At 39.2% G+C, this 57,671-nt stretch carries 54 protein-coding genes, 1 riboswitch and 1 other annotated feature (1 of these 56 running past the window's edge); of the genes, 40 read left to right on the top strand and 14 right to left on the bottom strand.

Annotated elements, in window-relative coordinates:
* Window positions 1-270: 270 nt before the first annotated feature.
* The 9 genes from ACMGGO_RS11370 (at window position 271) to ACMGGO_RS11330 (ending at window position 12,483) form a co-directional block, all read left to right on the top strand.
* Window positions 271-2,298 (top strand): diguanylate cyclase domain-containing protein, encoded by a 2,028-nt coding sequence (locus ACMGGO_RS11370; RefSeq protein WP_269898492.1) that lies wholly within the window; start codon window positions 271-273, stop codon window positions 2,296-2,298.
* 112 nt (window positions 2,299-2,410) lie between these two features.
* The gene (locus ACMGGO_RS11365; RefSeq protein WP_279494970.1) at window positions 2,411-3,085 is read left to right on the top strand and encodes a response regulator transcription factor; all 675 of its coding nucleotides are present in this window, start codon (window positions 2,411-2,413) and stop codon (window positions 3,083-3,085) included.
* Window positions 3,082-4,467: a HAMP domain-containing sensor histidine kinase gene (locus tag ACMGGO_RS11360; protein ID WP_054548609.1), complete on the top strand. Its 1,386-nt coding sequence runs from the start codon at window positions 3,082-3,084 to the stop codon at window positions 4,465-4,467. Before ACMGGO_RS11365 ends, ACMGGO_RS11360 begins: the two co-directional genes overlap by 4 nt.
* Before the next feature lie 232 nt (window positions 4,468-4,699).
* Window positions 4,700-7,525 (top strand): 2-oxoglutarate dehydrogenase E1 component, encoded by a 2,826-nt coding sequence (locus ACMGGO_RS11355; protein ID WP_048392890.1) that lies wholly within the window; start codon window positions 4,700-4,702, stop codon window positions 7,523-7,525.
* Between the two features lie 90 nt (window positions 7,526-7,615).
* The gene (gene odhB / locus ACMGGO_RS11350) at window positions 7,616-8,878 is read left to right on the top strand and encodes a 2-oxoglutarate dehydrogenase complex dihydrolipoyllysine-residue succinyltransferase (RefSeq protein ID WP_131520250.1); all 1,263 of its coding nucleotides are present in this window, start codon (window positions 7,616-7,618) and stop codon (window positions 8,876-8,878) included.
* A 340-nt stretch (window positions 8,879-9,218) separates the two neighbouring features.
* Window positions 9,219-9,405: riboswitch (Lysine riboswitch) on the top strand.
* Between the two features lie 119 nt (window positions 9,406-9,524).
* Window positions 9,525-10,382: a transporter substrate-binding domain-containing protein gene (locus ACMGGO_RS11345; protein ID WP_004230114.1), complete on the top strand. Its 858-nt coding sequence runs from the start codon at window positions 9,525-9,527 to the stop codon at window positions 10,380-10,382.
* Between the two features lie 170 nt (window positions 10,383-10,552).
* Entirely contained in the window at window positions 10,553-11,278 is a 726-nt protein-coding gene (locus ACMGGO_RS11340; protein WP_004230111.1) for an amino acid ABC transporter permease, read from the top strand.
* Window positions 11,279-11,290: 12 nt separating this feature from the next.
* A complete protein-coding gene (locus ACMGGO_RS11335) occupies window positions 11,291-12,022 on the top strand; it encodes an amino acid ABC transporter ATP-binding protein (RefSeq protein ID WP_004230107.1) in 732 nt (243 codons plus the stop codon).
* A gap of 263 nt (window positions 12,023-12,285) precedes the next feature.
* Window positions 12,286-12,483: a DUF6501 family protein gene (locus tag ACMGGO_RS11330; protein WP_048392887.1), complete on the top strand. Its 198-nt coding sequence runs from the start codon at window positions 12,286-12,288 to the stop codon at window positions 12,481-12,483.
* A 48-nt stretch (window positions 12,484-12,531) separates the two neighbouring features.
* Here the strand turns inward: ACMGGO_RS11330 and ACMGGO_RS11325 are convergent, their stop codons facing one another.
* Together ACMGGO_RS11325 and ACMGGO_RS11320 are read right to left on the bottom strand one after the other, a co-directional pair.
* Complete coding sequence (locus ACMGGO_RS11325) at window positions 12,532-13,599, bottom strand: toxic anion resistance protein (protein ID WP_009371332.1); 1,068 nt, start codon at window positions 13,597-13,599, stop codon at window positions 12,532-12,534.
* Window positions 13,596-14,246 (bottom strand): 5-bromo-4-chloroindolyl phosphate hydrolysis family protein, encoded by a 651-nt coding sequence (locus tag ACMGGO_RS11320; RefSeq protein ID WP_004230101.1) that lies wholly within the window; start codon window positions 14,244-14,246, stop codon window positions 13,596-13,598. The genes ACMGGO_RS11325 and ACMGGO_RS11320 overlap by 4 nt, the downstream gene beginning before the upstream one ends.
* A gap of 416 nt (window positions 14,247-14,662) precedes the next feature.
* Between ACMGGO_RS11320 and ACMGGO_RS11315 the strand changes: the two genes are divergently transcribed.
* A complete protein-coding gene (locus ACMGGO_RS11315) occupies window positions 14,663-14,875 on the top strand; it encodes a hypothetical protein (protein ID WP_048392884.1) in 213 nt (70 codons plus the stop codon).
* A 336-nt stretch (window positions 14,876-15,211) separates the two neighbouring features.
* Here the strand turns inward: ACMGGO_RS11315 and ACMGGO_RS11310 are convergent, their stop codons facing one another.
* Both ACMGGO_RS11310 and ACMGGO_RS11305 read right to left on the bottom strand, forming a co-directional pair.
* Window positions 15,212-15,493 carry an acylphosphatase gene (locus ACMGGO_RS11310; RefSeq protein WP_016994023.1) on the bottom strand — a complete coding sequence of 94 codons (282 nt, stop codon included), beginning with the start codon at window positions 15,491-15,493 and terminating at the stop codon, window positions 15,212-15,214.
* A 45-nt stretch (window positions 15,494-15,538) separates the two neighbouring features.
* On the bottom strand, window positions 15,539-17,266 hold the full coding sequence (locus ACMGGO_RS11305; RefSeq protein WP_066036792.1) for a globin-coupled sensor protein: 1,728 nt from the start codon (window positions 17,264-17,266) through the stop codon (window positions 15,539-15,541).
* Between the two features lie 123 nt (window positions 17,267-17,389).
* On the opposite strand from ACMGGO_RS11305, the gene ACMGGO_RS11300 reads away from it, so the two are divergent.
* The 3 genes from ACMGGO_RS11300 (at window position 17,390) to ACMGGO_RS11290 (ending at window position 18,863) form a co-directional block, all read left to right on the top strand.
* Entirely contained in the window at window positions 17,390-17,674 is a 285-nt protein-coding gene (locus ACMGGO_RS11300; protein WP_374805482.1) for a DUF1033 family protein, read from the top strand.
* A 222-nt stretch (window positions 17,675-17,896) separates the two neighbouring features.
* Complete coding sequence (locus tag ACMGGO_RS11295) at window positions 17,897-18,097, top strand: cold-shock protein (RefSeq protein ID WP_004230088.1); 201 nt, start codon at window positions 17,897-17,899, stop codon at window positions 18,095-18,097.
* A 274-nt stretch (window positions 18,098-18,371) separates the two neighbouring features.
* Window positions 18,372-18,863: a YkvA family protein gene (locus ACMGGO_RS11290; protein ID WP_066036791.1), complete on the top strand. Its 492-nt coding sequence runs from the start codon at window positions 18,372-18,374 to the stop codon at window positions 18,861-18,863.
* 58 nt (window positions 18,864-18,921) lie between these two features.
* Here the strand turns inward: ACMGGO_RS11290 and ACMGGO_RS11285 are convergent, their stop codons facing one another.
* Both ACMGGO_RS11285 and ACMGGO_RS11280 read right to left on the bottom strand, forming a co-directional pair.
* A complete protein-coding gene (locus ACMGGO_RS11285; RefSeq protein WP_016994019.1) occupies window positions 18,922-19,737 on the bottom strand; it encodes a S1C family serine protease in 816 nt (271 codons plus the stop codon).
* A gap of 58 nt (window positions 19,738-19,795) precedes the next feature.
* A complete protein-coding gene (locus tag ACMGGO_RS11280; protein WP_048392874.1) occupies window positions 19,796-20,434 on the bottom strand; it encodes a hypothetical protein in 639 nt (212 codons plus the stop codon).
* Between the two features lie 169 nt (window positions 20,435-20,603).
* Here ACMGGO_RS11280 and ACMGGO_RS11275 point away from each other — a divergent pair, with 169 nt between their 5' ends.
* The 4 genes from ACMGGO_RS11275 (at window position 20,604) to ACMGGO_RS11260 (ending at window position 23,921) form a co-directional block, all read left to right on the top strand.
* Window positions 20,604-21,074, top strand: a complete 471-nt coding sequence (locus ACMGGO_RS11275; RefSeq protein WP_016993631.1) for a DinB family protein — start codon at window positions 20,604-20,606, stop codon at window positions 21,072-21,074.
* Window positions 21,075-21,154: 80 nt separating this feature from the next.
* Window positions 21,155-21,712 (top strand): TetR/AcrR family transcriptional regulator, encoded by a 558-nt coding sequence (locus tag ACMGGO_RS11270; RefSeq protein WP_016993630.1) that lies wholly within the window; start codon window positions 21,155-21,157, stop codon window positions 21,710-21,712.
* Between the two features lie 27 nt (window positions 21,713-21,739).
* On the top strand, window positions 21,740-22,975 hold the full coding sequence (fabF, locus tag ACMGGO_RS11265) for a beta-ketoacyl-ACP synthase II (RefSeq protein WP_374805488.1): 1,236 nt from the start codon (window positions 21,740-21,742) through the stop codon (window positions 22,973-22,975).
* Between the two features lie 199 nt (window positions 22,976-23,174).
* On the top strand, window positions 23,175-23,921 hold the full coding sequence (locus ACMGGO_RS11260; protein WP_103118112.1) for an amidohydrolase family protein: 747 nt from the start codon (window positions 23,175-23,177) through the stop codon (window positions 23,919-23,921).
* 57 nt (window positions 23,922-23,978) lie between these two features.
* Here the strand turns inward: ACMGGO_RS11260 and ACMGGO_RS11255 are convergent, their stop codons facing one another.
* Both ACMGGO_RS11255 and ACMGGO_RS11250 read right to left on the bottom strand, forming a co-directional pair.
* Entirely contained in the window at window positions 23,979-24,698 is a 720-nt protein-coding gene (locus ACMGGO_RS11255) for a metallophosphoesterase family protein (RefSeq protein ID WP_048392870.1), read from the bottom strand.
* A 129-nt stretch (window positions 24,699-24,827) separates the two neighbouring features.
* Window positions 24,828-26,432, bottom strand: coding sequence for an ABC-F family ATP-binding cassette domain-containing protein (locus tag ACMGGO_RS11250; RefSeq protein ID WP_004230062.1), 1,605 nt, complete (start codon window positions 26,430-26,432; stop codon window positions 24,828-24,830).
* Window positions 26,433-27,031: 599 nt separating this feature from the next.
* Here ACMGGO_RS11250 and ACMGGO_RS11245 point away from each other — a divergent pair.
* From ACMGGO_RS11245 to recQ, 5 genes are all read left to right on the top strand, one after another.
* Window positions 27,032-28,918, top strand: a complete 1,887-nt coding sequence (locus tag ACMGGO_RS11245) for an FAD-dependent oxidoreductase (RefSeq protein WP_374805491.1) — start codon at window positions 27,032-27,034, stop codon at window positions 28,916-28,918.
* An 81-nt stretch (window positions 28,919-28,999) separates the two neighbouring features.
* Window positions 29,000-29,219, top strand: a binding site (T-box leader).
* 44 nt (window positions 29,220-29,263) lie between these two features.
* Window positions 29,264-30,937 (top strand): arginine--tRNA ligase, encoded by a 1,674-nt coding sequence (gene argS, locus ACMGGO_RS11240; RefSeq protein ID WP_374805493.1) that lies wholly within the window; start codon window positions 29,264-29,266, stop codon window positions 30,935-30,937.
* Window positions 30,938-31,067: 130 nt separating this feature from the next.
* The gene (locus tag ACMGGO_RS11235; protein ID WP_374805495.1) at window positions 31,068-32,243 is read left to right on the top strand and encodes a CynX/NimT family MFS transporter; all 1,176 of its coding nucleotides are present in this window, start codon (window positions 31,068-31,070) and stop codon (window positions 32,241-32,243) included.
* Window positions 32,244-32,497: 254 nt separating this feature from the next.
* Entirely contained in the window at window positions 32,498-33,601 is a 1,104-nt protein-coding gene (locus ACMGGO_RS11230) for a TcaA NTF2-like domain-containing protein (RefSeq protein WP_374805497.1), read from the top strand.
* Window positions 33,602-33,608: 7 nt separating this feature from the next.
* Entirely contained in the window at window positions 33,609-35,381 is a 1,773-nt protein-coding gene (gene recQ, locus ACMGGO_RS11225; RefSeq protein WP_313872268.1) for a DNA helicase RecQ, read from the top strand.
* Between the two features lie 61 nt (window positions 35,382-35,442).
* Here recQ and msrA read toward each other — a convergent pair whose 3' ends face one another.
* Entirely contained in the window at window positions 35,443-35,964 is a 522-nt protein-coding gene (gene msrA, locus ACMGGO_RS11220; protein ID WP_081011039.1) for a peptide-methionine (S)-S-oxide reductase MsrA, read from the bottom strand.
* A gap of 174 nt (window positions 35,965-36,138) precedes the next feature.
* Between msrA and ACMGGO_RS11215 the strand changes: the two genes are divergently transcribed.
* From ACMGGO_RS11215 to ACMGGO_RS11205, 3 genes are all read left to right on the top strand, one after another.
* Window positions 36,139-37,089, top strand: coding sequence for an LCP family protein (locus tag ACMGGO_RS11215; protein ID WP_374805500.1), 951 nt, complete (start codon window positions 36,139-36,141; stop codon window positions 37,087-37,089).
* A gap of 64 nt (window positions 37,090-37,153) precedes the next feature.
* A complete protein-coding gene (locus tag ACMGGO_RS11210; RefSeq protein WP_048392857.1) occupies window positions 37,154-38,353 on the top strand; it encodes an AI-2E family transporter in 1,200 nt (399 codons plus the stop codon).
* 101 nt (window positions 38,354-38,454) lie between these two features.
* Complete coding sequence (locus ACMGGO_RS11205; protein WP_374805502.1) at window positions 38,455-38,820, top strand: cupin domain-containing protein; 366 nt, start codon at window positions 38,455-38,457, stop codon at window positions 38,818-38,820.
* Window positions 38,821-38,875: 55 nt separating this feature from the next.
* On the opposite strand, the gene ACMGGO_RS11200 is transcribed toward ACMGGO_RS11205, so the two are convergent.
* Window positions 38,876-40,051 (bottom strand): aminotransferase class I/II-fold pyridoxal phosphate-dependent enzyme, encoded by a 1,176-nt coding sequence (locus tag ACMGGO_RS11200; RefSeq protein WP_016992684.1) that lies wholly within the window; start codon window positions 40,049-40,051, stop codon window positions 38,876-38,878.
* A gap of 232 nt (window positions 40,052-40,283) precedes the next feature.
* Between ACMGGO_RS11200 and ACMGGO_RS11195 the strand changes: the two genes are divergently transcribed.
* On the top strand, window positions 40,284-41,165 hold the full coding sequence (locus ACMGGO_RS11195) for an aminoglycoside 6-adenylyltransferase (protein ID WP_054550123.1): 882 nt from the start codon (window positions 40,284-40,286) through the stop codon (window positions 41,163-41,165).
* A 14-nt stretch (window positions 41,166-41,179) separates the two neighbouring features.
* Window positions 41,180-41,995 (top strand): ATP-binding protein, encoded by an 816-nt coding sequence (locus ACMGGO_RS11190; protein ID WP_016992682.1) that lies wholly within the window; start codon window positions 41,180-41,182, stop codon window positions 41,993-41,995.
* A gap of 46 nt (window positions 41,996-42,041) precedes the next feature.
* Here the strand turns inward: ACMGGO_RS11190 and ACMGGO_RS11185 are convergent, their stop codons facing one another.
* Window positions 42,042-42,836, bottom strand: a complete 795-nt coding sequence (locus tag ACMGGO_RS11185; protein ID WP_048392847.1) for an enoyl-CoA hydratase/isomerase family protein — start codon at window positions 42,834-42,836, stop codon at window positions 42,042-42,044.
* A 367-nt stretch (window positions 42,837-43,203) separates the two neighbouring features.
* Between ACMGGO_RS11185 and ACMGGO_RS11180 the strand changes: the two genes are divergently transcribed.
* Window positions 43,204-44,079: a tyrosine-type recombinase/integrase gene (locus ACMGGO_RS11180; RefSeq protein WP_054550125.1), complete on the top strand. Its 876-nt coding sequence runs from the start codon at window positions 43,204-43,206 to the stop codon at window positions 44,077-44,079.
* A gap of 43 nt (window positions 44,080-44,122) precedes the next feature.
* Here ACMGGO_RS11180 and ACMGGO_RS11175 read toward each other — a convergent pair whose 3' ends face one another.
* From ACMGGO_RS11175 to ACMGGO_RS11165, 3 genes are all read right to left on the bottom strand, one after another.
* Window positions 44,123-44,977 (bottom strand): transglutaminase family protein, encoded by an 855-nt coding sequence (locus ACMGGO_RS11175; protein ID WP_374805506.1) that lies wholly within the window; start codon window positions 44,975-44,977, stop codon window positions 44,123-44,125.
* 61 nt (window positions 44,978-45,038) lie between these two features.
* Window positions 45,039-46,004 carry an alpha-E domain-containing protein gene (locus ACMGGO_RS11170; RefSeq protein ID WP_374805508.1) on the bottom strand — a complete coding sequence of 322 codons (966 nt, stop codon included), beginning with the start codon at window positions 46,002-46,004 and terminating at the stop codon, window positions 45,039-45,041.
* Window positions 45,958-47,448 (bottom strand): circularly permuted type 2 ATP-grasp protein, encoded by a 1,491-nt coding sequence (locus ACMGGO_RS11165; RefSeq protein WP_257960990.1) that lies wholly within the window; start codon window positions 47,446-47,448, stop codon window positions 45,958-45,960. Before ACMGGO_RS11165 ends, ACMGGO_RS11170 begins: the two co-directional genes overlap by 47 nt.
* Before the next feature lie 76 nt (window positions 47,449-47,524).
* On the opposite strand from ACMGGO_RS11165, the gene ACMGGO_RS11160 reads away from it, so the two are divergent.
* The 12 genes from ACMGGO_RS11160 to ACMGGO_RS11105 all read left to right on the top strand — a co-directional run.
* A complete protein-coding gene (locus tag ACMGGO_RS11160) occupies window positions 47,525-47,938 on the top strand; it encodes a hypothetical protein (RefSeq protein WP_103118120.1) in 414 nt (137 codons plus the stop codon).
* A 312-nt stretch (window positions 47,939-48,250) separates the two neighbouring features.
* Window positions 48,251-49,213 (top strand): tyrosine recombinase XerC, encoded by a 963-nt coding sequence (locus ACMGGO_RS11155; protein WP_054550128.1) that lies wholly within the window; start codon window positions 48,251-48,253, stop codon window positions 49,211-49,213.
* A gap of 57 nt (window positions 49,214-49,270) precedes the next feature.
* Window positions 49,271-49,765 carry a DinB family protein gene (locus ACMGGO_RS11150; RefSeq protein ID WP_048392831.1) on the top strand — a complete coding sequence of 165 codons (495 nt, stop codon included), beginning with the start codon at window positions 49,271-49,273 and terminating at the stop codon, window positions 49,763-49,765.
* A gap of 162 nt (window positions 49,766-49,927) precedes the next feature.
* Window positions 49,928-50,077, top strand: coding sequence for a hypothetical protein (locus ACMGGO_RS11145; RefSeq protein WP_004230023.1), 150 nt, complete (start codon window positions 49,928-49,930; stop codon window positions 50,075-50,077).
* Window positions 50,078-50,292: 215 nt separating this feature from the next.
* Window positions 50,293-50,463, top strand: a complete 171-nt coding sequence (locus ACMGGO_RS11140) for a hypothetical protein (RefSeq protein WP_048392829.1) — start codon at window positions 50,293-50,295, stop codon at window positions 50,461-50,463.
* A gap of 391 nt (window positions 50,464-50,854) precedes the next feature.
* Window positions 50,855-52,573: a putative bifunctional diguanylate cyclase/phosphodiesterase gene (locus tag ACMGGO_RS11135; RefSeq protein WP_112118672.1), complete on the top strand. Its 1,719-nt coding sequence runs from the start codon at window positions 50,855-50,857 to the stop codon at window positions 52,571-52,573.
* 367 nt (window positions 52,574-52,940) lie between these two features.
* The gene (proS, locus tag ACMGGO_RS11130) at window positions 52,941-54,377 is read left to right on the top strand and encodes a proline--tRNA ligase (protein WP_420281909.1); all 1,437 of its coding nucleotides are present in this window, start codon (window positions 52,941-52,943) and stop codon (window positions 54,375-54,377) included.
* A 301-nt stretch (window positions 54,378-54,678) separates the two neighbouring features.
* Window positions 54,679-55,755 carry a hypothetical protein gene (locus ACMGGO_RS11125; RefSeq protein ID WP_420281908.1) on the top strand — a complete coding sequence of 359 codons (1,077 nt, stop codon included), beginning with the start codon at window positions 54,679-54,681 and terminating at the stop codon, window positions 55,753-55,755.
* A gap of 14 nt (window positions 55,756-55,769) precedes the next feature.
* A complete protein-coding gene (locus ACMGGO_RS11120) occupies window positions 55,770-56,456 on the top strand; it encodes a diphthine--ammonia ligase (RefSeq protein ID WP_115673587.1) in 687 nt (228 codons plus the stop codon).
* 288 nt (window positions 56,457-56,744) lie between these two features.
* On the top strand, window positions 56,745-57,071 hold the full coding sequence (locus ACMGGO_RS11115; RefSeq protein WP_048392816.1) for an ArsR/SmtB family transcription factor: 327 nt from the start codon (window positions 56,745-56,747) through the stop codon (window positions 57,069-57,071).
* A complete protein-coding gene (locus ACMGGO_RS11110) occupies window positions 57,068-57,478 on the top strand; it encodes an SRPBCC family protein (protein WP_048392814.1) in 411 nt (136 codons plus the stop codon). Before ACMGGO_RS11115 ends, ACMGGO_RS11110 begins: the two co-directional genes overlap by 4 nt.
* Window positions 57,479-57,581: 103 nt before the next feature.
* Window positions 57,582-57,671: the 5' end (the start) of an ATP-binding cassette domain-containing protein gene (locus ACMGGO_RS11105; protein WP_420281907.1), read on the top strand. Its footprint extends 3,081 nt past the window's final position; the window shows 90 of its 3,171 coding nt (coding positions 1-90); its start codon is at window positions 57,582-57,584; the stop codon falls past the right edge of the window.

The raw sequence follows: 57,671 nt of genomic DNA, 5'->3' as shown, positions 1-57,671 counted from the left end.
GATTATCCATAATATTGTTGTTTTTTAGCATTAAGACTAACCTATCAATTTTAACTAATATTAATCATTTATCTACATCTTTAGTAGGATTGTTGGCTTGTTATAATAGGTAATATATCAAATATTATCCTTAAAAGGATATAATTTTTACGATTCTAGAAAGGTAATTTTTTATTTTTATGTTATAATAGTAGTATTATTTTTAATCTAACAACACATACATACGAACATTTCTATCATGATGGCAATGGCTTTTCTGGAGGTGACAGCATGGAGTATATTTTAAGCGAAGATTTCTTTAACTCATTATTTATTGGCAAGGATTTTGTTTTTCTCGTGAAAAAAGTAGGGGACGATTATCAATATATTCGCTTAAATCAAGCAGCTCAGGATCTGTTATCGAATGAGGCGATTGGTAAAATGATTTCGACCGTTACCTCAAAGCGTAATTTTTTGATCATTCAGAAAAATTACCATGAGGCCATTAGAGAACATAAACAGGTTGACTATGTAGATTATGCATATGTTCAGTCGGAGGTTCGTAAATATGAAACATCCGTCAGACCGTTGAAATATAAGAACGAAGACTATATTTTAGCCATCACGAAGGAAATACTTTATGACCGCAGTATTGAAGATAAATTTTTATTTATGCGGTCCATGTTTGACCATGCCTTTTTCTCAACAGTCATTTTATCGGCTGAAGGAATGATATACGAAGTGAATTCAAGCTTTATGGAAGATTTTCAATTAGATAATGAAACCGTCAAACAGAAAATGTTTGTGGATTTACCGATTATTCCAAAGGAAGAAGTTGAACAAATAAAAATTTGTTTGCAGAAAGCTGCAAGAGGGGAAAACGTTGGCGAGAAGTTTATTAAATTGCATACATTGGACCAGCAGGAACGCATGTATTTACTGTCACTATCACCAGTGATGCAGGATGATAATTCCTTTGCCATATTTCTTATCATGCAAGATTTTACACAATTTACTTTACAAAAAGCAGAATTACGCTCGAAGTCTCACGGGCTAGAAGTATTTAAATCTGCACTAAATTCAGCTACAGCCATTGCTGTATTAGATCATAATTGTAACATTACCGAAGTGAGTGAGATGTTTTTACAGGCTTCTGGCTACACGGCGGAGGAGTTAATCGGTCAGCCCTACGCATTGATCGAACCACGATTCCGTGGGCAAGACCTTTTTCAAATAATTGAAGATAAGCTGGACACGATGGGAATGTGGCGTGGAGAACTTTGTTATCGAACGAAATATCATGCCGATTACTGGGTAGAAACTACCATTGTTCCATTAAAAGATGAGTTTGGTCAAATCGAACAAATTTTAACCATTAACTATGATATTACGGATAAGAAAAGAATGTTCACAGAATTAAAAAATATTGAACGTACTTTCAGACTCATCACAGAAAATACAAATGATTTAATTGTGATTACAAATGAGGATGGCATTATTATTTATGCTTCCCCGTCCTATGGTATTTATTTAGGTTATGAAAATGTAGAGCTACAAGGACAGTTTTACAGTGACATTATTGATCGAGAAAGTAAAGGCGAATGGCAAACATTCTTGAATAATTATACAGGGCAAACAGATTCACAGTTTGAACTTTTACTGAAGGCGAAAGATGGAACACCAATATGGACAGAAGGAAATGTCACGGTTGTGCACGACCCTGAACGTGAAAAAGTTTCTCAAATTATGATGGTGTCTCGTGAAATTACACATCGCAAAGAAAGGGAAAATGATTTGCTGTATTTAGCCTATCACGACGCTTTAACACAGCTACCTAATCGGCGTTTTTTAGAAAAGGAGTTTCCTAAAATCCTAGCAGAAGCAAATGAAAATCAAACCTGTGTGGCGATGCTCTATATAGATGGTGATGATTTTAAAGAAGTAAATGATCGCTTTGGCCATGAGACGGGCGATGCGTTTATTCAGCGATTCGGCAGTTCCTTGAACAAAACAGTTCGAAGCCATGATATGGTTATTCGAATAGGTGGCGATGAATTTATTGTCATCTTAACTGGCTTAACAAGAGATCAGGAAAAAAGACATCATCAAATTATGCATATTATTCGACGGATTCGTGATGAATTAGCAGAAGGCTGGATGATAGAGGACCATCTTTTTACACCAACTGCTTCAATTGGCATTGCCTATTACCCAGACCATGCTCGAACATTGGATGAGCTAATGGATTTAGCTGACCAAGCATTATATAAATCAAAAGAGTCGGGGAAAAACAACCTCTCCATTTCAGATATACATTAAAAAGTCTGTCCACAAGGTTTTCCTTGTGAGACAGACTTTTTATTTGATGTTATGCTATAACAGTATAGGGATAAAAATCCTACATCGTTATTTTGGAATAGAAGGTGATATGATGCCTAAGAAGATATTGTTGGTAGAAGATGAAAAGCATATCGCTCGCTTTGTCGAACTTGAATTACAACACGAAGGCTATGAAGTAAAAACTGCCTTTGATGGTCGAGAAGGATTGGCTTTGGCAACATCGGAAAATTTTGATGTACTTTTACTGGATGTGATGTTACCAAGTATTAATGGGATTGAGATTTGCCGTCGCATCCGAACACAATCACAAGTACCGATCCTTTTATTAACGGCACGAGATGCTGTGATGGATCGTGTAGCAGGACTCGATGCAGGGGCTGATGACTATATCGTCAAACCTTTTGCGATTGAAGAGCTGCTGGCTAGGATACGGACGATTTTACGTCGTGTCACGCCAGAGCAGACAAGCAGTGAATCTTTATGCCTACGGGATATTGAAATAGATGTAGCTGCCTATGAAGTTTTCGTTCAGGGGAATAAACTTGATCTAACAAAGACAGAATATGACTTATTGAAACTATTAATTGAGCACAAAAATAGAGTATGTACACGAGAGCATATTTTAACATCCGTTTGGGGCTATGATACGGATATCGAGACCAACGTGGTAGATGTTTATATCAGACATTTACGTACAAAGCTCCCTGGGGCGATGAATGATTATATTGAAACCGTTCGCGGTGTTGGGTATGTGATGCGAGAATGAATAAGTTAAGAAATTATTTACGTCAGCAGTCCCTGCAAAAAAAATGGATGCTGACCTCAAGCAGTGTCATCTTTATTAGCTTTACGATAATTTGTGTAGTCGTCTATCTTTCTCTGCATACATGGTTATTAAATGATGAGGAGAGTAAGGTCAATCGGACAAGTAAGGATATCATCTCTTTTTTAGAGTCCCAAGGTCCTACAATTACCATTCAGCAAATTCAGCAAAATACAGGCTTGCTCAAATCGATTGCGGATCGTGATGAGACGGTCCGAATATTTAATGCTGATGGGGTGGATATTTTACGAATCAATGATACCTCTGCTGCTGCACCACTTAATTCGTTGCAGGAAATTTTTGAGATGACCATTGATAAGCAGGATGTGCTGGTCATCAATGAACCGATTCGGATGGGCTTTTTCCAAGGCTATATTCAGGTGATTCATCCGTTAACTAGTTTTCAATCTCTCATGCATTATCTTTTGACAGCCATGCTGATTGCAGGGTTAGGAGCCTTAGTGTTATCTGGCTCTATTGGCTATTATCTAGCGAACTATTTAATGAAGCCACTACACGAATTGCGTGCATCCATGAAAACTGTGATGGATCAAGGATTTAAGGAGCCTATACAGCTAACCTATACATCACATGACGAAATTGGTGATTTACTGAAGATGTATAATGCCATGATGAACGAGCTGCAAATCTCATTTACCCAGCAGCAGCAATTTGTCGCCGATGCTTCTCATGAGCTGCGTACACCGATTCAAGCAATTGAAGGGCATCTTTCTCTTTTAAAAAGATGGGGCAAACATGATCCTGCCATATTAGAGGAATCCATTGATACCTCCTTAACAGAAATTGCTCGTATGCGCAAAATGATTGAGGAATTATTAGAACTTGCACGGCGTGAGGAAAAAGATGAAACAAGTGAGGCCAATGCATTAGTGGTCATCGAAGCAGTGATGGATGAGGTAAAGCTTGTTCATCCACAAGCGCGAATATCGCTGTCGAAACATGGTGAAATTGGTCCGTTATTTATCACCGAAAATGCACTAAGTCAAATCGTTCGTAATATAATAGAGAATGCCATTCGTTATTGTGAAAAAATTCCTGAGATACAAATTTCTATTTCTGTTGCTGGAAATTATGCATGTTTAGAAATTACTGATAATGGTATAGGAATAGCACAAGACAATATTCCGTTTATCTTTGATCGTTTTTATCGAGTGGATGAAGCAAGAAATCGCCAAATTGGTGGAACAGGCTTAGGGCTTAGTATTTCGAAGATGTTACTTGAAAAATACAATGCCACAGTAGAAGTCAAGAGTGAGGTTAATATTGGAACCGTTTTCTCGCTGAAAATCCCGCTAAAATATTAAGAAAAATACACGCTTTATTTCATTATTCTATCCTTTGCGAAAAAAATTGCTTAATTTGCTAAAAAGAGTTGTATTTTTTGTGAAGAGTAGTAAGATTGAGATGGAAAAAACGTTCTTTAAAATATGGAAAAGTAGTGAGAAACATTCTTTTAAAGAACGGCTAAATATTATATAATTAATTGCAATTTAATTAATGGAACTGCCGAAAGGCAAAATTTGGAGGTCATTTTTCATGTCGAACAACGTTACAACTGTAAGTTCTCCATGGTCAGCTTTCTCTGGTCCTAACCTAGGATATGTGATGGAGCAATACGACTTATTCTTACAGTCTCCTGAAGAAGTAGAACCGGAGTTAGTTTCTTTATTCCAACAATTTGGTGCACCAGTAGTAGTAGAAGGTGAAGTAGCTGTAGCTAGTCATACAGCAGCGGCTCCTGCTGGCGATTACAAAAAAGTGTTAGCCGCTGTAAAACTAGCAGATGCAATTCGTTCACGCGGTCATTTAGCAGCAGATATCTATCCTCTGAAAAACCGTGAACTACAAACAGCTCAAATTGAAGAAAGCGCGTTCAACTTAAGCGCTGCAGATTTAGCTGAAATTCCTGCAGCAATCTTCTTCAAAGATGTGCCAGCAAACGTGAAAAATGGTAAGGATGCAATCGACTATTTAAAAGCTATTTATACAGATAAAGTAGCATTTGAATATGGTCACGTAGTAGCTACTGAAGAACGTGATTGGATTCAAGCGCAAATCGAATCAGGCTCATTCAAACAAGCATTATCTGCGGATGAGAAGAAAGCCTTATTAGATCGTTTAACTCGCGTTGAAAATTTCGAGAAATTTATTCATAAAACTTTTGTAGGACAAAAGCGTTTCTCTGGTGAGGGCTTAGATACGCAAATCGTTCTATTTGATGAAATTATTAAAACGGCAGAAGCAAAAAATGTGGAAAACGTACGTATTGGTATGGCACACCGTGGTCGCTTAAACGTTTTAACACACATTTTAAATAAACCTTATGACATGATGTTCTCTGATTTTGCACATGTTTCCAATGATTTATTTATGCCAGAGCATGGCCGCCTTGAAATTACAAAAGGTTGGACAGGTGATGTGAAATACCACATGGGTGCTTCTTACAACCGTGAATCCGGTATGAATGTGAAATTGGCTTACAACCCATCTCACTTAGAAGTGGGCAATCCAGTAGTACTTGGTGCTACTCGTGCAACACAAGATGATACATCTAAACCAGGGCAACCTATTTTTGACCGTACAAAGGGCTTAGGCATTCTTGTACACGGTGATGCTGCATTCCCAGGTCAAGGGATTGTAACAGAAGTGTTAAACTTCGCTAAAACAGAAGGCTTTACAACAGGTGGAACAATCCATATTATCGCAAACAATATGATTGGATTCACAACAGAACATTATGATTCTCGTTCTTCTGTGTATTCTTCTGACCCTGCAAAAGGCTATGAAGTACCAGTAATCCATGTCAACGCAGATAGCCCAGAGGCAGTAGTGCAAGTTGGACGTTTTGCGGCAAACTACCGTCAAACATTTGGCAAAGACATTATTGTGGACTTAGTAGGTTACCGTCGCCATGGTCATAATGAAACAGATGACCCAACAGTGACAAACCCAGAAACATACAAATTAGTGTCTAAACATGAAACAGTGCGTGCATTATATGGTGCACAATTAGTGGCAGAAGGTCTTGTAACTGCTGATGATGTAGCTGCACTAGATACAGCTATCTATGCAGAAATGCAAGCAGCCTATGACCACGTCAAAGAAATGGCAGAAAAAGATGATCATCATCATTTAGAAATGCCAGAAGAATTAAAAGTAGAGTTCCCACAAATTGATACAGCAGTAGGTGCGGAACGTTTAGAAAAAATCAATGAAGAGCTTTTAGTGTTTGAAGAAAACTTCGAACCACAGAAAAAGCTTGGTAAAATCTTAGAAAAACGCCGTGATGCTTATGCGTCTGCAAAAGTTGACTGGGGTCATGCTGAAACTTTAGCGTATGCAACGATTATTCAAGATGGAACACCAGTACGCTTTACAGGTCAAGATGCACAACGTGGTACATTCTCTCAACGTCACTTAGTACTGCATGATAAAAACAATGGCAATGTCTTCACACCACTACACCATATTTCTGGTGCGAACGCATCCTTTACAGTACACAACTCTCCACTGACTGAAGCTGGGGTGGTAGGCTTTGAGTATGGTTACAACCTAGAAAATAGCCATGTACTAACAGTATGGGAAGCACAATTCGGTGACTTTGCGAATATGGCACAAGTGATGTTTGATAACTTTATTTCAGGGGCACGCTCAAAATGGGGTCAAAAATCTGGTCTAGTTATCCTTTTACCTCATGGTTATGAAGGTCAAGGTCCAGAGCACTCTTCAAGCCGTATGGAACGCTATTTACAAATGTCAGCTGAAAATAACTGGTTTGTAGCGAACTGTTCAAATGCAGGAAACTACTACCACTTATTACGCCGTCAAGCAGCATTATTAGGTACAGAAGGGGTACGTCCACTTGTAGTCGTATCACCAAAATCATTATTACGTCACCCATTAGCTGCGGCGAATGCTGAGCAATTAGCAAATGGTTCATTCCAAGAAGTGATTGAACAACCAGGCTTAGGGGCTAAACCAGAAGCTGTAGAGCGTATCGTTTTAGGTACAGGTAAAGTGATGATCGACTTAGCAGAGCGCGTGAAAGACGGCGAAGGCTTCGATCACCTACACATTATTCGTGTAGAACAACTTTACCCATTCCCAAAAGAGCAAGTAGCTGGTATCATTGCTAAGTATCCTAATGCAAAAGAGATTGTTTGGGTACAAGAAGAACCTAAAAACCAAGGCTCATGGAATTATGCATTAGAAACATTATATGAACTTTCAGAAGGTAAAAAACTTCGCTATGTAGGCCGTCCTGCAATGAGCTCAACTTCTGAAGGGGATGCAGATTCTCATAAAGCAGCACAAGCAGCTCTTATTGAAGAAGCGGTTGCTGAGCCAGTAAAGGTTAAATAACATATATCAATTTTTGAAACCGGGCTACTTGCCCTTAAGCAGTAGCCCTTCTATGTGCGTCATGCACGTTAATCAAAGGAGGAAATGAAAGTGGCTGAAATTAAAGTCCCTGAATTAGCAGAATCGATTACAGAAGGTAGTATCGCACAGTGGGTAAAAAAAGTGGGCGATCGCGTTGAAAAAGGTGAATTCATCGTTGAACTTGAAACAGATAAAGTAAACGCTGAGATCATTTCTGAAGAAGCAGGTGTATTAACACAAATTTTAGCTGAAGAAGGCGATACTGTACTAGTTGGTCAAGTTATCGCAGTAGTAGAAGCAGGCGAAGGCGCAGCAGCAGCTCCAGCAGCGGCAGCACCAACTGAGGCAGCACCTGCACCAGCAGCGCCACAAGCAGCACCTGCACCAGTTGCAGCAGCTCCAGCAGTAGAAGAAACTTCTGGTGAGCGTGTAGTTGCATCTCCAGCAGCACGTCGTCTTGCACGTGAAAAAGGTATTGACCTTGCAGCGGTATCTCCAGTAGATCCACAAGGACGTGTACGTGTACAAGATGTAGCAGCTCATGGTACAGCACCAGCTGTAGCACCAGCAGCAGCACCTACATCCGTAGCAACTTCAGGTGGCCCAGTAGTATTCACACCAGCAGCTAATTCTGACCGTGTAACAATTGAAAAAATGAGCCGTCGTCGCCAAACAATTGCAAAACGTTTATTAGAAGTTAAACAATCAACAGCAATGTTAACAACATTCAACGAAATTGACATGACAAACATCATGGCACTTCGTAAACGTAAACAAGAAGAGTTTGTAAAAGCAAACGACATCAAACTTGGTTTCATGTCATTCTTCACTAAAGCTGTTGTTGCAGCACTGAAAAAATACCCATACGTAAACGCTCAAATCTCTGGCGATGAAATTCATTTAAATAACTTCTTTGATATCGGTATTGCTGTATCGACTGAAGAAGGTTTAGTCGTACCAGTTGTACGCGATGCAAATAGCAAAAACTTTGCAGAAATCGAAAAAGATATTGCTAACTTAGCGACAAAAGCTCGTGATAAAAAATTAGGCTTAAATGACATGGCTGGTGGATCATTCACAATCACAAATGGTGGTGTATTCGGTTCATTAATGTCAACACCAATTATGAACGGTACGCAAGCTGGTATTTTAGGTATGCACTCAATTGTAAACCGTCCAGTTGCAGTAAATGGTGAAGTTCAAATCCGTCCAATGATGTATGTAGCACTTTCATACGATCACCGTATCATCGATGGTAAAGATTCTGTAGGATTCTTAAAAACAGTTAAAGAATTAATCGAAAATCCTGAAGATTTATTATTAAATTCATAATTCCATTAAACCCTGCGAACAATGTTCAGCAGGGTTTTTTGTATGACGAAAGGTATTGACCGATTCTATGCTTGAAAGAGTACGAATGGTACATCGTTTAGAGGAGCAAAGAAAGAAAAAAACGCAACTTTTCTCACATGTAGAACATACTCTATAATAAATATTTGTTGTAATTTTCAGAAATATCAACAAAAGTTCAACGATTTAAAGTGGAAGCAGAACGCACAATATCCTAATATTGTCATTAGTCAGAAAAATGTTAAAATCGTCTTGACGAACATATTAGTTTTATAGTAGTATCTAAATATCAATTAAATAAACAAACCTCACGAATTGTTACCAGTGAGGTAGAGGCGCGGTATTTATTAGTTCATTGTTGAGTAAAAGCAAGCGAAGACGCAATGAAGAAGGAAATATCGCCGAAGTATAAAAGGAGCTCGTACTTTTATACTGGGTCTGCAGTGAATAAGTGCAGGACTGTCCTAGTAAATGGATTTCCAGATTTACTAGGTTGTGCTATCTCGGAAACATGGAAATTATAGTGAGGATTTGGGCAACTGTCATAAAAGGTAAGACCTAAGTTCAATAAACTTAGGTCTTTTTTAGTACAGTTGTCTTATTTTTTTACAGAAAAGGGGAGTTTTTCATGAAAAGAAAATGGTTGTTAGTAATGATCTCTATCATGACGGCAATTGTGCTAGCTGCATGTGGCACAAGTGACAAAAAAGAGGGCGGTTCAAGTGATGCTGGAACTGACAAAGAAGAAGGTGGCGGTGAATTCCGAATTGGAATGGAGGCTGGCTACCCACCGTTCAACTGGACACAGCAAGACGATGCAAATGGCGCAGTGAAAATTGCGGATAATGCAGAGTATGCAGGTGGCTATGATGTACAAATGGCAAAGAAAATCGCTGAAGGTCTAGGCAAAGAGTTAGTCATTGTTAAAATGGAGTGGGACGGTTTAGTTCCAGCGCTACAATCAAACAAAATTGATGCAATTATTGCAGGTATGTCACCAACAGAAGAACGCAAGAAAACAATTGATTTTACAGAAAACTATTATACTTCTGATTTTGTTATGGTTATTAAAAAAGGTAGCAAATATGAAGGCGCAAAATCGATTCAAGACTTCTCAGGTGCTAAAATTACATCACAATTAAATACATCAAACTACACAGTTATCGATCAAATTAAAGGCGTAGAAAAGCAAACAGCAATGGAGAGCTTCCCAGCAATGCGTGTGGCGTTAGAAGCAGGTAAAATTGATGGCTATGTAGCTGAACGTCCAGAGGGCATTTCCGCTTCTGCTGCCAACGATAAATTCACATATGTAGCATTTGAAGAAGGCTTTGATACAGACCTATCAAATACTTCAATTGCTGTAGGCTTACGTAAAGATGACGCAAATCGTGAAAAAATCAATGAAATCCTAAAAGGCATTTCAGAAGATGATCGTCAAGCGATTATGGAAGAAGCTATTTCTCAACAACCCGCAGCACAATAATGACATGGCACGGACTAGCAATTAGTCCGTGCATGATCATTTCATCATTATCAAAATGAGAACCTCTCTACATAATGATAATGTCCTAGCGTGACAAATCATAGAATAGTAGAAAGAGCTAGGACACAAAAGAAATAAGCGAGCAAGATGACATTGTTAGGAGGAACATCATGAGTCTTGAATGGATACTTTCAATTATTGAAAACAACTGGCAAATGTTTTTACGAGGTGCGTATTATACGTTACTGATTTCGAGTATTAGTACAATTATTGGTGCATTTATCGGATTTTTCATCGGAATTATGCATACGATTCCAGTTCGTAAAAAAGGTGTGAAATTTTATAGCTTAAAGCTCATTAATTTTATACTAACATGCTATGTTGAATTTTTCCGTGGTACACCAATGATTGTACAAGCTATGGTTGTCTACTACGGATTAGATATCGCATTCGGTATCGATATGCACTTTATTACAGCAGGTATTTTAGTCGTTTCCCTCAATACTGGGGCATATATGGCAGAAATTGTTCGTGGCGGTATTGTATCCATTGATAATGGTCAATACGAGGCAGCATCAGCAATTGGCATGAATCACTTCCAAATTATGCTTCATGTTGTCTTACCACAAGTAGCGCGTAATGTTTTACCAGCGACAGGTAACCAATTAATCATGAATATTAAAGATACAGCCGTATTAAATGTCATTGGAGTAACGGAATTATTCTTCCAAACAAAATCAATTTCGGGTAACAACTTCCGTTATTTCGAATCATTCTTCGTTGCATGTGTTCTTTATTTCATCATGACATTTACCGCATCTCGCATCCTTCTGTATGTTGAAAAACGTCTAGATGGTCCTGATGCCTATCAAAAAGAACAAAAAGAAGCCGTATAGGGGGACGCACAAATGGCAGTCATTAAAATCGAGCATTTAAGTAAATCATTTGGACGTAACCAAGTGTTAAAAGATGTGAATTTCCAAGTGGAAAAAGGGGAGGTAGTTTGTTTAATTGGCTCCTCTGGCTCTGGTAAATCCACATTGCTTCGTTGCATAAATTTATTAGAAACGCCAAGTGGCGGTCAAATTATTTATAAAGGGGAAGACATCCTAGATGAAAAGCACAATATTCAAGAATATCGCACACATTTAGGCATGGTGTTCCAGCAGTTCAATTTATTTAACAACCACAATGTCATAAGTAATTGCACGGTGGGCCAAATCAAAGTGTTAAAACGTTCGAAAAAAGAAGCAGAAGAAACGGCGCTTAAATATTTGAAAATCGTTGGCATGGATCAATATGTGAATGCCAAGCCCCGTCAACTCTCGGGTGGACAAAAGCAGCGTGTGGCCATCGCTCGTGCCTTATCAATGAATCCTGATGTAATGCTATTCGATGAGCCAACATCCGCATTAGACCCAGAAATGGTGGGTGAGGTATTAAAGGTAATGCGTCAGCTAGCAAACGAGGGCAATACGATGCTCATCGTGACACATGAGATGGAATTTGCCAAAGAAGTAGCAGATCGTGTTGTCTTTATGGATAAAGGTGTAATTGTGGAAGAAGGCCCTCCAGCACAAGTATTAGTCAATCCACAACATGAACGTACGAAGGAATTTTTAAAGCGTACATTAAAATAAGCACAAAAAAGTGAGTCCAACCTGTTGGACTCACTTATTTTCTAGAATTCCATTCTGCATAAAGTACAAAGCAGATTGCGAATGCTACAGCAATGATAAAAAACCATTGCGGTACACCACCAAAACTCATCATAACACCTCAAATATTCATTTTTTTTGGATAGAATAGGTATAGTATTTCTTTTTTCTCCACAAAAGACCAAAAATATTATAAAATAAGCAATAGACATTAGCTTTTGCTAGTAAAGAGAGGTAGAGAGAATATGTTACATTTAAAATGGAAAGATGCGCCAACATTACGAACGGTTACTTGCAAACATACAAATGCATCGAAATACTTAGTATCAAACGTATTGACAGTAGGAAAAGAGTATGAAGTGAAAAATGAAACAGAAGAGTTCGTTTTTATCATCGACAACACAGGTAATGTCGGTGGCTACTATAAAGATTATTTTGAATAAAAACAAACAGGGTGGTTCAGAACATTTGCTGAGCCACCCATTTTTTTGTTAATCTCGCTGATAGCTGCTAGCACCCGCCACATCCTGTAGCTGTTGTTTCTCTTGTTCAGTTGCGGTATGCAGGGCAAAGACATCTTTAATTGCTGTTTGCAGCTCTTGCTGTGTTTCTTTAAACTTCGAAACTTGCTGTTCAAACGTGGGACTTGAGAAGCGATCATGAGCCCTTGATAATCGCTCCTCTAAACGTGCATAATGATGATCCATATGCATCGATAGCATCATCGCCAGTTGGTTTTTCCAGAGCGGAATCAAGGTAACGATAGAAAACTCAATTTTTTCAGCTAATGTTTGATTGGCCTGCTGAATCATACGAATTTGAGGAGCTGTTTGCAGAGCGACTTGCTGTGATACTTGTAAATCATAAATACGTTGATCGAGTCTTTCGATTTGAGCAGCAAAGTCATTTAATTGCTGGATCGCAAGTGGCTGTTTGGTAGCTTGGACACTCGTTATTTGTGCAGGTAGCTCTACCTCAATGGCTTGCTGCTTTTTCATTTGTCCTGCGGCAATCGCCGTTGCCAATTCCTCAAAAAATCCTCGATTATGGGCATAAAGCGCCTCTAAGTTTTCAACATCTTTTATCAGCTGAAGCTGTGCACGTTCTAGCTGAACGCCAATGCGTTCCACCTGTATACTAATACGTTCAAATTCTGTGAGTGTTTGCTTCACATTAGGCTCGGTTTTGCCAAAGATTTTTTTGAAAAAGGTTTGCTTTTTTGGTTCCAAAGCAGTTGGATCTACTCGATCTAACGTCTGCATTAAAGAATCCAGCATTTGACCAATTTTAGTGACATCCTTTTGCTTTACTTGAGCAAGCATGCGGTCGGCAAATTGAGACAGAGCTCGCTGTGAATCTTGCCCAAGGGACAGCAATGATTCAAAATCAGTCAAATCGATTTGACTGGCATACAGTAATGCACGACTTTGTGCAAGAGGCGATAGCGTTTCATAAGTCGCCATCGCCTCGTTTTGCGGAGTTGTTTCTAAATAGGATTGGACTAGTGGAGAAAGCCCTGGTATGGTATTTAGTTGAAATGCGTGTTCGTTTGCTGTCATTTATCATCGCCTCGCCAGTCCAATTGTTCTCTACGTCTAAGATTGGAACGATTTGCGAATTCAATCTCCATTTGCAGATGATCGATATCATTTGCAAGCGCATCCTTCAAATCAATTTGAATGGTGTCATTCAAATCAGTTAGGGTTTCACGTGTTTTGGATAAAGTTAATTGAATTTCCTTATCCTTCACTGGCTGCTTGGAAAGCATTGTATATTTATCCGTTAATTCTACAGCAGAAGGTAAGTGTGCATAGAAAAATGGTTCCACATTATAAAATTTACGTGGGTCTGTCTTGACGATTTTGACGATATTTTTAGAGATACGCGTCATTTCAAGTAGTTGTTTAAACGCTGAAACAGAACGTACACGTAAATAGTTTTGACTCAATGTTTGAATATGCTTATTAGCTGTTAATACTTGTGTTTCAATGTGTTTGAATTCTTCTTTTGTGATGCCTGCTATTTGCATGACTTTCTTTTTTTGTCTATGTTTCAGCAACGCTGTACTCGTCGCATAGGAACCCGCAAACAGTAAACCACCAAGGAAGAATCCAGGATTTGCCGCAATTGCTGCGATAGAAACAGTTGTGAGCGAAATAAGAAAGCTGGCACTATGTCTAGAGAAAAACTGTCCGACACTAAGCATTGTTTCATCCTCCTTGCTTTTCAATATGTCTATCTTCTTATACGAAATAATCGACATAAAGTTTCATTGAAAATTAATCCCTTACATAAATTTTACTGCTATTTGTGAACTTTCTCAATGATAATACATAGAATAAGTGAGTTGTTTCGATGAATAAGTCGGTTTTGTTATCCTAAGGAGCCATTCTGACATCTTAATGAGCGATTTTTTGCATCTCGGTCACTGAATAGAGGAGCGTAATTTGATTCAAGAGCGGCTTCTGCCTCAACGCGAGCGGTTAAGTGAGATCCATGAGCGGCTCCAACTCGAAAAGGAGCGGTTTATTCTCTAAGAAGAGCATCTTCATCCAAAATGAATGAGTCTTGTATGAAACTTTTTCCAAATGAATTCGTAACTGATACAAAGGGGGATATAGGATGACGAAAATTTTTCTGGTGTCTATTACAAAAAATATGGATGAACCAGTAAGTGAACAGAAAGTGAAAGAAAAAGTCTTTGAGAAAAAATCAAAATTAAAAGCCTATTTAAACAAAGAAGGCTATATGAAGGAATCTAAAAATCAATATGTGAAAATCACTGATGAATCAATATTAGTTGCTGCCATTCAAAAAATAAAAATCAAAAAATGACGATAGGTCATGTTCTTAAGAGCATGACTTTTTTGATTTCAATAACTAGGAGAGGAGGCATCATTCAAAGAACCCATAGCCCAGTGTCAGCTCTCTAGAAAAACGGCTTCCAATTTGAATCTTTTTTGTTTGTTTTTCTTACAAACGCAATACATCGTTCTTCGCATGCACCCAATCTAATATACAAATTGCACATATCTGGTAAGTATTTAGTAGTTTTTCATGCATTATATCCGCAACAAGGACAAGTAAATTGTATTACTTCATATGTGACAATAAAACGCCGTGTTAGTTTAAAATTTGTTGAACCCAACAACACTACAAAAAAGCCAGACATTAAACAATGTCTGACTCCATACGTATATAGCCTTTTAAATCATCGTATAATTCTAAAGAAAATGAATTGGAATCGGCTTGGGGACTAACGCCTTTTTGGACAAAAAGGAGAAATTCATTGAGTGCCTTTTCTGAGCCCTCCACTTCCACTTCAATTTGCTCTGCGTCATTCAATCGACAGTATCCTTTTAACCCTAATTCAATAGCTTTTTGCTTGATGAAGAATCGGTAGCCTGTGCCATAGACATCACCAAAAAATTTTATACTTGCTCGTTTGTTCAAGGGAATACCTCCTACTTAATAGAGGAGAGGGGCGAACCTCTCCTTTTATTGCATGACACGTTCTTTTTCTAAATAGGCAATTAAGTTATTAATGTGATAAAGTACATGCTTAGATGCCTCATCGACTTCTTTTAGATGAATATCAGCTTGTTCGATATGACCCGCTTTATGAGCTTCAGCCGCAAGCTTCGCTGATTCATGGACGCGTAAATGATAGCCATCTAATTCATGATAGTCCTGTAAATGACCGAAACGTTCGACTGTACGAGGCGCAGTGTACCATTTGCCAAGTCGACAGTCTCTATGAGAAGAAACATCGCTTGGATCAACGTTTTCTAGGCCAAGGAACATGTTATAAATGCGCCATTTCCATAAAATATGATCCGCCTTCGATAATTGTAGTAGGGCAATAGATGAAAGCTGTACATTATTGTTAGCAATAAGATCATTACGGAAACGGTTAATTTCTTTCCCTAATAAATGAATATCGCTGGATGTATTATGACTATAATCACGAATATCTTCCTGCAAGCTTGAAATTTCGATCATTCTTGCTGAAACTTCATCAATCGCGGCTGCTTGTTCCTGGGAAATGGCAGCCGTATTTGTCACATCTAAATTAATACCCTCAATCGCTTGAACAATGGCATTTAATAATGGTAACGAATCTTTTGCTTCAACGGTTGCTTCTTTAATAATAGCTGTCGTATCTGTAATCGAGTTAGAAACATCATTCGAATAACTCTTTAAATGATGAACATTTGCGGATACTTCACTTAGCGCAGCTACCGTGTTTTCAGCAAGCTTTCGTACTTCCTGTGCAACGACCGCAAAGCCTTTCCCATGTTCACCTGCACGCGCTGCTTCAATGGAGGCATTAAGTGCGAGTAGATTCGTTTGATCGGCGATTTGATTGATTAATGTGACAACCTGTTCAATATCATTTACCCTTTTTTGTAATTCTGAAAATGAGTCAACAATGGATGTAAAGGTCTCCTCTGTTTTAAAAATCTCCGATAGGGCATGCTCAATAGCGTTTTTACCTTTTGTAGCATGGTCAACAGATTCAGTTGTTTTCTCTGATATATGAGAAGACATGCGTGCAACCTCATTGATAGAAGCTGCAATCTGTTCTGTGGCAGCAGTAGAGGATTGAATCTCTTCATTTTGCTTATCTAGGCTAAAAACTAAATCTTTCATGTACATAATTTTGGCATTGACATCCATTAAAGAAGATACTTCTCCTACCACATTTTCAATAATGCGTTCTGTTAACACTTCCACTAATAATTCTTGATCGACATTGACAGCGGATTGGAATGATTTCATATATTGAAATGCTTTATTTGGCTTGATACCAAAATTGTATAAAATATATGTAGTAATATAGAAGGCAAATTGGTTGAAGACAACAATTAATTTACCAGGCTCGTATTGATGCTTGCGGAATAGATTGAAAAATTTGACAGTTTCATCTACATAATGATCATCACGAGTTGCTAAGAAAAACTGTGTTAAGTATTGATTAATATTTTCTTCACTAATGATTAATTGAGAGGTAGGGGATATCTCGCTTAAATAATGATGAAAAATGGCATTCATGGAAGGGGTAATGTCTTTGAGCTTTTGATAGAGTGCCTTTAAGTGCTCCTCATCTTGTGAAGTGAAATGATTGAATGCCAGTGTTTGGTAAAATCGGCCTGTTGCATGTAAATCTGTACCACGTTTGAGTAGTTCTTCTAGCTCTGCTTTAGGTCGAATACTTGAAAACATAAAAATACCTCCAAAAAGTATGTATAATAAGGTAATAATAGCATAATTCAGGTGGTTTTAATAGACATTTCAGTTGTGTTTGCTAAAATGAAACTATCTTATGACAGCAAGGAATGGGCAAATATGTATACAATTATTTACATGAAAGCGGACTATGAGCCTTGGTGGAAATTTGAAGGCTGGGAAGCTTATATTCAAACTGAAGATACATTTGACACGAAGGAGCTCTTTGAACGTGCATTACAACAAAAATTAGCGCAATTTCGTTCCTCTTACGATAATGAGGCAGCGAAAGAGGAGCAGTATTGGGCTTTTTGGTCTGAGGATGAAAGCTTTTACTGTGAGGCTTGCGATGATGATGCACAAGTATATCATGGGATAATTGCGTGTAAAATAGAAGAGAAGTAAAAAAATTTTGAAAAAAAGTAAAAAAGATTTTTTCTTTATTTGACAAAATTATGGATGGCAGTTATACTTAACTTAACAATTTAATTGCTTCACCGGAAACATGAATTCACATATTACAAAAAGTGATCGCGTTAGTTCGGTACTCTTTGTAATATGTGAATTTTTTTCAATCGCTGAAGAAATTACATATTGTTCACTTTTATTTTTTGGAGGTTTTCTTAAATGAAACAAGGTACAGTAAAATGGTTTAACTCAGAAAAAGGTTTTGGATTCATCGAAGTTGAAGGTGAAAACGACGTATTCGTACACTTCTCAGCTATCCAAGGCGAAGGTTTCAAAACTCTTGACGAAGGTCAAAAAGTGGAATTCGAAGTTGTAGATGGCAACCGCGGACCACAAGCTGCTAACGTAACTAAACTTTAATTCTCAGTAATTAAAATTACTTTCGTTAAACCCAAGACATCCTATGCAAATAGGATGTCTTTTTTGTATCATTTGCAAGTTTAAGGATTACAAATCCTATTTTAGGTTAAATATATAGTAGTGGCGGATAGCCATGCAAAAGTAAAGGATAGCGCTATAAAAGTAGCGGATAGCCATGTGAAACTGGAGGATAGCTGCACAAAAGTAGCGGATAACCCCATAAAATGGAGGGTAGCCCCGCCAAAATAGCGCATCGCTGTAAAGAAGGAGGCAGATGAATGTGAATAATGAAGAAAAATTGCCTGAAGAACAGGAGCAACAGGATTTTTATCAGAAACTACGTACAAAATTAGTAGCTTTCCTTGGGTCGAAAAAGGGAAAAAGTAACAAGTTTACTCCGTATTTAATGTTTGTGCCTGATTTATTTCATTTGTTAATTAAAACAGTAACCGATGCGGGTGTAGATAAAAAGAGTCGTGCATTAATTGGGGCATCCATTGCGTATTTTGTATTACCAATGGATTTAATGCCAGAAGGACTGCTAGGCTTTGGTGGCTATTTAGATGATGTTGTACTAGCAACTTTTGTGGTAAATACCATTATTAATAAGTTGGGTCCAGATGTAGTGGAAAAGCACTGGACAGGGGATGACAAGCTTTTACATGTGCTACAAAAGGTTGCAGAAGTAAGTGATGAGGTAGTCAGTAAAATTCCTGTAAAATCACCAATTGCTCAGTTCGTCAAGCAAGAAAGTAAAGATAAATAATAATATTATGTAAACCTAAGACGCCCTATAAAAATGAACCTTATTACAGGTTCATTTTTTATTGCTCTTCTAATAAATTTCGGAGTTGTTGTACAGGTACAAATAGGCCAACATTTCCAATGGGCTCATATTTCATCGTGGCAAAGATAACCCCAATGACCTCACCATGTTGATCGATTACAGGGCTACCACTATTGCCCCGATAAACAGGAGCTTTTAGCATCCTAACTGGCTCCTGCCAATCTTCTAATTGAATGGCTTCTAGCAATGTTCCTTCATTAGCGATGCCGGTGAAAGCAAGTGGATTTCCAATAAAATAGACATGTTCATTAACAGTGTAAGGTGGATCTTCTGCAAGAGGTAGATAGGGAAGTTGCTCAGCTTGCACCTGTACAAAGGCTAAATCTACGGCTGGATAGCTCTCGATTAATGTTGCTTCCATCAGTCCCTCATCAGGAAAGACAACTGATAATGTTGTGGCATGTTCGACAACATGGGCGTTGGTGACAATCAGACCATCTGGTGAGATGGCAAAACCAGTGCCTTTACTGGAGCCTGTTGAAATTTCAACGACTGCCTTTTTATAGGTTTGTATATCCTCTTGTGCAGAGAGCCGCGTTGAAACCTTGATAAATTCAAGCGCAGGTATGGAGTAGATTTGAAAAATGAGGGCAAATGTATTGAAAAACAGCACTAGTGCCATACCCCACACGATCCAGCGTACAAGAGGCTTTTGTTTTTTTGGCTTTTTTCCATAAATGCGTTCTTCTCGCGCCTGTGCTAATGCTTCTTGCTGTTCCTCGAGTACAAGTTCAATAAATTCTTCTTCCGTTAATTCATCTTGCTTTGGTGTTGCATTATGTATATCACTCATTGATTGGCCTCCTATGCTAAAAAACAGACGCCCAAGCAGGACGCCTGTTTTCTTTCAATTATTCTATTTTTTGCAAGGTTGATGTCACAACAAATGGCTCATCTTGCTCTGTTTCCATCGTATCCTCTTTGCGAATTAGACCAATGTCCTTTGCAAAATATTTGGTTGTGGTCATTTGATCTTCAGAGCGACTTAGCTGGATGACATCTTGATAGACCGTTGTACCAGTATCAACAGTAGCGGTCGTTGATTCAATGGTCCAACCTTGAAAGCTTGTCCCGACTTGTAAAGGCTTTTGAAGTACGGTTTCCAGTACAGGATAAGATGCTGCCTCAGCTGCACTTGGCATGCTTGGATTACTGTCAACAGGTTCTCGATAGACAAGATCAATACTTGTATCCGTTATGCGGTAGATTTTTAATAGTGTCACACCACCATTATCCTCTATTTGTACGATATGCTGTGTATCGAGGTAGGTAGTTTTTAGTGTGAAGCTAGCAAATTCATTTCCTTCCCCTTGAAAAGAAGCAACAGATCCATCAGGTGGAAAATAGGAGAGAAGTGACGTTTGATCTTGTTCCACTGCTTGCTTGTCTTCCACAGATGGTGTTGGAGCTGGCACAGGCTCTTCCTGAACTTCTTCACGACAGCCAGCCAGTAAAAATACTACAGAAAGTACTAGAACAGGGTATCTCATGGGCACACTCCTTCGCTATTTTCTTTCATTATACGTGAACGAGGAGTGTTATACGAATAATATGAGATTATATAAATAATATTATTATGTAAACTATTAAATGAAAACTTGTAACAGCATGGAAAATTATCTATGATAGAAATGAAGTGAAAAAATGGGGGGCAAAGACATGTATAGACATGTAGATGATTTCTTACAAGAATGGTCAAATGCATCAAACGGGACACTACAGGTATTACAGGCTTTAACAGATGACAAGCTTCAGCAAAGCATTGTAGAGGGTCACAGTACACTTGGTTGGTTAGGCTGGCATTTAGTTGGAGCAGCAGGTTATTTTAGCTATCTAGCAGGATTAAAAGTACCAATGATTCGTCAAGAAGATCCTGTGCCAACGACTGCGGCTGAGATCGTGACAGCCTATGAAAGCGTAGCAAATGGTATTAAAGAGGAAGTGGCTAAGCTTTCGAATGAAGAGTTACTAGAGGTAGTAACAGGCTTTAAAGCGCCGATGCCAAAAGGGGCTTTATTACGTGTATTAATTGACCATCAAACACATCATCGTGGACAAATGACGGTCCTACTACGTCAAGCAGGTTTACCAGTACCTGGCGTGATGGGACCAACAAAGGAAATGCAATAATTACGCGAGCAGCAGATAAATCGTTTATCTGCTGCATTTTTTAGATTGACACTTACCTACTAGTAAGTTAGTATAAAGCCATGACAAATAGAAAAATGCAAATTATAGAATTAACATTGAAGAATATTCAGGAAAAAGGATTCACATCATTTAGTTATGAGCATTTAGCAAAGGAGCTTGGCGTCACGAAAGCCAGTATTCACTATCATTTCGAGAAGAAGGGAGACTTAGGGATTGCTGTTTGCGAAAGAATTCAACAAGGATTAGAGAGAACTTTTACATTGATGAAGGAGTCCACTTTGCCAGCTGAGGAAAAGCCATTTGCCTTTATTATGCAGCGAATAAAATTTCTAGAGCAAGACGGCATTTGCCCTATATCAGCTTTACAGGCGGATTATCAAGAATTACCGCAACCAATGCAAGAAAAGCTTCAGCAGCTTAGTCAAATGGAAATCGATGTCTTTGTTGAGCTATTGAAAGATGCTAAACAACAAGGCGCACTCCAAGCTACTAATGATTTGGAGGCTCTAGCTGTATTACTTATTTCAAGTACGAAAGGGGCATTACAATATAAACGTGTTGTAGGAGAAGCGTTCTTTCAAAAGATGCTGGAGCAATTAAAGGAACTGTTAAAGTAAGACATGATACGAGAAGGAGCGATGTGCATGGTACGAAGAGTCGTTGTTACTGGATATGGTGTTGTTTCCCCGTTAGGTAATTCGGTATCAGCCTTATGGGAGAATATTAAGGCAGGAAAATCAGGGATTCAAAAAATTCAAGGGGAGGCATTCAGCGGCATTAATACGCAAATTGCTGGGACGAGTAAGGATTTCGATGCAACGCTGTATATGGATAAAAAAGAAATCAGTAAATATGATCTATTTGTGCAATATGCTGTTGCCGCTGCCCAGCAAGCTCTGACACAAGCCAATTTAAATATGGATCAGGTAGATAAGGAGCGTTTAGGCGTTTACATTGGCTCTGGCATTGGGGGCATTGAAACGATTTTAGAAAATCATCAAGCGATGCTCAATCAAGGGCCTAGGAAGGTGTCACCATTTATGGTGCCGATGATGATTAGCAATATGGCTGCAGGAATACTAGCAATCAAAACGGGCTTTAAAGGACCAAGCTTTTCACCTGTTTCTGCCTGTGCGACAGGAAACCAGGCGATTGGAGAAGCTTTCTTAGCGATTCGACATGGCTATGCGGATGGCATTTTAGCAGGCGGAGCGGAGGCACCGATCAATCCACTTAGCTTTGCAGGATTCTCCCGCATGAAAGCCATGTCCACTAGGAATGAAGAGCCAACAAAGGCCAGTCGACCATTCGATAGCAAGCGGGATGGCTTTGTCATGTCTGAAGGAGCTGGCATCGTATTCCTAGAGGAGTATGAACACGCCAAACAAAGGGGTGCTACGATTCTGGGTGAGATTGTTGGCTATGGTGTGACAACAGATGCTTATCATATTACAGCTCCTGATTTTACGGGTGCTGCCAATGCCATGAAGCTGGCATTAAAAATGGGTGCTATCGATGGGGCAGCTATCGATTATATCAACGCACACGGCACAAGTACTCCAGAGGGAGATAAATCTGAAACAAAGGCTATTAAACACGTTTTTGGTGACCATGCCTATCAACTAAAGGTTAGCTCCACAAAATCGATGACAGGACATCTCTTTGGCGCGGCCGGTGGAATTGAAGCCATTATTACATTGAAAAGTATAATGGAGGGCATTATTCCACCAACCATCAATTATGAAACACCAGATCCCGAATGTGATTTAAACTATGTTCCTAATGAGGCACTTCATCAAGACGTTAACTTTGCGCTATCGAATGGGTTTGGCTTTGGTGGTCATAATGCTGTGCTAGCATTTAAAAAATTTGAGGAATAAGGCATTAGCTTAGCTAAAAAGAGTGGTATGAATTTAATTGTTCATACCATTTTTTATGTTTGTTTTATCAACTTGAAAAGAGAAGAGGGAACTTAAGCTATTGCAAGTCAATAAGTTTTCCTTATGAGAAATAGCTAGAAATTCGTATTATAACTTATAGTTAGAGTATGGTAAATTCAAAGGAAAAGGGGGATAAATGATGCGAATCTTTGATGCACACTTTCATATCATTGACTTTAATTTTCCGATTATCGAAAATCAAGGTTATACGCCACCAAGCTATGTAGTAGAGGATTATCAAAAGGACACAGTGAGTCTCCAGATAGCGGGAGGCGCCATTGTATCAGGATCTTTTCAAGGATTTGACCAAGCCTATCTTTTAAAAGCATTGAAACAACTTGGTCCCACGTTTTGTGGGGTAACGCAATTACCTAATACGGTCACGGATGATGAAATTGTACATTTACATAACAATGGGGTACGGGCATTACGCTTTAATAGTAGACGAGGTGGCTCAGAGGATTTATCACAGCTAGAAACCTTTGCACGACGGGTTTATGATTTGGTGGGCTGGCATAGTGAATTATATATCGATGCGAAGGAAATACCGGAGATAGCCTCGACAATTGAAGCATTACCAGCCATCTCCATCGATCATTTAGGGTTGTCGGAAGAAGGGCTGCCACATTTATTAAAGCTTGTTGATAAGGGAGTACGTGTCAAGGCGACTGGCTTTGGTCGTGTGGAGCTGGATGTGAAGCATGCTTTACAAGCGATTTATAATGCTAATCCAGATGCCCTCATGTTTGGAACAGATTGCCCGTCTACAAGAGCTAAACGACCTTTTAATTATGGGGATGTGGAATTGATTCAACAGCTATTTGATCAACAGGCTGCTGATAAAATCCTCTACAAGAATGCGCTACAATGGTATTTTCAGCGTTGAATATAAAAAAGAATCCATGTTGGCATGAAAATGGATTCTTTTTTAATTATGACGGTACTAAGCATTTCGATAGTTGGCAAACATAATTTCATTATAATACTGATCTAATTGAGGCATACCTAGTTCTTTTGCGATCATTAGCTCAGCCTCTCGGTCATATGCTACTCTAATAAATTGGATGGCATTGTTTGACTGTGTTCCATCTAGAATGGCATAGGAAGCAGAAGTTAGGTCAAGTGAATTACCAACACTCCCTACATTACAAAGAATTCCTTGTTTATATGTATGTAAAAAAGTTGTATGGATATCGCCATAGAACACAATATCAGGATGTTTCTTGTAATGGCTTGAATTGGTTACTGCCGTATTCTCAAACATAGATAAACGCTTTTCAAGTGGATGATTTGGTAGGATACGTTCAAATTCACTTCTTGGAGACGCATGGAAAAATCTTATGAGCTGTTCATTTAATTCAAGATCAATATGGAAGGGTAATGACCCGAGATATTGATAGTCTTTTGCTGTTAATCGATCTTTAAACCATTGGAGAAAATCATTGTCAGTAGGGGATTGAATAAATACGTCCCAATTGCCTCGTACGACTTGTTCACAATTCTGTTGGATAAGTTCTATACAGGCAGAACCTTGAGGGCCCTTGCCGATTAAATCACCTAAACAAAAAATTCTGTCAATCTTTCTTAAGCGAATGTCTTTTAATACGGCCTCTAATGCCGTTTTATTCCCATGAATATCTGATATAATTGCAATTTTCTTCACGAAGATTACCCCCTCATTAATGCTATACTATATCATTCAATAAAAATCCTTTTAATCCTTTAAAAACCATATAAACACAAAATACAAAAAAACCCTCTACCCACTATGGGTAGAGGATTTTTGTAAAGCTTAGCTTAAGCCTTGGCTATCTTTCCACTCTAGGAATTCATCATATGTTAACTGCTTATCTAAAATAGAGCCGTCTTCACGGATTTCGATGACACGGTTAGCAATTGTTTGGATGAACTGATGGTCATGTGATGTGAAAATCATTGCGCCTTTGAAACGAATTAAGCCTTCGTTCAATGCTTGAATAGATTCAAGGTCAAGGTGGTTCGTAGGTTCATCTAATAAAATAACATTTGCTGTCGCAAGCATCATTTTCGATAGCATACAACGTACCTTTTCGCCCCCAGAAAGAACAGCAGGGGATTTCTTCACTTCTTCACCAGAGAACAGCATACGTCCTAGGAAACCACGAAGGAAGCTTTCTGTTTCATCGTCTGGAGAATATTGACGTAACCATTCTACTAATGTTTTTTCAGAACCTTCGAAGTACTTGTCATGATCGTTTTCGAAGTAGCTTTGAGATGTCGTTACCCCCCATTTAAATGTGCCAGCATCCGCTTCTTTTTCTTCCATTAAAATATCAAGAAGTGCTGTTTTCGCCATTGGGCTACCAAGTAAAACAATTTTATCTTCTTTGTTCATCGAGAAGCGCATGTCCTTGAATAGCGTTTCGCCTTCATGACTTGCTGTTAGACCGTCTACTGTTAGGACATCGTTACCAATTTCACGCCCGATTTGGAAGTTGATGAATGGATATTTACGGCTTGATGGCTTAATATCATCAAGCTCAATTTTATCAAGCATTTTTTTACGAGATGTTGCTTGCTTCGATTTAGAAGCATTGGCAGAGAAACGTGCGATAAACGCTTGTAATTCTTTAATTTTCTCTTCTTTTTTCGCATTTTGGTCTTGTGCCATTTTTTGCGCTAATTGAGAAGATTCATACCAGAAATCATAGTTCCCTACATATAATTGGATTTTAGAGAAGTCCAAATCCGCAATATGTGTACATACTTTATTTAAGAAGTGACGGTCATGGGATACAACAATAACTGTATTCTCAAAGTTAATCAGGAACTCTTCCAGCCACTGAATTGCCTTTAAGTCAAGGTGGTTGGTAGGCTCATCGAGTAATAGTACATCAGGCTGACCAAACAGTGCCTGTGCCAGTAATACTTTAACTTTGTCAGAACCTTCAAGATCGCCCATTAGCATGTAATGAAGATCATCGGAGATACCTAAACCGTTTAATAGTGTAGCCGCTTCTGAATCAGCTTCCCAACCGTTTAGCTCTGCAAATTCACCTTCTAACTCTGCAGCACGCATGCCATCCTCATCTGAGAAATCTTCCTTTGCATAGATAGCATCTTTTTCTGTTTTCACGTCATATAGGCGTTTATTCCCCATAATAACTGTGTCGAGCACTGTATGCTCATCATATTCGAAGTGGTTTTGTTTCAGGACAGATAAACGTTCGTCCTTACCCATCGATACATTTCCTTCCTGCGCTTCAATTTCACCAGAAAGGATTTTTAAAAATGTTGATTTACCAGCACCATTTGCCCCAATTAAACCGTAGCAATTGCCTGGTGTGAATTTTATATTTACGTCTTCAAATAGTTTACGATCGCCATAGCGAAGACCTACATTACTAACTTGAATCATGCAAGTTCCTCCTTTTTTCACAATGGCTCTAGTATAGCATGAAATATGTTCCATAGTCTATAAACATTATTAAATCAAGGTTTGGCGTTCTTTCCACATTTTTTGTTAAACATAAACTGAATAAAGATACAATAAAAATTTAAATTTGGTGTAACTTTCTTTGAGAGTGAGGCGTCTATATTGTAGTGTGATTAACTATTTTTGAAAAAGAATAGAAAAATGACATCATTTACCACGGGGATTTTAGTTGCTTATTCACAAAGGTTTCGTCTAAAATGATTCTGACTGTTTATATATCAAGTAAATCATCACTGGTGCCCACAAGCCCATCCCCGTTTTGAATGCCAGCTATTCGTGGCTCTTTCATTTATACTAGATAGATGTTGCTAAAGTTAGACTAAAAACATCACAATCCTCATAAATGATTTCATTCATTTATCTTGATGATAATTTCATATAAGAATGCTGTAAGCTAAAGAATTATTCGTTTGTGGTAATGATATGCTATGCCTGCGTTCAACTAGGACATTCAGCCCTTGTGGCGGGAATGATGATTAAATAAACACATCGATGGAAATTTTAACAATTGGAGGTATATTATGGGTAAGGGCTTATTATGGACAGCCACTTGTGTAATAGTAGTTTTAGTTGGGTTTGGTAGCTACTATTTTATTAAAGAAATAACAAACTCTATGGCATACAATAAATTAGTAGATGAGTATAAAAAGCCAGAACCAATTGAACATATAGAGGAAGAATATGATGTTATTGTCATCGGTGGTGAGCCAGAGGGAGTGGCTGCGGCTGTGGCTGCTGCTCGAAATGGTGCGAAAACATTGCTGGTCGAAAAACGACAAGAGTTAGGTGGATTATTTACATATGGTATGCTGAATTTCCTCGACATTCCTCGTGATGGCCATAACAATTCGATTAGTGAGGGAATATTTAAGGAATGGCATGAGCTTGTTAGAGGGAATGACGCTTTTGGCATTGTAGGTGCTAAGGCAGCCTTTAAAAAGCTAATCGATGAAGAGCCCAACTTAACGTTATCCGTGCAAACCGAGGTTGTGAAAGCAAATGTCAAACAACAACAATTAACGTCTGTGGAATTAAAAAATGAGTACGGTACATATGTTGTGACGGGGAAATCATTCATAGATGCTACACAGGATGCTGATTTTGCTGCCTTGTCGGGCGTTCCTTTCTTTGTGGGCGGAGAAGATATTGGCATAAAGGATAAGCGTATGGCTGTGACTTTAATGCTACATTTAAAAAATGTCAATTGGGATGAAGTCAAAAAAGCGGCTAATTCCGGTGTATTTGGCGGTGCTAATTTAAATCATACGGTGATGTGGGGCTTTACAAAGCTACATGATGAATACAAGCCATTACAAGAGGGTACAAGATTACGAGGGTTAAATTTAGCTCGTGTAGATGATGAATATTTCATCAATGCCTTACAGATTTTTGGTATTGATGGCTTGAATGAATCCTCAAAACAAGCGGCGATTGTTGCTGGGAAGAAAGAAACGTTACACATTCTAAAATATTTACAAACAAACTTCCCAGGGTTTGAAAAGGCTGAAATTGTCAGCTATCCAGAAGAACTCTACGTCCGAGAAACGAGACATATTTGGGCAGAGTATCAATTACCAATGGCAGACCTGTGGAAAAATAGTGATCAGTGGGATAGCATTGGCATTGCTTCTTATCCAGTCGATGTGCAAGCGCAAACGCCTCATGATTATGGCTATGTGATCGCTGCACCAAAGCAATATGCTATTCCTTTCCGGTCGTTAGTACCGAAGGATATTGATGGCTTAATGGTTGTCGGACGCTCTGCTGGTTATTCATCACTTGCAGCTGGTAGTGCACGTATTGTTCCAACAGGGATGGTGACAGGTGAAGCGGCTGGGACTGCGGCTGCTCTTGTACAGAAGCACGATGTAACCTTTAGAGACATGAGTAAGGATAAATCATTAATCGCTACATTACGAAAGCAATTAGCTAAACAAGGTGCCTATGTTGATTCATTTTCAATTGAGTATCCATATCAAGGAGAATGGTATGATGAAGCCATTCAAACCCTCATTAATTACGGCCTTGTTGTGGGCGGCTATGATAATGACCTAAAAGTAGACAGTAAGGCGACGAAAATAAAGTTTGCTAAAATGTTAAAAGAGAGCATGCTACGTGCTGGTGGAGAAAGTGCAGCAGGAATGAAGGACCAGCTCGAAATTGTCATCAATAAAGTTTATAATCAAGGCGATGAAGCTATTGAGCGAGATGAGTTAGCTCAATATTTGGCTGACGTCCTCATCGGTGAATCCAATGCGACTAGTTGGGATACATTGGTAGAAAAAGGAATTGTCACGGAGAAAGTAGCGAAGAAAGTCTCTGATAATAAGAAATTAAAATTAAAAGAGATGTATGCGATTATGGCTGATGTGATTCATTATGTAGAAAAAAAACGTTCCTCCTTGTGAGGAGCGTTTTTTGCTGAAACGGCAACGTAAAAAAGGGTTGACGCCAATTAGAAAGTCCTGTAATATATGTCAAAATCATAAAAAAATTCGATGAAAAAGAGAGTAATTGATGGAATGACTGGCTAGCGAGTTAGGGACGGTGGGAGCCTAATGCAGGAACCATGAATGAAGCGCACTTTGGAGAAGATTCTCGAACAAATAGTAGAGAATAGCGGGGCGTCACCTCGTTAACAATGGAAAGTGGTCATGTTACATGGCAACTAGAGTGGTACCACGGGATTATCATGCTCTCGTCTCTAATTATAGAGGCGAGGGCTTTTTTATTTGAACAGGAGGAGGAGCAAAATGAATCAACAAATCGCCGACAGTATAGCAGTCACATTAAAGCAGCAAATAATAGGAGAGGACATATTGTCATTATTAGAAAAACCCAAAAGCTTGGAGCGAGGGGACGTAGCCTTTCCATGCTTTACTCTAGCAAAAGTGTTGAAAAAATCACCGCAAAGTATCGCAGCACAGATAGCAAGTCAATTAAATCATGACAGTATCGAGCGTGTGCAAGCTGTTGGTGGCTATGTCAATATTTTTCTTGATCAACAAAAGGTGACGCAACAGGTGTTACGCAAGATTCTGCGCGACAAGCAACAATATGGTACTACGCCAACAAAGATGGGAACGGTCGTCTTGGATTTTTCCTCTCCTAATATCGCCAAGCCTTTCTCGATGGGACATTTACGTTCAACGGTCATCGGTAATGCCTTAGCAAATATTGCAGAAAAAAATGGCTATCAAGCCATTCGTATCAATCATTTAGGGGACTGGGGTACACAATTTGGCAAGCTTATTGTTGCTTATCAGCTTTGGGGTGATAAACAAGCTATTTCAGCGTCACCAATAGAGGAGTTATTAAAGATTTATGTGAAGTTTCATGAAGAGGCCGAGCAAGACCAAACGCTCAATGAACAGGCTCGTGCCGCCTTTAAAGCATTGGAGGACGGTAATGAAGAGGCGCAGGCATTATGGCAATGGTTCCGTGATGTGTCATTCATAGAATTTCAAACAATATATGAGCTATTAGGAATTCATTTTGATGCCTTTATAGGTGAAGCCTTTTACAATGACAAAATGCCGTCCGTTGTAACAGAATTAAAAGAAAAAGGGCTCCTTGTGGAATCAGAAGGTGCGTATGTTGTGGAGATGGAGGAGATGCCTCCATGTTTAATAACGAAAACGGATGGAGCCACGCTTTATGCGACGCGTGATTTAGCAGCAGCCCTGTATCGCCAACAGCACTACCAGCCCCAAAAGATGTTCTACGTTGTTGGCAATGAGCAGTCCCTCCACTTTAAACAACTTTTTCAGGTCATCGAAAAAATGGGCTATCCTTGGGCAAAGATTCTGCAACATGTGTCATTTGGCATGATGCTGAAGGATGGCAAAAAAATGTCGACGCGTAAAGGCAAAGTGGTGTTATTAGCAGATGTACTAGCAGAAGCTATAACGACTGCACAGCGTAATATGGAGCAGAAAAACCCTTCTCTACCTAACAAAGAGCAAGTCGCAAAGCAAGTGGGGGTTGGAGCGGTAATTTTTAATGATTTAAAATCCCATCGTCTCAACGATATTGAATTTTCAATCGAGCAAATGATGAATTTTGAAGGCGAAACAGGGCCATATGTACAGTATACATATGCACGTATTTGCTCTATTTTAGATAAAAAGAAAGCTCCGACTCAAGATATGCTATTCAAATCTTTAGGAGAGCAGGCTTGGCCGATTATTTTATTACTAGAACAGTTTCCTAAAACGGTAGCTATGGCTTTTGAGCAGGCTGATCCGTCCCAAATAGCGAAATATGCCTTACAACTGGCACGTTTATTTAATAAATATTATGCACAGTACAAAATATTAGCAGAAGATGAACAGCAAGCATCCCGTCTTGCATTATGTCAGAGTGTTGCTATTGTTTTAAAAGAGTCATTAGCCTTATTAGGTATTGAATCACCTGAAAATATGTAAGAAGCCTTAGCCATGTAAAGGTAAACTGTCCAATCATTGACCAACCATCGAAAACATGATAAAAGGATAGAGGAATCCATGCAAGCTTTTCATAAATGAAGGCTGCGTAATAACAGAGGGGATCAAACAATTGGCTAAAAAACATTGGACATTATCACTCACCTTCGTGGTCATTAGTATATTTTTTGTGGCTCTTAATATGAGGCCAGCTGTCACGGGAATAGGACCGCTTTTTAATGTCCTCATGACATCCTTACATGTCTCGAATACAAGCATGAGCTTTCTCACAGCTATCCCCGTTTTTTGTATGGGATTATTCGCACCTTTGGCTGTCCCGCTTCAGCGAAAAATGGGCACGAAATCAGCTATCACCCTTTTAGTGGCCATCCTTGTCGTCGCGAATGGGCTACGCTTTTTCCAAGCAAGCTATCTCTTGCTCATCGTGACAAGCTTTGCGGCAGGCTTAGCGATTGCAATGATTGGTCCTATCCTAAATGCTTATATTAAGAAAAAGTTTCCAGAACGCTTTACGACAGTAGTCGGTATCTATTCATTCGGTATAGGCGTAGGGGCTACTTTAAGTGCAGCCTTAACCGTGACTTTTTATCAGAGTTTCAGTAATAGCTGGACAATCGCCCTTGGTATGTGGTCAATCCTTGCTATAGTTGCGCTCGTTATCTGGCTAGCGGCAATTCCATCCGAACACAACGAGCAGCTCCAACAAGTAACTACGTCAAAAGAAGTCCGTAATCCGTGGACATCTAGACGTGCCTGGGTAATTTTACTGTACTTTGGTTTACAAACATCACTCTTTTTCTCAATCATGTCATGGCTTACGCCGCTATTGCAGGATAAAGGCCTGTCATTAGAGGCATCCAGTGCCATGCTAACAATTATGTCTATTGTACAAATGATAGGGAATATGGCGGTACCAATTCTCATGGAAAAATGGCCAAGTCGAATGGCCTGGCTACTAGTGTTTAGCTTTGTCGGCATGATTGGATTTATGCTACTCTGGCTGACAGCGGGTATTTACCTATGGCTGGCTGTTTTATTAATTGGTATTGTGCTAAGCGGGCTATTTCCAATAGGACTACTGTTGCCTCTTGATGAAGCCAAAAATGATCAGGAGGCCACTAGTTGGTCATCTATGGTGCTGGCAGGTGGCTTTATGGTAAGTGCCATTATCCCCATTCTAATAGGCGTGTGCTATGACCTAACGGGCAACCATACATGGACGTATCTGATCTTTGTATTATTAATGCTCGGCATTCTAGTAACGACAGGACTATTAAGAAAAAAATGATTGTAAGAGACATGTGTCAGGTTGCACATGTCTTTTTATGTGAAAATTATTTTGAGGGTATAATATCCTTCCATCCTCACAGCAAATTTTGTCTTCCATCAATATTAATGGGTAGAAAGAAATGACTTTAGGGAAGTTGCTGCATTTTTCTAATATTAATTTTCCAATAATAATATTATGTAAACTTGAAACATTACTAGTCCTTGATTATGATAGAGAAGAGAGAATGTAGAATAGAAAGTTTTGGTGAAGGTATGTATAAAAAAGTGCTCATTTTAGGAGCGGCAGCTTTTCTGGTAGCAGGCTGTGACAGTCAAATAGGGACAGGATGGTTTCAAAATAAAAAGGCAGAGGTGGAAACAGAGGGAGCTGTGACGAAGCAACAGGAAAAAATTGTCCCAGAGGTCAAAGTAATTGGAGAGTATGGTGTTGGAGCAGGCATTATTATCAGGCAGCAGGATGATCAACTGTATATTTTAACGAATGGCGCACTAGTGGCTTCCAAACCAACTGCCCTCGTTCAATTTGGTCAGGACAAGCTGGTAGCAGCGACTATTCATGTCATGTCAACAGCCTATAATATGGCCCTGCTACGAGTAACCTATCAAGCGGATGTGCAAGTGCCTAATTTATATGAAGGTGAGCTAAATCAGCTAGCTGTTTATGTGAATGGCTTACCCTATACGATTCAAAAATACCAAGATAAAGTAGCGGCTTATTATATAAAAGCGGAACAATCGATACCTTTAGGAAGCCCTGTCATGGAGGCTGAAAACGGAGCCATTGTCGGATTATATTTTAATCGACAACAGCAAGGAGCGTCGCAGCCATACATATTGCCTATAAAGGAATTCCAAGCATCCATCGATGAATGGATTGAGGAGGGCATGACAGCCAGTGTACGACTTTCCCAATCGAAAAACTTATACCCCTATATTGAACAAGGGGATAAAGAAGCTGTACAGCAAGCAATCGAACAATATGGAGAAAATATATTTGCGTATAATACCGATGAAATTATGCTATTTTTAGATACGTTTCACAAGTATTTAAAGGGGGCTGTGACAACCCAGGATGCAAGTGTTTTGAAACCGATTGTCGGGACAGAGGCTATACAGGAAACCTTGGCTAGTATGGTTGCCTATTATGCTTCCAAGCAAGCCAAAATTCATTTCTCAAACACGGATATTCAGGCAATTCGTGTAGAGGGACAGCGTCTTATCGTACAGGCTAAAACGGAATATATCCTGACGAATGTTGCTGGACAGGAGGCACTTGCCTACTCCAACATGTTGTATGAGTTAGAAAAAAATGAACAGGGCGAGTACAAGCTACTTGGTCTCACAAACAAGGAGTGAATTTTGCATGGAGCAAGCTAGACAAATGCTACAGCATCATTTTGGCTATGATACCTTTCGGCAAGGACAAGCCCAGATTATTGAACAAACATTACGAGGGCAGTCAAGTCTTTGTGTCATGCCAACAGGTGGAGGGAAATCCATTTGCTATCAAATTCCAGCGCTAATGCTTGAGGGGTTAACCATCGTGATTTCGCCACTGATTTCACTGATGCAAGATCAGGTGGAGGCTTTACGTACAGCAAATATTCCAGCAGCCTATATTAATAGTACGCTGACGGCACAGGAAGTGGATGAAACCATGCAGCTTGCTAGTGCGGGTTATTTAAAGCTCCTCTATATTGCACCTGAACGACTGGAAAGTACTACGTTTCTTCAAGCATTGTCGTATTTATCTGTCCCATTACTTGCGATTGACGAGGCTCATTGTATATCGCAATGGGGGCATGATTTTAGACCAAGCTATCGTTCGATCCACAAGCTTTTTACGCTATGGCCCCAAAAACCCACTGTTTTAGCACTGACAGCTACTGCAACGCCAACGGTTTGTGATGATATTCGTCAATTGTTAGAGATTGATGAGCAGGCAACAGTCATGACAGGCTTTTCACGTGAGAATTTGGCACTTTCGGTGTTAATTGGTGAAAATAAAGAACGCTATGTAAAAAATTATGTTCAACAAAATAAACAGGAAGTGGGCATCATTTATGCAGCTACTCGAAAAGCTGTGGATGCCATTTATGATGTGCTGAGTCGCTCTGGTGAAGACGTTGCGAAATATCATGCAGGTCTATCAGAGAATTTAAGAATGGCTGAGCAGGAGCGGTTTTTAAAAGATGAGGCACGTATCATGGTGGCAACGAATGCTTTTGGTATGGGTATTGATAAAAGTAATGTGCGCTTTGTGTTGCATTATCAAATGCCTCGTAATATGGAGAGCTATTACCAGGAAGCGGGCCGTGCTGGCCGAGATGGCCTGCCAAGTGCTTGTATTTTATTGTATGCTTCAGGGGACGTTCAAACACAGCGTTTTCTTATCGAACAGTCACAGGATGAGGCTCGTATTACACAGGAGCTAGCTAAACTACAAACAATGGTCGATTATTGCCATACTGAGGGCTGCTTACAGAATGCGATTTTAGCGTATTTTGGAGAAGTTGAGGAGGAGCCATGTGGGCGTTGTAGTAACTGTATTGATGGGCGAGCAGTGACAGATGTGACAGAGGATGCGCAAAAGGTGCTGGCCTGTGTTGTGCGTATGGGACAAAAATTCGGGAAGACCATGGTGGCACAGGTGCTAATTGGCTCTAAAAATCAAAAGATCGCTGAATTTGGCTTTGCCCGTTTATCGACCTATGGCATTTTAAAAGGACAATATACCTCAAAGGATGTCTCCAACTTTATCGAATTTTTAATTGCAGAGGGCTTGCTGGCCGTGAAGCACGGTACATTCCCTACAATTTATGTATCTGCTGAAGGCAAGGAAGTGCTGCTTGGCAATCGACAGGTCATGCGTAAGGAAGCTGTCACAGTGAAGAAGCTGGTGGATAATGATCCATTATTTGAACACTTACGGGTATTACGCAAAGAGATTGCCGACGAGGAAAAGGTCCCACCATTTGTTGTATTTTCTGATAAAACGTTACGTGAATTATGTGATAAGAGACCAACTGTACTGGAGGATTTACGACAGGTGAGTGGTATAGGCGAAGTAAAATTTGAGAAGTATGGTCAACGCTTCTTTGACGCACTACAATCGTTTTTAGAAGCCTCTGTTTAATAAATTTGTTGCTATTGTATAAAAGAGAGGTGTCCCACAAGCTGGAGACACCTCTTTTATATTATTTTTCCCAATGCTTCGCAATGAACGTATCACGCCCAGAAACGGCACGGTCTTGCTGATAGTGTGCTGTCTCTTTTTTATAATAATCCTGGTGATAATCCTCTGCTGGATAAAAGCGTTCAGCATCGCGAATTTTGGTTACAATAGGTTTATCAAAGCGTCCGCTATTGGCAAGCTTTTCTTTCGAAGCCTCTGCGATTTGCTTTTGCTCATCTGTATAGGTAAAGATTGCTGTAGTATAGGATTCACCACGGTCATGGAACTGTCCATACGCATCCGTCGGGTCAATTTGCATCCAATAAATGTCAAGGAGCTGCTCATAACTAAAAATAGCAGGGTCGAATTCGATTTCGACAACTTCTAAATGACCTGACGTTCCTTTTTTGACATCTTCATAGGTTGGGTTTTCTAAGTGGCCACCCATATAGCCTGAAGTGACTTTATGTATACCGTCCCACTCGACGAATGGCTTGACCATACACCAGAAACAGCCGCCAGCAAATGTCGCTTTTTCTATCATTTGAATCATCCTTTCTTTTGTGAAAATATTATAGCATTGTTTTACGCCAAACTGTGTAAATGGGTGTAAAATAACGTTTAGATAGAAAAACATGGAATAGATCCTTTTTATAATGAAACTTTCTAGCTAATCAATCGTTACATTAACTATATCAAAATAGAGGAGTTAGTTGTTATGGAAGAGCAAGATTATACGAGACGCTCCCAACGTCCTAAAAAGCGTCGATTACGTAAAGGGAGAACATTTTTTACACTATTACTATTGTGTATCATTGTGATTGTCGGCTATTCGGTCATGCAATATCGCAGCGGGCTTGAGCTAGCCAACGACACCAAAGTTACACAGGAGGATTTTACGGGTGATAGCATCAAAGGGGATATCGAAAACTATTTGATTTTAGGGGTCGATACACGTGGAGAGGAAAAATCACGGACTGATACAATGATGGTATTATCCTGGAATAAAGCAAACAACGACATTAAACTCGTATCCTTTATGCGCGATATTTACGCGGATATTCCAGGCTATCAATCCTATAAGCTTAATACAGCTTACTACCTAGACGGTGTTCAGCTATTAAAGGATACATTGACAAATATGTTTGGCCTACCGATTCATCACTATGCACTAATTGATTTTAAAAACTTTGAATCCTTAGTGGATATTTTAGCGCCAAATGGTGTGGAAATGGATGTTGAAAAGGACATGTCTGAAAATATTGGGGTAGAGTTAAAGCAAGGTGTTCATCGTTTAAATGGACAGGAGTTACTAGGTTATGCGCGTTTCCGTCATGATGCAGAAGGAGATTTTGGGCGTGTTGCACGTCAGCAAAAAGTGATTGAGGCATTAAAAACAGAGTTATTAACGCCTACGAATATGTTGCATTTACCAAAATTTGTTGGTGCGGCACAGGGCTATATCACAACAGATTATTCATCTACTGAGGAAATGCAGCAAGTACTTAAATTGCTATCAAAGGGCAAGGTAAACATTGAGAAAGCAACCATCCCTATCGAGGGTAGCTATCAATTCCAAAACTTTAGCCATGCGGGCGATTCTATTGTCATCGATGTGGAGCAAAACAAAGCCTTTTTAAGTGATTTTTTAGGTATTTCACTAGAGTGATGTTTCGCAAAAACCAGCATTATCCTGTAATATAAAGGTAGAGCATTTGGATTGGGGTGGATATATGGAAAAAGAGAGACCAAAAGAGCGTTCAAGCCTGTTAGCAACCAAGTTTATTCGTTTTTTAGGTGGTAGAAACCTATTATTTACACTGGTAATTTTATTACTGGTGGCATGTGTTATTTTTATGTTTAATCAAGTTTCCTTTATCTTTACCCCGCTACAAGTTTTATTTGAAGTAGTCATTTTACCAGGGGTACTAGCCGTCATTGGTTACTATTTATTACGCCCATTGCTGGCGATTCTAGTACGATGGCGCATACCAAGAATATGGGGTATTTTAATCCTCTATATTGCGGTCATTGGTGTCATTACGTTACTTGTGGTGCTAGTCTATCCGTTTTTACGCGATCAGTTCACGAATTTAGCACAGGAATTCCCAGAGTACTTCATGGCATTTACACAAAACATTGTAGAATTCCTAAATCATTCACGTTTTAATGAGTACTTAGATAAAATTAGTTTTAATTTTGATGAAGTTTTGAATAACTTCACAACGGATATGGTAAAAACAGTGAAGGATATGGCGACCAATGTAGCACAGGGTGTGGCATCTGGTATTACCGGCTTCCTTTCAACGTTAACAGGTATTGTGCTATCACTTGTAACGGTGCCATTCATTCTGTTTTATTTACTAAAAGAGGGCGAAAAATTACCGAAATTTATGCTGAAAGTGTGCCCACCACGTATGCGTAAAGAGGTAACTGACATTTTCCATGACATGGACAAGCAAATTAGTTCGTACATACAGGGACAGATTTTAGTATCCATGTGTATTGGGGCAATGGTGACGATTGGCTTCTTAATTATTGGCATGAAGTATGCTTTATTGCTCGGCTTCCTTGCCATGATTACAAGTGTGGTGCCCTATTTAGGACCCGTTATTGCGATCACACCAGCAGTCATTATCGCTCTTGTTACATCCCCATTGATGCTGATTAAGCTGGCAATTGTATGGACAATCGTTCAGTTAATCGAAGGAAAGTTCATTTCACCGCAAATTATGGGGAAATCACTCAGTATTCACCCGATTACGATTATCTTTGTACTATTAACTGCAGGCTCCTTATTTGGTGTCCCAGGCGTTATTTTAGGGATTCCGGGCTATGCAATCTTTAAGGTACTTGTCACGCATTTATTCAAGCTCTTTAAGCAGCGCTATAATCGCTACGAAGATGACGTTCATCAAAAATATGATATCTAATAAACGATCAGCTACTGCTAGCAACGCAGTAGCTGGTTTTTGCTGTAGAAAACGGCATTATGCTATTCTAGTAGTAGAGTCAAAGCAAGGGGGAAAAGGAAATGGCATACATACCGATTAATTCTCAAGAGAAACTGGCTAAATTTCAAGAGCATTGGTCTCCAAAGGTCATTGCTGAAATGAATGATTATCAATTCAAACTCGTCAAAGTTCAGGGGGATTTTGTTTGGCATAAGCATGAGGATACGGATGAGGTATTTATCGTCCTTGAGGGGCAATTAATCATCGAATTCCGAGATGGCCAGGTAAGCTTGCGTGCAGGAGAGATGTTTGTGGTCCCACGCAATGTGGAACATAAACCCTTTGCAGCTTCGGAGTGTAAAATTCTGCTTGTAGAGCCAATGGGTGTCGTGAATACAGGTGAGGAGCAATCAGAGCTTACCGCTGAAAATGATGTGTGGATTTAACCATCATAGAAAAACCCTTCCAACAAAATGTTAGAAGGGTTTTTACATTGACTAATTATTGCTTTGCTAATAATTGTACTTTTGCTAAGCGATCCACGGCTTCTTGTAGAAGTTCCTTTGGTTGAACTAATGCTAAACGTAAATAGCCTTGTCCAGCTGTACCAAATACGGTTCCTGGAACTGTGACAACGCCTACTTGTTCAATCAATTGAAAGGCTAATTCTGTGCAATCGATAGCATAGGGATATTTAGCCCATACGAACATTCCACCATCAGAGGGTGCGGCTTCCCAGCCTAAAGCTTGTAAGCCATTCATCAGCGTTTTATGGCGCTCTGAGAAAGTGGCACGTAAGCTTTCCGTAATTTCCTCTGCGTTATCCAGTGCTACAACAGCCGCATCCTGAATAGGCTCGAAAATACCGAAATCTAAATTTGATTTTAATTGCTTAATAACAGCGATCATTTCTGCATTTCCTGCGATATAGGCAATACGCGTTCCAGCAAGGCTAAAGCTTTTAGAGAGGGAGTTAATCTCCATACCAACCTCTTTTGCTCCTGGTGCAGCTAGGAAGCTAATAGGGCCATCTCCCGTAAAATAGAACTCTGAATAGGCAGCATCATGGAGGACGATGATATTATACTTTTTAGCAAAGGCGATGACTTTTTCAAAGTATGCTAATGACGGCATCGCTGGTACAGGATTTCCTGGTAAGTTTAAAATCAATAACTTTGCTTTCTGTGCAATTTCTTCTGGTACAGCGTCTAAATCAGGTAAATAATCGTTGTCGGCTGTTTGAGGCATGTAATAAGGTGTTGCGCCAGCTAAGTGAATCCCTGCGTCATACGCTACATAAGCTGGGTTTGTGGATAAGACGATGTCTCCTGGATCACAAAAGGCAATTGGTAAATGCACTAAGCCTTCTTGCGAACCAATTGTTTGAATAATTTCTGTCGCGGGATCTAGATCCACATTACTACGACGCTTATAGTAGCGACTCACCGCGTCATAAAAACGCTGTGTGCCAGTCAGTGTATAGCCATAAGACTCGGCTAAACCTGCACGATAGGAAAGATGCTCACGTATTTTGGCATGCGGAGGAAGATCAGGGCTGCCTAAGCTTAAGTCAATTAAGGTCATGCCCTTTGCTTGCTGCTCTCGAGCAAAATTTTTCAAATCTCCGAAAATTGCTGGTGTAAATAATGACATTTTTTTAGATGGTACGATTTTCAAAACTAGTACACTCCTTGTAGTTGTATAACAGAATAGTAGTTCACATTTTATCATACTGAAGCGCAGAAAGGGACAGATATTCTGAAAAAAGAAAATATTTATATAATGGAGAGGATGTGTGCATAGACTAGCGAAAAAAGATTTTCTGCCATTGGGAGAAGCTACTATAAATTCCTTCAAAGAGGAAAGTGTATTATACTGAGTATAAAGCTTTTCAGGTGGGGTGAGTCTTATGAGAACAGAGCAAGAAATGTATGATTTAATCCTAGCCACTGCACAACAGGACACTAGAATTCGTGCTGTTTACCTAAATGGCTCAAGAGCAAATCCGAATGTACCAAGGGATATGTTTCAGGATTTTGATGTTGTGTATGTCGTAACAGATATAGCCTCTTTCTTACAAGATGATAAATGGATTCAAGTATTTGGTGAGCAGCTGATGGTGCAGGAGCCTGATCGATTGGATAAGGGGCTTGGCTTGGACAAAGACTTTTCTTATAGCTATACATATTTAATGTTATTAAAGGATGGGCATCGCATTGACCTTCGCTTATTATCGACACAAGCTATGCTGGATGAATATGGACAAGACAAGCTGACAGTCCCTTTACTCGATAAGGATCAGCTTTTGCCATCTATCTCTCCATCTTCAGATTGTGGCTATCATATTAGTCCACCGACTGTGGGGCAATTTGCCAGCTGTACCAATGATTTTTGGTGGTGCTTACAAAATATAGCCAAGGGCATTTGGCGAGACGAACTCCCATATGCCAAGCAAATGTTTGAGGAAACGACAAGGCAGTCCTTACATCAAATGCTTAATTGGTGGATTGGTCAGCATCATCATTTTCAGATATCTACAGGCAAAATGGGAAAGTATTTAAAAAACTATGTGCCAGCTAATTATTGGGCATTGTACGTAAAAACCTATGCAGACGCTGATTATGCTAACATGTGGAATGCCCTGTTTGCGGCATGTACACTCTTTCGAAGCATCGCAAAGGAGGTTGCCCATCACTTCCAGTTCTCGTACCCTCACGAGGATGATGCTCGTATGTCAGCCTATTTGAAGCATGTATGTACATTACCACCAGATGCGAAAACGATTTTGTAAGGGGGAAGAGGGCATTGAAGGTTTATTCATTAAGTGGACCAAGCGGCACAGGCAAAAGTACAAGTGCGCTGGCCTTTGCCCATAAATTAGGGGTGGAGGCCATTGTTGATGATGGATTACTCATTGTGAATGGCGTCAGAGTGGCAGGTCTTTCTGCTAAATTCGAAAAGAATACAATTACTGCTGTACGACGTGCCATTTTTACAGATCCAGTTCATCGTGAGGCTGTCCAAAAGGCGCTAGCTCATCATCAGGTACAATCTATTTTACTGATAGGTACATCGACTAAAATGACGAATAGTATTGCCAAGCAGCTAGAGCTGGGTCCGATTGAACACTATTATAATGTAGAAGATGTCCGTTCATTGAAAGAAATTCAAAAAGCACGCTTTATCCGTCAAACACAGGGCAAGCATGTTATGCCGATTCCATATAGACAAGTGGAGCAAAATTTCTTTAAACGATTGGTGCAAAAGGGCATGGAGATTTTTTCTTCGAAACGAGAAAAAATCGGGGAAACGACGATTGTACGTCCTGATTTTCAGCGGGAATATATAGAAATCAGCAAGCATGTTTATGTACAGCTACTGACATACTGCTGTAGCCAACAGGCAATTGTACAAAAGGTCGAGCAAGCACAATTTGTGCTAGGGGATCAGGTTCAAGCTATCCTCACTATTCAAGTAAAGCTGCCGATCGATTATCCATTAGCAGCGCGTTTAGTGGAATTACAACAAGCTGTGCAACAAGATTTTTATCTACATTTTGGCTATGAATTAGATGCTATTCATGTACATGTAAAAACGGCTTTGCAAAAGAAAAAAGCGTAAAAAACAGGTACTCCGCTCGCACGTTGGCGTTAAGAGTACCTGTTTTTTATTTAGGCTGGCGAGTGAACTGTGGCTGGCGTTTTTCCACAAAGGCACGACAACCCTCTGCGAAATCACTGCCTACAAATGGTGAAGAGCCTTGCCATAAGGTCGGCGCACTATCGAGACATTCTTGAACAGATTGCTTCACGGCAAGTAAGGATTCAGGCGACATTCCTGCAACCAGCTTACCCATTCGAATCATGTATTTATTTAAATCTTTTTCAGCTACTAGGTAGTTAAGCATTCCAAGCTTGAAGGCTTCCTCTGCTTTAAACATTCGTCCTGTAAAGACTAAATCCTTGGTTGTGGCAGGGCCGACAAGCTGGACTAAACGCTGTGCAAATTTGTTATTTAAGGTGATTCCTAATTTACCGACAGGAATGCCGAGCTTGGCCTTTTCAGAGCCAATGCGGATATCGCAGGCTAAGGCTAATTCCAAGCCAGCGCCCATCGCAGGCCCATTGATGACGCCAATCGTTGGAATCGGGAGGCGCTCAATGGTAGAAATGGTTTTTTCCATATGTACAAAGGCTTCTTCAGCTTGTTCAAGAGAAATGGCATTGAACTCTTTAATATCGGAGCCCGCTGTAAAGTTTTGGCCAGAGCCTCGTAAAATTAGTACTTTATTTTTCGGATTATCTAATACTTGTAGGGCAATTTTGGCTAATTGATCCCACATGTTTGCGGTTAATGCATTTTTTGCTTGTGGTCGATGAATCGTAATAATCGCTAGTCCAGCTGTTTCTTGATAAATAATTTTCGCATCTTCTGCTTCCAGTCGAGTCGTTTTTACTTGCATATCGGAAAGCCTCCTACATGTTAGTGTCTATCTTTATTATATAACACAATTAACCATAAACACGAAATGATACGAATTTTCACATAAAATTGCATTGTTATACAAGAATGTAGGGAATAGTAAGCAATTATTGTACTATAACAGGGGAGCGGAATTTACTATTGTAAGAAAGCAAAAATTATGAGAAACTACTTTAGGAACATATGTTTCTTCATTACGTAAAGGGCATTTGAATGGTAGAAGCGGGTTCCTGTTATAGAAATACAGATTATCCGACATTACAATATGATAAAATGCAGTTGAACCTACGCACCCAAAATATAGTAAAATATAAATAACTCACGCAAAGTAGACAAGGAGGGACGATTTGATTACACTCAGGAACGCATGGAATAGCTACTATTTATTGCTACAATCTTTGAAAAAAAGTGCTGCTACAAAAAAACAATACAATATGGACGGACAGCAATTTTTAACTTTCGCCCATAAGCAAAACTACTTGTATGCAGATCATCAATTGAAAAATTTATTACAGCTTTACTGCGAGTATTTAAAGGAAACTTACAGTAATATCAATACTTTTAATCATAAAATAGCGACATTACGAGGCTTTGTTGACTTTATTTTTTTACGAGAATGGGTGGAGCCTTTTGATTATCAGCATCTTTTACAGCCGAAAAAAAGACAAAAAGAGACACTGCAAGCACTGACAAATAAGCAGATCATGCAAATTGCAAACGTATGGCCCACCTATTTTCAATATGCTAAAACAAAGGAGCATGCATGGCTGGCAAGACGCAACGGCTGTATCGTTCAAGTGTTGATGGAAACAGGTTGTAAGCCTGCCGAGCTCGTTCGCATGAAATGGACACACTTTAATGAAGAAAAAGCGACTCTTTTTATAGCCAACCGAAATGGACGTCGAGAAATAAAGTGTTCACCGATCCTCATGGACATGCTCGCACAGTATAAAAAAGAGACGACCAATTTACATGAGCAAGAGGTAGGGGAATGGGTTTGGGTAAGCGAGGCAAGTTTAGCGAAGCCGATTACTACGAAAACAGTTGAACGCATTTTTCAAACGATGTCACAAGATATAGGGAAGAATGTAAGAGCCACTGACTTGCGTTATACTGTGATGCAACGGGCGTTTCAACAGGAAAAAACGCTGGAGCACATTCAACAAGAAATGGGCTATGTACGGAAATGGGTGCTAACAGAAAGACAGCAGCGCCTAGAATAAAAGCGTGCAGTAATCGCGATTTATCACCATTACTGCACGCCTTTTATAAATGATTCAATGCTTTGACATTTACTTTGACTGTTAAATCATGCTTGCCTCCTGTATATACCCCTTCCACAGGGCTAATGTCACTATAATCGCGTCCAATACATAAAATAATATGGTTTTCTAATACTTCCACATTATTTGTGGGATCAAGACCGATCCAGCCAATACCTGGAATCATGACTTCTACCCAGGCATGTGTAGCGATATCTCCGATGAGGGCTGAGTTTTCATCGACATATAGATAGCCACTGACATAGCGAGCTGGTATTCCTTTCGCCCGTAAAACAGCAAGCATGACATGGGTGAAATCCTGACAAACACCCCGTTTTATTGCAAATGCCTCACTTGCTATTGTAGTTACATTGGTCGCTGTCGGGTCATACTCAAAGCTAGAATATAAATACTGCATTAAATTAAGCGAAAAGAGCACAGGATTTTCAGCATGACCGATCGCATGATAAACTTCCTCTAGCTGCTGCTCTGTCATAAATGTAAAATGTGTTGCTTTTAAATACGGTAAATAATGCTCATAGAATAGCTGTGAGTGAAAGATGGTCTGCATTTCGGGCGAATATTGAATACGATGAATAAATGGTGCACGCTGAATACTTACAATTGAAGATGTATGAATTTCTAGTATTTGATGTTGCTCTGGTATATAAAAGGAACCAACAGTATTGCCCCAAATATCCGTATGCTCACGGGTTAGGGAGGATGGCGTTATGGCAATTCGATAAGATAATAATCGCTGACGCTCATCGCTACGCGGCTTTAAACGAATAGTATTCAAGCTTTGATCGACTTCAGACTCATATTGAAAAATATTTGTATGCTGAATTTCAAATTTCATCGTGTCCGCTTCCTTCTGCTTACTGACTTGCCTGTTGAAAGGGAGCTGTGGTGAATTCCTTTCAAGGTTGTACGCTGGGTTCATATAAATGATAGATTGTCGAAAAGGCATCACTAAAAGCCATACATTGAGACAATCTTTCCTCCATCATTTTTAGGGTTTCCTCAATAGTCATTTGCCAAAAATCGATATGATCGATTGCAAGAACCAGGCTACTAATATCCGACTGAAGCGTTAAAAATCGTGGGGATAAAGAATCATGTTCAATAGCCGTTATGGCTTCTTCTATTTTCTTTACACAGAACATCACAGAACATGGGAAATGCGCATCTTGGACTAAATACCGAATGACCGTTAGTAAATTGGTCTGGCGATGCTTCCGCATGAAAGATTCTCTTGCTGCGGAAAGATCCAATAAAAAGGTACCATCATCCTCTAACAGTGACGTACCTGTTCGCTTCTGTTGTTCTACGATTATCACGATCATCCGAATGGTTTTTTCTGCTCGTTCAAGCCATTTGCCGACCTGCATAAAATAGAAAGGAAGATCGTGATCCATCGAGCCCTCAATTAACCCTGTCTCCATCCATAAAGTCTTTCGTACATCCTGTAAAAAATCTTGAAGGGCAATGAGTGGAATCGGTCGTTCTCTTTTTAGTATGGACTGTTGCTTTGTTAAATAAAAGGAATTTTGAATTTCCCAAAGTTCCGTTGGCATACTATCACGTGTAACTCGTGCATTTTCCCGAATAGCACGCAATGTGGCATGAAGGGCATTGCCATTTTTCTCAGAAAACAGAAGATAATCAATCAAAGGGTTAACACGAATCGTTGTGTAATTTGCTAAATACTCCTCCTTAGAGGCACAAATATTTAAAACAGCCTCCCAATGATCAATATAATCATGTTCTTGCCCAGATTGCTCCAACATATTCAACAGTTGTACCTGTAATATATGTGCATTTGTTTGTGTACGTTCACTATAACGTGCCATCCAGTACAACGCGTCGGCTACTCGACTTAGCATGCTGCAATTCCTCCTTTAAAATCCACGTATCCTTTGCACCGCCCCCTTGAGAGGAATTCACCACAAGAGACCCTTCTTGTAGTGCCACTCTGGATAAACCACCAGGCAACACATAGCAATCCTCACCTTTCATGACATAGACACGTAAATCAACATGGCAAGGATAAAATCGCCCATTCTGGAAGGCAGGTGCTCTGGACAATTTAATCGTTGGTTGTGCAATGTATTGATAGGGCTGTTCAACAATTTTTTGCTTAAATAAAGCAATCTCTTCCTTACTCGCATGTGGACCAATTAACATGTCATAGCCACCAGAGGCTCCTACATTTTTAATAACGAGCTCGTGTATATGCTCTAGCACCCATTCACGCTGACTGTCATCTCCTAGATGATAGGTTTTCACATTCGGTAGAATAGGTTCTTCCTGTAAATAATAGCGAATCATCTCAGGCACATAGGCATACATTGCTTTATCATCTGCCACTCCATTCCCAACAGCATTCAAGATGGATACATGACCTGCTTGATAAGCAGCCATTAAATGTGGAACACCTAATAAAGAATCCTCACGAAAGACAGTAGGATCTAGAAAGTCATCATCAATCCGCCGATAAATAATATCGATTTGCTGTAGGCCATAAATGGTTTTCATATAGACCTTCAAATCCTGTACAACTAAATCACGGCCCTCGACGAGCTGGATGTTTAAATGCTGGGCTAAAAAAACATGATCGTAATAAGCAGAATTGTACATGCCTGCTGTCAGAAGTACAGCTTTAGGCTCTCTTTCTGCTTGCATGGAAGGTGGACGATGGGCAAGAAGTGCTTTTTTCATATAAGCCATTTGTTTATCAAGAGGTCGAATCGTATGCTTGGAGAAAAATTCAGGGTATACTTCCTTCATCACATCCCGATTTTCAAAGACATAGGAAATGCCGGAAGGGTTGCGTAAATTATCTTCGAGTACATGATAATCACCTTTTTCATCCCGAATTAAATCAATCCCTGCTAAAAATATATGATTCGCAATTGGTACTTGAAGTCCTCTCATGGTTGGTTTGAAATAAGGATTATTTTCAACAAGCTGCCTCGGAATAAGACCGTCCTGAAAGATCTTTTGCTGTCCATAAACATCCTGTAAAAATTTGTTGAGTGCCTCCACGCGCTGCTTGACACCTGCTTCAATCATGGCCCATTTGCTTTGAGGAATAATAATTGGGACACAATCAAAAGGCATGGTACGTTCTGTTCCATCTTGTGCACCATATACCGTAAAAGTAATCCCTTGTCTGAGAAAGCTCGCTTGCGCTTGTCGGTATTTTTCTTCAAGTTGCTCCCGCGAAAAAAAGGTTAGCTTATGATGAAAAGATCGATAATGAGGCTTTGGCTTATTGCCATCAAACATTTCATCGAAAAACAGACTAGAATCATATAAATTCATCATATGGATCGCCTCCGAATTCAAGTAGTAGTGAAAACATGTTACACTGTGAATAAATACATAAAAGGAGCTAACAACCATGACCATCATTAATTTAATGCAAGCGTATGAATTAGATAAACTATCCAAATTAAATTTATCAGACGAGGAAATTTTACGAGCTTTGCGTTCGGGGGATGTGTCAGCTTGGCAAGAACAAGTGCCAAACTATGAATTTAGCGAGACAATGGCTCTATATCAGGAAGGGGAACAACAGTTCTTAAATGCATACCATGGCCATTATCGAATCAAGTATGTAACATTACCAGGCATCCAACGTTTATTGCAGCTACGCTTTCAATTAGAAGAAGGGAAGGATTACCAACTATTAGAAACAGGTATCCAGCATTTAACGTGTGATGAGGAAACAGTCACAAGACTTCAGCAAATGTTATCGACAAACTGGTCACTAACAAAACAAGAGGATGGGAATTATTCAGTTTTTGTAAAATAATCCCATGCGCGTTGTGAGACGAATCGACATGGACAGTTACCCATCTATTGTTTTTTCGAAGCGTCTCACACAGCAAATAAAGTCTACTAGATTTTAATATTCATTTACCGAGAACTTTATGCCTAAAATCCTATAACTGTCACAAAATAGTTGTAACAAAAATCCTCTTTTTAAAAAGGGTTTTTTTTATTACCTTCGAACAGAACATTTGTTCTGACGTGCGAAAAAGGGCATTTTTTTTCAATAAAGTTCCCAAATTTATATTTGGGAACGTTTTTTTATGGTAAAATAGAGCAAATAGAGGTGATGAGCATGCAAAAAACAAAACAACCAAAATTCATGAAGGATTTTCTTGTCTATTTAACAACCATCAAAGGAAAGTCTCAGCGCACAAGAAAAGAATATGAATATGACCTGACCTTATTTTTCCGCTTCCACAAAGCTGTCCAGGAGGATTTGGATATAGAGAATTTATCCGCCATTGATATTGGCACTATTACAATAGAAGAAATACGCGAAATGACATTAGAGGATCTTTATTTATTCATGGAATATTGCGAAGTACAGCGAGGCAATTCAGCTGCTGCACGAGCACGAAAAGTGGCCACATTAAAATCCTTTTTTAAATACTTAAAAGGCAAACGTCGACTTATCGAGGAAAATCCTGCAGATGAATTAGAGACACCAAAGATAGGCAGAAAACGACCCATTTATATGAACCTACAAGAAGCTACACAATTTATAGATGGGATTAAAAGCAATCAGGCATCCCCGAGAAATTATTGCATGATGATGTTTTTCTTAAATTTAGGAATACGTGTCACCGAGCTATGTCAGCTTAATAAGACATCCATTCAAGGACGTTATTTAACGGTAATTGGGAAGGGCAACAAAGAGCGCACCGTCTATTTAAATGATAGCTGTATGCAGGCACTTGCTGACTATGAAAACAGTGGGAAGACACCCTATAAAGGCGAAGGCGAGGAGCCCCTATTTGTGTCTCAGAAGGGAACACGCTTTACACGTCAAACCGTTGCCAAAATCGTTAAACGCATTAATCAGCAGTCAGGTCTTCAAAAAGAACGACTTACACCACACAAGCTACGCCATACATCCGCAACGATGATGTATAAAGCAGGGGCAGATATCCGTAGTTTGCAGCACATTTTAGGGCATTCTAGCGTCGCAACCACGCAAATTTATACACATATTGAAGATGAGCAGCTACAGCATGTTTTAGAGAATAATCCATTTAATATTGTTCGTGAAAGATGATTTTCCCCTCTCCATATCGAATATATAGTAGAAGACCTAATGAAAGGGGAGCCAAGGATGTCAAACGTCAAAGAACATCTCGATACCACAAGAACACAATTGCTTCAGGAAATTCACTTATTGGACGATACAACCTTTAATAAGAAACCAGATGCACAAAGCTGGAGTGTGGCACAAATCTGTCATCATCTCGTATTAGTAGAGGAAGCAACAAAGAAAGCCATTACATGGGGATTAAAGGCAGAGGAACAGTCAACACCCGCTCGAAAAAATGTTCAGCTCATCTTAGATCGAACAAGAAAGTTCCAAGCACCGCCTATTGTAGAGCCAGCAGAAGAGCCTTTCACTGTTCAAGCGATGCTGGATTTACTAGCTACAACAAGAAAGAACCTCCTCGCCTTTTTGCAAACAATCGAGGAACCTGAAGCATTAACTAAGCGCGCTGTGAAGCACCCAGCCTTAGGAGAATTACCACTCGACCAATGGATTGAAATGGTCTATATGCACGAGCAGCGTCATATCAAGCAATTACAAGAAATCGTTAGAGAATAACATATATGAAAGGAATTTGGCCACAGGAGAGGAGCTAAATTCCTTTTATTGTTATTCAATTTTTCTGTTATAATCTCTTGACGTGCTACATAATCTGTTATATATTAAATAAAAATAATAACAACTGTTATAAAACAGATTTAGTTAGAGGAGGAAATTTAAATGTCAAAGTATCGTGATGGTTATGAATTTTATTGTGAAATGTGTGAGCGCTATGGATTGGAGCCAATTTCTTTCCGTTACTATGTATTACAATTATCACAGCAACAACTTTCGGCTTACAATATGCAAGCAAAACAATTAGGAATCTAAAAGGAGTGATTATGACGGAAGCCGCCGTGAATATTTTATGAAAAGCCCAGCCATACTAAATAAAATGGTCTGGGCTTTCGTGATTTCAGCAAGAAATTTCAGATAATTCATTGATAACTACAGTAGACTGTTATATATTTTTAAACAAATAATATTTCTGTTATATAACAAAAAAATCAGACGTAAAATAGGGAATGTGAAAGGAAGTTATGAGGATGACAGATTATCGAGAAGGTTATGAATTTTATCGTCAAGTATGTGAGGAGCATGGGCTAGAGCCTATTAATTTTCACTATTACATTTCAAGTTTATCCCAAGAGCAATTAGATGCCTACAACATGCAGGCGAAATCAATAGGGGGTTCAATAGAATATGAGGTCTCTTAACATATAAAATGCCTTACTTCCTATGTGGGACAGTAAGGCATTTTACTTTAACAAAAATTTTACAAGACACTCAAACATATTATATAAAACTTTTATATTTTGTATTAAAAAGATAAATAGCCTAAATAAACTATTTAATATAGTTCAAAAGTATTGAATAACAATATATTTAGACAATTACAAGGAGGTTATATCCACTAATTTTTGTCTATTTTATTAAAAACTATCAAATGCAGCTTTGAATGTTTTTGAGATTTGGGTTGAATTAACTGCTTTTCTAAGACTATAATATAATTACATAAAAAAGGGCGATATACCACAACTTTATACCTCGCTGTAAGATAAAGCAAAAGTACCAAACCCTTCATATTTTAATGAATGGAGAATGAAAATGATGAATATCACGCCTAGTAGTGTTAATCAAATGAACTACAGTCTAAAAGAATTACAAGATATCTTTTCCGCCATGAATAGTTCCATCATTGTAGCGATTACAGATCGTACCGGAAAAATTACTTTTGTTAATGATCATTTTTGTAAAATTTCGAAGTATACGCGTGAAGAATTAGTTGGTCAAGATCACCGTTTACTAAATTCAGGCTTTCATCCCAAATCTTTCTTTAGAGAGATGTGGAAAACAATCGGTAATGGCGATATGTGGAATGGCGAGGTGTGCAATCGTGCAAAGGATGGCAGTTTATATTGGGTGAAAACAACGATTTTTCCGTTCCTAGATGAACGAGGAAAGCCTTATCAATATATTGCCATTCGCGTAGATATTACAGCGCAAAAGGACATTAAAAAAATTACTCATATTGCCTATCACGATGAACTAACAGGGCTACCAAATCGTCGCAAATTAGAACAGCGTTTAGAAAATGAATTTCATCAATCTCGACGTACAGGAGAGAAGTTTGCGTTATTTTTCATTGATGTGAATCGTTTCAAACACATTAACGACGGACTTGGTCATATTATTGGCGATATGTTTTTAGTGGAAATGTCCAATCGTCTGCGCAATATTGATCATACTTCGAATTCTTTTTATCGCCACAATAGCGATGAATTTGTCATGATTCTAAATGATGTCAATCGCATTGATGAAATGGCTAAGGAAATTATTGGCGTCTTCAATGAAAGCTTTATTGTCGATACCTATGAATTTTATGCGAGTATTAGTATCGGCATCAGTGTATTCCCAGATCATGCAAACTCTGTGGAAGAATTATTGAAAAATGCGGATATTGCTATGTATGCTGCAAAATCTACACGAGGTAATCAATATCGACTATATCGTGATAATATGGACGAGGCCAATGATAAATGGCTTTTGCTGGAAACGAAATTACATCAAGCATTAAAGCAAGATCGTCTAGAATTACATTATCAGCCTAAGATCGACTTAAAAACGGATTCTGTTATTGGTATGGAGGCATTGCTACGCTGGTATGACCCTGAATTAGGTCATATTCCGCCAGATCGTTTTATTCCATTTGCAGAGGATTGTGGATTGATTAATGATATTGGTGTATGGGTTTTACGTAAAGCCTGTGCTCAAGCTCGTCAGTGGAATGAATTACATGATTTATCATTGCGGGTAGCTGTAAATATTTCACCAATTCATATTAGTACAGGTGGCTTTGTAGATATGGTGCGTAGTGTCATTGCAGAAACAGGCATTGACCCTAATTTATTAGAAATTGAAATTACCGAGATGAGTATGCTTGATTATACGGAAGATTTAATTGATACTATCAAGCAATTACGAGAACTAGGTATAACTATTTCATTAGATGATTTCGGGACAGGCTATTCATCGTTAAATTATTTAAAAAAATTCCCAGTGGATGTACTTAAAATTGATCGTGCCTTTGTCCGTGATATCGTACCTGAGAAGTCTGGAATCGCTATGATTTCAGCCATGATTTCATTAGCACATGCCTTAAATCTCCAAGTAGTAGCTGAAGGTGTAGAGGAGGAAGCTGAATTAAATGTTCTGCGTGAGCATGGATGTGAGTATGTGCAGGGCTATTATTTTAGTAAGCCTTTATCTGTAGAAGATTTTACGAATCTCATTGTTAATACTGTCACAAATAAATCCAGTTATTAATTGCTATTCCTGAATGATTTTGCTAAAGTGGGATAAAGTAAAACTGTTAACATGATAAACTATTTGATGATGTGGCCAAGTAAGTAAGAATTGTGAAACAGAAAATATAGCACCTGCTGAGAGCTATATCACCGCTTCTTGACTGAACACCTACCACGGAGATGTTATGCAAACATAACCGAGTCGTTTTCGTTACCAAACGTGAGAGGGCTTTATATTCAACATAAAGCTAAATCAAGGTGGTACCACGTCATTCCAGCACAAAGACGTCCTTATTCAGAGGACAGCTTTGTGCTTTTTTCTTGCTTCAGCTAAATCTTCATACGGGTTGAACAAGTATTCATTTAACAAAATTGGAGGAGAACACATGTCAAAACAACTAGAAGATTTTTCGAAATGGTATATCGAGACCATCCAAAAAGCCGATTTAATGGATTATACACCTGTTCGAGGCTGTATCGCCTTTAAGCCAGACGGCTATGAAATTTGGGAGCATATTCAGGAGGAAATGGATCGTCGCTTTAAAGAGACAGGACATCGTAATGCCTATTTCCCAATGCTTATCCCTGAATCCTTCTTTCAAAAGGAAAAGGATCATATCGAAGGTTTTTCACCTGAGCTTCCTTGGGTAACCGAGGCAGCAGGGGAACAATTAGAAGAACGGCTAGCCCTTCGTCCAACATCTGAGACGATGATTGGTCATCTTTACTCTAATTGGATTAAAAGCTACCGTGACCTACCAGTGCTAATCAACCAATGGGCAAATGTCTTCCGTTGGGAAAAGAAAACACTGCCTTTTATCCGGACATCAGAATTTTTATGGCAAGAAGGGCATACAGCGCACGTGGATGAAGCAGATGCTCGGCAGGAAACAATGCAAATGCTAGACATTTATAAAGAAGTAGTAGAACAGGTGCTAGCAATTCCTGTCTATGATGGACAAAAAACACCTTCTGAACGTTTCGCAGGGGCTGTCGATACGTATTCTATTGAGGCAATGATGAAAAATGGCAAGGCTGTGCAAGCAGGAACATCCCATTATTTAGGAACAAAATTTGCTGAAGCCTTTAATATCAAGTATTTAAATAAAGCGAACCAGCACGAATACGTACACACAACATCTTGGGGTACATCTACACGCTTAATTGGTTCAGTTATTATGGTGCATGGTGATGAGCAGGGACTTGTTTTACCTCCACGCATCGCACCAACGCAAGTCGTTTTAATTCCAGTAGGACCATGGAAAAAGAACCCTCAAATCATGGAGCATTTAGATGAGATTTTTGCAGCTTTAAAAGGGAAGGGTATTCGAGTACGTTTGGATGATTCAGACCAATCGCCAGGCTATAAGTTCAATGAATGGGAGCTAAAAGGCGTGCCTGTGCGTGTTGAATTAGGGCCACGTGACCTAGAAAACAAGCAAGCTTTACTGAAAGCGCGTGATGAAGAAGAAAAACGAACTGTTGATTTAGCTACAATCATTACAGCTATTGAAGAAGAATTAACAACCATGCAAACGCGCTTATTAGAAAAAGCTCGTCAATTCCGTGAAGCAAATGCTCACACAACAATTGACACACTTCCACAATTACAGCAGCACATTGACACAGCAAAAGACAATGGCACAATTCCAGGCTGGGTGCTTGCTGGCTGGTGTGGCGAGGATGCATGTGAGGAAAAAGTAAAGGAAGAAACAAAATACACATCTCGCAATATTCCTTTCAATCCACCAACAACGAAAACCACATGTATTGGCTGTGGAAATGAAGCAAAACATACAGTTTGGTTTGCACAAGCTTATTAATTAACAAAGCATGAACAGAACGCCCGAACAATTATGAAGCACACTAGGTTGTTTTATAATTTAGTTCGGGCTTTTGATGTTCTGCTAAAAAGACTTTATTTCCATTTAGATAGTCAAAATTCTCACTCTTGTTTCTCCATGGCTCCTCCAGATAACCTCCAAATAGGCATTGATCCAACGAGCTGTCTTAATCACTCATAATGGTGTTCCACCTTAGCATCTATCGCCAAGTTCTCATCATGATTGTGATAAAATAAAGGGACGTTTGCTTCTGAAAAATCCTAAAGAAATGGGGATAAGAATGACAGTATTACAAGAAGTATTTGATCACTACCTTAATATCAAATTTAATAAGGGTTTACCAGCTGTTCAAATGAAGGACTTCGAATATGTTTTATTAGAAGATACTAGCGCAGAGCTCTTTTTTATTGATCACGAACAGGGGACATTTTTGGAATGGGCAGAGGCATTTCAACCGCAAAATCCTCATTATGTTCAAAAGCCAGACTGGCAGCAGCCTATGCTTACATCTTGCTTCAAGCAGCTAGATGTTTATGATGAGCAAGTTTGCTATTATTTGCTCTACACAATAAATGCAACGACTAGAATAATTCCACGTAACCCGTATAACAAAATGAATGATTTTATGAAAAACTATTGCTTCTTTCAACTTGCTCAATTAGAGCATGTCACGATACTCAACAAAGAGCAGAAACAACAGTTAAAGGACTTTTTATTCTTTTTCTATCTGTATAGCCATCCAGTGAACGAGGAAACACTTTATGCTTTTTCTTTCAAAGAAGGAACTTTAATTCATGCTAAAACGAATATCAATATGGAGCAATATTTTTCTCATTATCATGATTATATTTGTCAGCATAAGCATGACAGAGCGTTATTAACACCACATGAGATAAATGCTTGCAAGAAGCTGACAATCGAACTTTTGAGAAGCATCGAAGGAAAATCAAAAAGACTCGTTATGCCTTTTGAAGATGGCATAGAGTACCTACATCTAATTAATAATGTAGATGATTTTTTACATATGTTTAATCAAAATAATAAGGCATTCTATCAATTGCTTCATAGCTTTCTATTCGATCATCAATCGAATCCTTATCGTGAGCATTGCTTTAGTATGCTATTACAGAATTATGTCACTTATATTTTGACTTTTCACTTTGATGACCTTATTCAGTTAATAGCGTATTTCCATGACTTACCATCAATATGTAGGAGGATTATCAATAAAATTTTTGTCGATACCATCTTTATGCAAAAGATATTGAAAGAGGCCAATATTAACCTTAATAATTATCCAACGATTATAGAGTTTTTTGACGAGGATGCTAGAAGCATATATCTTGATGAACAGTAAAAGGAGACAAGGAAATGACCAACACAACAGGCTGGAAACAGAATGCACAAAATCGCACATTTATTGCTTCATTTAGTGGTGGCAAGGATAGTGTTTTAGCTTTATATAAAGCATCACAGGTGGGCCAAGCAATGGGTCTCATAGTGATGCTAGAGGAAGAAGGGAAACGTTCAAGGTCCCACGGGATGCCACCGGCGCTTATCCAGGCACAAGCTGACTCTATTGGGCTACCAGTCTATACTGCTGCAGCAAGCTGGGCGGATTATGAAGAAGTATTTGTAGGTTTATTAGTAAATGCAAAGCAACAGGGAGCTGAAGTATTAGTAACAGGAGACTTAGATATGCCTGCACATGGCTGCTGGCACGATAAAGTCACTAAAAAGGTAGGTTTAAAGCTAGGCATGCCATTGTGGGAGATGAACCATCGTGAGGCTGTCGATGAATTTATTCACTTAGGATTTATTACAATGATTGTCACGGTCAACCTATCCTTGGGCATGACGGAGGAAGATTTAGGGCGAGTGCTTACCCCTGAATATGTAAAGGAGCTTGAAGCCCGTAGCATTGACCCATGCGGAGAAGGCGGCGAATTCCATACGACCGTCATTGATGGCCCTCTATTCAAGCAGTCAATTGCGGTGCGTAAAGGTTCCGTTATAAGAGATGGAGACTACGCCTTTTTACCCTTAGAGCTAGCATAAATTCACATCAGAAAACCTTTATTGGGATGCGCAATTCATGTCAATAAGGGTTTTTCTTTTAAGGCGTATTGTTATTCTGTTACGTGAATCCATAACAACTGAAGTTAACAAATGAATAATTACCCGAAAGTACATAGGCTCCTCCTCTGTACTTTTTTGTATTTTAGCTAGTTTTCCTTGTAGGTATAGAACTCCTACCACTTTGACCAAAATAGTATTTGACTGGACACTATTTGGTGTCATATAATTAAGACACCAATCAGTGTCCTATTAGAAAGGGTGGTGGTTTTGAATAACAATCATCAAGAGCGTGACGTTTATGTAGCCATTGCTGACCCAACAAGACGAAAGTTGATCCGTTTATTGGCAGAGGTAGATGAGTTACCGCTTCACGAATTAACCGCTCAATTTGATATGGGGCGTACTGCTGTCTCGAAACATTTAGCCATTCTAAAAGATGCAGGCCTTGTTCTTGCACGCAAGGAAGGTAGAGAGACGAGATATCGATTGAATGCAGCTCCATTGAAAGAAATACAAGATTGGGTATCGTTTTATGAAGGTTTTTGGAAAGAAAGAATCGCGAAATTACATCTATTATTGGAGGAAAAAAAATGAAACCAGATGTATCATTAGATTTTAAATTTACAAGTTCCATCGAACAAGTATGGCATGCTTTAACAGACTCAGATACACTAGCAAAATGGATCTGGAACAATGACTTCCAACCAATCGTAGGACATAAATTCCAATTCCGTGCTGAACCAAATGAATGGTGGGACGGTATTGTAGACTGTGAGGTACTGGAAGTGGAAGAGCCTCACAAATTATCTTATACTTGGACAAGTGCTGGCGAAACAACAACAGTTACATGGACATTAACACAGGTAGCAGATGGTACGACTCAGCTTCATCTTGATCAAGGTGGCTTCAGCGAAGAAACAAAGGCACGTCAAGGTGCAATCGAGGGAGCAAAATATGCTTGGACAAATATGAGTGCACAGCTTGAAAAAGTATTAGCGTAGTATAAATTAAATAACAGCAAGAAGAGCGCAATTCCGTAGCAAGAATTGTGTTCTTTCATGTTCAGTCTCATCTTTTAATTTTCTTAAATGGAAGGATAACTAAATGAAAATTAATGAACTAATTGCCAATAATATTAACCGTCTAGATGTCGTTTTATCCGACGATCAATCTTTAGCCATAGCAGGTTTGTCT

Source organism: Lysinibacillus sp. BNK-21 (genome assembly GCF_048684915.1).
GTDB classification, from domain to species: domain Bacteria; phylum Bacillota; class Bacilli; order Bacillales_A; family Planococcaceae; genus Lysinibacillus; species Lysinibacillus capsici.
Note: the sequence above shows the minus strand (reverse complement) of the source record. Positions and strands in the feature narration are given on the sequence as shown.

What these genes read in the sequence shown, in the direction of transcription:
- ACMGGO_RS11175 (WP_374805506.1), bottom strand. Translation starts at nt 44,977, where the DNA reads ATGAAATTTGAAATTCAGCATACAAATATTTTTCAATATGAGTCTGAA.
- ACMGGO_RS11345 (WP_004230114.1), top strand. Translation starts at nt 9,525, where the DNA reads ATGAAAAGAAAATGGTTGTTAGTAATGATCTCTATCATGACGGCAATT.
- ACMGGO_RS11195 (WP_054550123.1), top strand. Translation starts at nt 40,284, where the DNA reads ATGAGAACAGAGCAAGAAATGTATGATTTAATCCTAGCCACTGCACAA.
- ACMGGO_RS11250 (WP_004230062.1), bottom strand. Translation starts at nt 26,432, where the DNA reads ATGATTCAAGTTAGTAATGTAGGTCTTCGCTATGGCGATCGTAAACTA.
- ACMGGO_RS11305 (WP_066036792.1), bottom strand. Translation starts at nt 17,266, where the DNA reads ATGTTTTCAAGTATTCGACCTAAAGCAGAGCTAGAAGAACTACTCAAA.
- ACMGGO_RS11270 (WP_016993630.1), top strand. Translation starts at nt 21,155, where the DNA reads ATGACAAATAGAAAAATGCAAATTATAGAATTAACATTGAAGAATATT.
- ACMGGO_RS11185 (WP_048392847.1), bottom strand. Translation starts at nt 42,836, where the DNA reads ATGCAAGTAAAAACGACTCGACTGGAAGCAGAAGATGCGAAAATTATT.
- ACMGGO_RS11215 (WP_374805500.1), top strand. Translation starts at nt 36,139, where the DNA reads ATGGAAGAGCAAGATTATACGAGACGCTCCCAACGTCCTAAAAAGCGT.
- ACMGGO_RS11340 (WP_004230111.1), top strand. Translation starts at nt 10,553, where the DNA reads ATGAGTCTTGAATGGATACTTTCAATTATTGAAAACAACTGGCAAATG.
- ACMGGO_RS11260 (WP_103118112.1), top strand. Translation starts at nt 23,175, where the DNA reads ATGCGAATCTTTGATGCACACTTTCATATCATTGACTTTAATTTTCCG.
- ACMGGO_RS11120 (WP_115673587.1), top strand. Translation starts at nt 55,770, where the DNA reads ATGACCAACACAACAGGCTGGAAACAGAATGCACAAAATCGCACATTT.
- ACMGGO_RS11140 (WP_048392829.1), top strand. Translation starts at nt 50,293, where the DNA reads ATGACAGATTATCGAGAAGGTTATGAATTTTATCGTCAAGTATGTGAG.
- ACMGGO_RS11300 (WP_374805482.1), top strand. Translation starts at nt 17,390, where the DNA reads ATGTATACAATTATTTACATGAAAGCGGACTATGAGCCTTGGTGGAAA.
- ACMGGO_RS11170 (WP_374805508.1), bottom strand. Translation starts at nt 46,004, where the DNA reads ATGCTAAGTCGAGTAGCCGACGCGTTGTACTGGATGGCACGTTATAGT.
- ACMGGO_RS11335 (WP_004230107.1), top strand. Translation starts at nt 11,291, where the DNA reads ATGGCAGTCATTAAAATCGAGCATTTAAGTAAATCATTTGGACGTAAC.
- recQ (WP_313872268.1), top strand. Translation starts at nt 33,609, where the DNA reads ATGGAGCAAGCTAGACAAATGCTACAGCATCATTTTGGCTATGATACC.
- ACMGGO_RS11295 (WP_004230088.1), top strand. Translation starts at nt 17,897, where the DNA reads ATGAAACAAGGTACAGTAAAATGGTTTAACTCAGAAAAAGGTTTTGGA.
- ACMGGO_RS11165 (WP_257960990.1), bottom strand. Translation starts at nt 47,448, where the DNA reads ATGATGAATTTATATGATTCTAGTCTGTTTTTCGATGAAATGTTTGAT.
- ACMGGO_RS11150 (WP_048392831.1), top strand. Translation starts at nt 49,271, where the DNA reads ATGTCAAACGTCAAAGAACATCTCGATACCACAAGAACACAATTGCTT.
- ACMGGO_RS11125 (WP_420281908.1), top strand. Translation starts at nt 54,679, where the DNA reads ATGACAGTATTACAAGAAGTATTTGATCACTACCTTAATATCAAATTT.
- ACMGGO_RS11315 (WP_048392884.1), top strand. Translation starts at nt 14,663, where the DNA reads ATGACGAAAATTTTTCTGGTGTCTATTACAAAAAATATGGATGAACCA.
- ACMGGO_RS11245 (WP_374805491.1), top strand. Translation starts at nt 27,032, where the DNA reads ATGGGTAAGGGCTTATTATGGACAGCCACTTGTGTAATAGTAGTTTTA.
- ACMGGO_RS11325 (WP_009371332.1), bottom strand. Translation starts at nt 13,599, where the DNA reads ATGACAGCAAACGAACACGCATTTCAACTAAATACCATACCAGGGCTT.
- fabF (WP_374805488.1), top strand. Translation starts at nt 21,740, where the DNA reads ATGGTACGAAGAGTCGTTGTTACTGGATATGGTGTTGTTTCCCCGTTA.
- ACMGGO_RS11230 (WP_374805497.1), top strand. Translation starts at nt 32,498, where the DNA reads ATGTATAAAAAAGTGCTCATTTTAGGAGCGGCAGCTTTTCTGGTAGCA.
- ACMGGO_RS11275 (WP_016993631.1), top strand. Translation starts at nt 20,604, where the DNA reads ATGTATAGACATGTAGATGATTTCTTACAAGAATGGTCAAATGCATCA.
- ACMGGO_RS11210 (WP_048392857.1), top strand. Translation starts at nt 37,154, where the DNA reads ATGGAAAAAGAGAGACCAAAAGAGCGTTCAAGCCTGTTAGCAACCAAG.
- ACMGGO_RS11320 (WP_004230101.1), bottom strand. Translation starts at nt 14,246, where the DNA reads ATGCTTAGTGTCGGACAGTTTTTCTCTAGACATAGTGCCAGCTTTCTT.
- ACMGGO_RS11360 (WP_054548609.1), top strand. Translation starts at nt 3,082, where the DNA reads ATGAATAAGTTAAGAAATTATTTACGTCAGCAGTCCCTGCAAAAAAAA.
- ACMGGO_RS11205 (WP_374805502.1), top strand. Translation starts at nt 38,455, where the DNA reads ATGGCATACATACCGATTAATTCTCAAGAGAAACTGGCTAAATTTCAA.
- ACMGGO_RS11370 (WP_269898492.1), top strand. Translation starts at nt 271, where the DNA reads ATGGAGTATATTTTAAGCGAAGATTTCTTTAACTCATTATTTATTGGC.
- ACMGGO_RS11330 (WP_048392887.1), top strand. Translation starts at nt 12,286, where the DNA reads ATGTTACATTTAAAATGGAAAGATGCGCCAACATTACGAACGGTTACT.
- msrA (WP_081011039.1), bottom strand. Translation starts at nt 35,964, where the DNA reads ATGATAGAAAAAGCGACATTTGCTGGCGGCTGTTTCTGGTGTATGGTC.
- ACMGGO_RS11290 (WP_066036791.1), top strand. Translation starts at nt 18,372, where the DNA reads ATGAATGTGAATAATGAAGAAAAATTGCCTGAAGAACAGGAGCAACAG.
- ACMGGO_RS11355 (WP_048392890.1), top strand. Translation starts at nt 4,700, where the DNA reads ATGTCGAACAACGTTACAACTGTAAGTTCTCCATGGTCAGCTTTCTCT.
- argS (WP_374805493.1), top strand. Translation starts at nt 29,264, where the DNA reads ATGAATCAACAAATCGCCGACAGTATAGCAGTCACATTAAAGCAGCAA.
- proS (WP_420281909.1), top strand. Translation starts at nt 52,941, where the DNA reads ATGTCAAAACAACTAGAAGATTTTTCGAAATGGTATATCGAGACCATC.
- ACMGGO_RS11155 (WP_054550128.1), top strand. Translation starts at nt 48,251, where the DNA reads ATGCAAAAAACAAAACAACCAAAATTCATGAAGGATTTTCTTGTCTAT.
- ACMGGO_RS11135 (WP_112118672.1), top strand. Translation starts at nt 50,855, where the DNA reads ATGATGAATATCACGCCTAGTAGTGTTAATCAAATGAACTACAGTCTA.
- ACMGGO_RS11280 (WP_048392874.1), bottom strand. Translation starts at nt 20,434, where the DNA reads ATGAGATACCCTGTTCTAGTACTTTCTGTAGTATTTTTACTGGCTGGC.
- ACMGGO_RS11160 (WP_103118120.1), top strand. Translation starts at nt 47,525, where the DNA reads ATGACCATCATTAATTTAATGCAAGCGTATGAATTAGATAAACTATCC.
- ACMGGO_RS11365 (WP_279494970.1), top strand. Translation starts at nt 2,411, where the DNA reads ATGCCTAAGAAGATATTGTTGGTAGAAGATGAAAAGCATATCGCTCGC.
- ACMGGO_RS11110 (WP_048392814.1), top strand. Translation starts at nt 57,068, where the DNA reads ATGAAACCAGATGTATCATTAGATTTTAAATTTACAAGTTCCATCGAA.
- ACMGGO_RS11145 (WP_004230023.1), top strand. Translation starts at nt 49,928, where the DNA reads ATGTCAAAGTATCGTGATGGTTATGAATTTTATTGTGAAATGTGTGAG.
- ACMGGO_RS11285 (WP_016994019.1), bottom strand. Translation starts at nt 19,737, where the DNA reads ATGAGTGATATACATAATGCAACACCAAAGCAAGATGAATTAACGGAA.